General features: G+C 63.6%; 38 protein-coding genes and 1 CRISPR repeat array. Of the genes, 14 read left to right on the plus strand and 24 right to left on the minus strand.

The window, feature by feature from the left end:
* From AS26_RS04840 to AS26_RS04855, 4 genes are all read right to left on the minus strand, one after another.
* Nucleotides 1-589: ABC transporter ATP-binding protein (locus AS26_RS04840; protein ID WP_062306657.1), on the minus strand; the 589-nt coding region annotated here is incomplete at its 3' end.
* A gap of 17 nt (nt 590-606) precedes the next feature.
* Nucleotides 607-2,826 carry a stage II sporulation protein M gene (locus AS26_RS04845; RefSeq protein ID WP_217997430.1) on the minus strand — a complete coding sequence of 740 codons (2,220 nt, stop codon included), beginning with the start codon at nt 2,824-2,826 and terminating at the stop codon, nt 607-609.
* 598 nt (nt 2,827-3,424) lie between these two features.
* Nucleotides 3,425-5,041: a gamma-glutamyltransferase family protein gene (locus tag AS26_RS04850; RefSeq protein WP_062306662.1), complete on the minus strand. Its 1,617-nt coding sequence runs from the start codon at nt 5,039-5,041 to the stop codon at nt 3,425-3,427.
* Between the two features lie 31 nt (nt 5,042-5,072).
* Entirely contained in the window at nt 5,073-6,314 is a 1,242-nt protein-coding gene (locus AS26_RS04855; protein ID WP_062306664.1) for an aminopeptidase, read from the minus strand.
* Nucleotides 6,315-6,517: 203 nt separating this feature from the next.
* On the opposite strand from AS26_RS04855, the gene AS26_RS04860 reads away from it, so the two are divergent.
* Genes AS26_RS04860 through AS26_RS04880 form a run of 5 tightly spaced genes read left to right on the plus strand, consistent with a single transcriptional unit; the run spans nt 6,518 to nt 11,774 of the window.
* Complete coding sequence (locus tag AS26_RS04860; protein WP_062306667.1) at nt 6,518-7,453, plus strand: carbohydrate ABC transporter permease; 936 nt, start codon at nt 6,518-6,520, stop codon at nt 7,451-7,453.
* Nucleotides 7,450-8,277: a carbohydrate ABC transporter permease gene (locus AS26_RS04865; protein WP_062306670.1), complete on the plus strand. Its 828-nt coding sequence runs from the start codon at nt 7,450-7,452 to the stop codon at nt 8,275-8,277. Before AS26_RS04860 ends, AS26_RS04865 begins: the two co-directional genes overlap by 4 nt.
* 42 nt (nt 8,278-8,319) lie before the next feature.
* Entirely contained in the window at nt 8,320-9,645 is a 1,326-nt protein-coding gene (locus AS26_RS04870) for an ABC transporter substrate-binding protein (RefSeq protein ID WP_062306672.1), read from the plus strand.
* Nucleotides 9,646-9,677: 32 nt separating this feature from the next.
* Nucleotides 9,678-10,451: a glycerophosphodiester phosphodiesterase gene (locus AS26_RS04875; RefSeq protein WP_062306674.1), complete on the plus strand. Its 774-nt coding sequence runs from the start codon at nt 9,678-9,680 to the stop codon at nt 10,449-10,451.
* 51 nt (nt 10,452-10,502) lie between these two features.
* Complete coding sequence (locus tag AS26_RS04880) at nt 10,503-11,774, plus strand: phospholipase D-like domain-containing protein (RefSeq protein WP_062306676.1); 1,272 nt, start codon at nt 10,503-10,505, stop codon at nt 11,772-11,774.
* Nucleotides 11,775-11,856: 82 nt separating this feature from the next.
* Here AS26_RS04880 and AS26_RS04885 read toward each other — a convergent pair whose 3' ends face one another.
* Nucleotides 11,857-13,284, minus strand: a complete 1,428-nt coding sequence (locus AS26_RS04885; protein WP_062306678.1) for an NAD(P)/FAD-dependent oxidoreductase — start codon at nt 13,282-13,284, stop codon at nt 11,857-11,859.
* 187 nt (nt 13,285-13,471) lie between these two features.
* On the opposite strand from AS26_RS04885, the gene AS26_RS04890 reads away from it, so the two are divergent.
* On the plus strand, nt 13,472-13,825 hold the full coding sequence (locus AS26_RS04890; RefSeq protein ID WP_062306688.1) for a DUF4406 domain-containing protein: 354 nt from the start codon (nt 13,472-13,474) through the stop codon (nt 13,823-13,825).
* Nucleotides 13,826-13,859: 34 nt separating this feature from the next.
* Here the strand turns inward: AS26_RS04890 and AS26_RS04895 are convergent, their stop codons facing one another.
* Complete coding sequence (locus AS26_RS04895; protein ID WP_062306691.1) at nt 13,860-14,456, minus strand: thymidine kinase; 597 nt, start codon at nt 14,454-14,456, stop codon at nt 13,860-13,862.
* Between the two features lie 46 nt (nt 14,457-14,502).
* Nucleotides 14,503-15,441: an oxidoreductase gene (locus AS26_RS04900; protein WP_174519917.1), complete on the minus strand. Its 939-nt coding sequence runs from the start codon at nt 15,439-15,441 to the stop codon at nt 14,503-14,505.
* An 82-nt stretch (nt 15,442-15,523) separates the two neighbouring features.
* Between AS26_RS04900 and AS26_RS04905 the strand changes: the two genes are divergently transcribed.
* Entirely contained in the window at nt 15,524-16,645 is a 1,122-nt protein-coding gene (locus tag AS26_RS04905) for a transglutaminase-like domain-containing protein (RefSeq protein WP_062306696.1), read from the plus strand.
* Here the strand turns inward: AS26_RS04905 and AS26_RS04910 are convergent.
* Both AS26_RS04910 and gmk read right to left on the minus strand, forming a co-directional pair.
* On the minus strand, nt 16,630-18,585 hold the full coding sequence (locus tag AS26_RS04910) for a sensor histidine kinase (protein WP_062306699.1): 1,956 nt from the start codon (nt 18,583-18,585) through the stop codon (nt 16,630-16,632). The two genes, AS26_RS04905 and AS26_RS04910, sit on opposite strands and share 16 nt — an antisense overlap.
* 12 nt (nt 18,586-18,597) lie before the next feature.
* Nucleotides 18,598-19,392, minus strand: coding sequence for a guanylate kinase (gene gmk / locus AS26_RS04915; protein WP_174519918.1), 795 nt, complete (start codon nt 19,390-19,392; stop codon nt 18,598-18,600).
* Nucleotides 19,393-19,499: 107 nt separating this feature from the next.
* On the opposite strand from gmk, the gene AS26_RS04920 reads away from it, so the two are divergent.
* The 5 genes from AS26_RS04920 to mctP all read left to right on the plus strand — a co-directional run bounded on the left by AS26_RS04920 (nt 19,500) and on the right by mctP (nt 25,864).
* Nucleotides 19,500-20,696 carry a glycosyltransferase gene (locus AS26_RS04920; RefSeq protein WP_062306703.1) on the plus strand — a complete coding sequence of 399 codons (1,197 nt, stop codon included), beginning with the start codon at nt 19,500-19,502 and terminating at the stop codon, nt 20,694-20,696.
* Between the two features lie 151 nt (nt 20,697-20,847).
* Nucleotides 20,848-21,951, plus strand: coding sequence for an FUSC family protein (locus tag AS26_RS04925; protein WP_062306706.1), 1,104 nt, complete (start codon nt 20,848-20,850; stop codon nt 21,949-21,951).
* 242 nt (nt 21,952-22,193) lie between these two features.
* A complete protein-coding gene (locus tag AS26_RS04930) occupies nt 22,194-23,891 on the plus strand; it encodes a two-component system sensor histidine kinase NtrB (RefSeq protein WP_062306708.1) in 1,698 nt (565 codons plus the stop codon).
* 230 nt (nt 23,892-24,121) lie between these two features.
* A complete protein-coding gene (locus tag AS26_RS04935; RefSeq protein WP_062306711.1) occupies nt 24,122-24,334 on the plus strand; it encodes a DUF3311 domain-containing protein in 213 nt (70 codons plus the stop codon).
* Between the two features lie 18 nt (nt 24,335-24,352).
* Nucleotides 24,353-25,864 (plus strand): monocarboxylate uptake permease MctP, encoded by a 1,512-nt coding sequence (mctP, locus tag AS26_RS04940; RefSeq protein ID WP_083515990.1) that lies wholly within the window; start codon nt 24,353-24,355, stop codon nt 25,862-25,864.
* A 187-nt stretch (nt 25,865-26,051) separates the two neighbouring features.
* Here mctP and AS26_RS04945 read toward each other — a convergent pair whose 3' ends face one another.
* From AS26_RS04945 to AS26_RS05000, 13 genes are all read right to left on the minus strand, one after another.
* Nucleotides 26,052-26,714: a DUF2306 domain-containing protein gene (locus AS26_RS04945; protein WP_245629619.1), complete on the minus strand. Its 663-nt coding sequence runs from the start codon at nt 26,712-26,714 to the stop codon at nt 26,052-26,054.
* Between the two features lie 63 nt (nt 26,715-26,777).
* Nucleotides 26,778-28,859 carry an alpha-glucuronidase gene (locus AS26_RS04950; RefSeq protein ID WP_062306713.1) on the minus strand — a complete coding sequence of 694 codons (2,082 nt, stop codon included), beginning with the start codon at nt 28,857-28,859 and terminating at the stop codon, nt 26,778-26,780.
* Nucleotides 28,860-28,870: 11 nt separating this feature from the next.
* Nucleotides 28,871-29,638, minus strand: a complete 768-nt coding sequence (locus tag AS26_RS04955; RefSeq protein ID WP_062306717.1) for an SDR family NAD(P)-dependent oxidoreductase — start codon at nt 29,636-29,638, stop codon at nt 28,871-28,873.
* A 24-nt stretch (nt 29,639-29,662) separates the two neighbouring features.
* Complete coding sequence (locus AS26_RS04960) at nt 29,663-30,367, minus strand: GntR family transcriptional regulator (RefSeq protein ID WP_062306720.1); 705 nt, start codon at nt 30,365-30,367, stop codon at nt 29,663-29,665.
* A 127-nt stretch (nt 30,368-30,494) separates the two neighbouring features.
* The gene (locus tag AS26_RS04965) at nt 30,495-32,372 is read right to left on the minus strand and encodes a S53 family peptidase (protein WP_062306722.1); all 1,878 of its coding nucleotides are present in this window, start codon (nt 32,370-32,372) and stop codon (nt 30,495-30,497) included.
* Between the two features lie 231 nt (nt 32,373-32,603).
* Nucleotides 32,604-34,301, minus strand: a complete 1,698-nt coding sequence (locus AS26_RS04970; protein WP_062306724.1) for a glycerol-3-phosphate dehydrogenase/oxidase — start codon at nt 34,299-34,301, stop codon at nt 32,604-32,606.
* Between the two features lie 246 nt (nt 34,302-34,547).
* Nucleotides 34,548-34,946: a dihydroxyacetone kinase phosphoryl donor subunit DhaM gene (dhaM, locus tag AS26_RS04975; protein ID WP_062306727.1), complete on the minus strand. Its 399-nt coding sequence runs from the start codon at nt 34,944-34,946 to the stop codon at nt 34,548-34,550.
* Entirely contained in the window at nt 34,925-35,611 is a 687-nt protein-coding gene (gene dhaL, locus AS26_RS13780) for a dihydroxyacetone kinase subunit DhaL (protein WP_306303049.1), read from the minus strand. The genes dhaM and dhaL overlap by 22 nt, the downstream gene beginning before the upstream one ends.
* Entirely contained in the window at nt 35,580-36,563 is a 984-nt protein-coding gene (gene dhaK, locus AS26_RS04980) for a dihydroxyacetone kinase subunit DhaK (RefSeq protein WP_062306750.1), read from the minus strand. Before dhaK ends, dhaL begins: the two co-directional genes overlap by 32 nt.
* 81 nt (nt 36,564-36,644) lie before the next feature.
* A complete protein-coding gene (glpK, locus tag AS26_RS04985) occupies nt 36,645-38,153 on the minus strand; it encodes a glycerol kinase GlpK (RefSeq protein ID WP_062306729.1) in 1,509 nt (502 codons plus the stop codon).
* 39 nt (nt 38,154-38,192) lie between these two features.
* Nucleotides 38,193-39,029 carry an MIP/aquaporin family protein gene (locus AS26_RS04990; protein WP_245629621.1) on the minus strand — a complete coding sequence of 279 codons (837 nt, stop codon included), beginning with the start codon at nt 39,027-39,029 and terminating at the stop codon, nt 38,193-38,195.
* Nucleotides 39,030-39,347: 318 nt separating this feature from the next.
* On the minus strand, nt 39,348-39,983 hold the full coding sequence (locus AS26_RS04995) for a DUF47 domain-containing protein (protein ID WP_062306732.1): 636 nt from the start codon (nt 39,981-39,983) through the stop codon (nt 39,348-39,350).
* Nucleotides 39,980-40,963 carry an inorganic phosphate transporter gene (locus AS26_RS05000; protein ID WP_062306734.1) on the minus strand — a complete coding sequence of 328 codons (984 nt, stop codon included), beginning with the start codon at nt 40,961-40,963 and terminating at the stop codon, nt 39,980-39,982. Before AS26_RS05000 ends, AS26_RS04995 begins: the two co-directional genes overlap by 4 nt.
* A 565-nt stretch (nt 40,964-41,528) precedes the next feature.
* A CRISPR array of direct repeats spans nt 41,529-42,157; the repeat unit is 37 nt; unit sequence GTTACTCCGCCGAGATCGTCGGCGGCCCCATTGAAGG.
* A gap of 172 nt (nt 42,158-42,329) precedes the next feature.
* On the opposite strand from AS26_RS05000, the gene AS26_RS05005 reads away from it, so the two are divergent.
* Entirely contained in the window at nt 42,330-42,803 is a 474-nt protein-coding gene (locus AS26_RS05005; protein ID WP_062306737.1) for a MerR family transcriptional regulator, read from the plus strand.
* Nucleotides 42,800-44,521: an MFS transporter gene (locus AS26_RS05010; RefSeq protein ID WP_062306739.1), complete on the plus strand. Its 1,722-nt coding sequence runs from the start codon at nt 42,800-42,802 to the stop codon at nt 44,519-44,521. The genes AS26_RS05005 and AS26_RS05010 overlap by 4 nt, the downstream gene beginning before the upstream one ends.
* Nucleotides 44,522-44,534: 13 nt before the next feature.
* On the opposite strand, the gene AS26_RS05015 is transcribed toward AS26_RS05010, so the two are convergent.
* A complete protein-coding gene (locus tag AS26_RS05015; protein WP_062306742.1) occupies nt 44,535-45,086 on the minus strand; it encodes a glycerol-3-phosphate responsive antiterminator in 552 nt (183 codons plus the stop codon).
* Nucleotides 45,083-46,096 carry a LacI family DNA-binding transcriptional regulator gene (locus tag AS26_RS05020; protein WP_062306744.1) on the minus strand — a complete coding sequence of 338 codons (1,014 nt, stop codon included), beginning with the start codon at nt 46,094-46,096 and terminating at the stop codon, nt 45,083-45,085. The genes AS26_RS05015 and AS26_RS05020 overlap by 4 nt, the downstream gene beginning before the upstream one ends.
* Nucleotides 46,097-46,231 lie beyond the last annotated feature (135 nt).

Here is a 46,231-nt window from a genome sequence, read left to right on the forward strand (position 1 = left end):
CGCCCACATGAGTCGTGAAAAGCACCGCTGCCCCCTGTGCGACCCGCGCCATCAACTCTTGGATCATGGCGGTTCGCGAGTCATGGTCAAGCGGCGAGAAAGGCTCGTCGAGCAAGAAGATACGCGCGGATCGAGCGAGCATGGCCGCCCAGTACAACTTGTGGCGCATGCCGAGGGAATAGTCTCTCACCAAACGATCCAACGCGCCAACGAGCCCAAACTCCGCCTCTGCTCGCTGCAACCAGGTATCCATGTCACCGCGCGGGATCGAAAACAGATAGCGGATGAATTCGGCGTTTTCTCGGCCCGTGAGATAGTCGAACAGGTAAGGCTCAGCAGGAATGTAGGCCATCTCCTCCAGATACCAGCGGCTGCGGGGCAAAAGAAGATGACCGCGAAAACGGATGTTCCCCGCTTGCGGCTGCAACAGTTGCGCCGCTATGCGGAGGAAGGTCGATTTTCCAGCTCCGTTCGGTCCTCGAATCCAGACGACTTCGCCAGGACGGACTTCCAGGTTCACACCCTCAAGCACGGACTGACCTGGACTGTAATGAAAGGTGACGTCTTCAAATGCCAGCAAGGGTTCCATCACTCACCTCATTACCCTTAAATCCCAAAGACTGATTCCATCCAAGCAGCGATGAAGAGAAGCGCGATGGCACCGAAAGACAACACCGTTGCCCGTTTGAGCGTTACCCATGTCTGCAAACTCGACGCGATGCCTCGCCTCCTCATCCCCATCACCGCGAAGAGAAGGTAAGGAACAAGGGCCGCAAGAATTTGAGCCGGAATTTCGAATACGGCGTGCGGAAGAAACGCCGTGTAAATCCAGCTCGAATGTCCCTCCTGGAACGTGAGGCAAAGGGCCTCGCCCGCCATAAGGCCATTGAAAGCGAGCAAAACGAGGCTACCAAGGCCAAGCGTGATCAATCCCACCCCTACATCCATGCCCCAAGAGGCCACGTTGTGCACAAAGTACGCCTGCCATGGGAGACGCGGATTGTGCGCCACCGGCGGAGCGAAGGAGATTTCGAGGTATGCGCCGACTGCAATCGCGAAGGCATAAATTCCACATAACGTGATGACCATGCGCCCAAAGCCCGAGAGAAGCGCGCGCCCAAACGCCCCCGAACGGCCCCCGGCCACCCGATCCCCCGCATGGCGAGCACCCTCACTCAGAGCGTTGCCCCGACTGGTTGGAATCCACATCCACGCGATTATACCCGCATCCACGCAAATGAGCCCGAGCGCCAAGAGACTGATCCATTCATTGGCCAAGGTGTTTTGAAAGAAGAGACTGACACACAAGAAACTCAAAAATACGATGTAAATCAGTCTTTTAGGGAGTTGTTCAAGAAACCGAATAAACGTAAGTCCCACATTTTCGCGAGCCACCGCGAAAATGTCGTCGTAGTCATAGCGATTCATCGCAAAAATGCGCAACGAACACACCAAAAATGCCAACCCGCAGGTGGCGACCAAGCCTGCAAAACCCATTGCCAAATCCCAGGCTCCGACTCTCCGCACCAAACAAACGGCCACGAAGATGAGCGATAGTTCGATGACCAAGGGCAGGCCGAGCAGCCTAAGGAGCTTGGCCTTCGAACATTTCAGTCGCAACAGACTCTCTGTCGGCGACAACCGCACCAACTCGTGCTGGCGCAACTCGCTTCCAGGATAGAGAATAGGAAAGCTCCAAAAAAAGAGGCTTGCTGTCTGATAGCAGGCATGGAGCGCGATAAACCAGCAGCCAAGCACCACACCTGCGGGTGACGCGACGCCGAAGAGACCGATGACCACGCCAAGCGATGAACTCACCGCCGGCGGCACAATCAATTGCCATCGGGACGATAAGGGTGTCAAGAACTGATTGCGCTGAAGCCAAAGAAGGTCTCTCCATACAAACGGATCGAAAGGGTACATGGCACGCGCAACGGCGTGATAAAACGCATAGATTCCTCGCGAGCCAAAGTCCAAGCCGCTGCCACTGGCCAAAAGGGTACGGGCCTCGCGCTTCGCGTCCAACAAACGGATGACCACCCATGCGATGAGCACGGCAATTCCCGCGATTTCTTCCTGCGCCGCATGTCTGCCCACCCAGACAGCACACGTGTGGCCCAAGCTCAGCAGATGCTCCCTCCAAGCGCTTGAAAACGCTCGAAGCGTACCTTCAGGGTCCGCCACCAACGCTGATAAAGGCCAGGGATGGCGCGCCATGGGCGCGATCACCACGTCAGTCCCCACAGCGGTCAGCGCAGTCAGGCCGACAAGTGAAAGCAAGTACCTCCAAGCAGGAACCGGAACTGAAATCAAAGAACCTCCTGGCTTCGCTCGCGATGTGAGCGTCGATAGATGAATGAGTGTGACGACGCCCACAAATATCACGGCCAGACCCGCACCGAGCAACGGACTGGAAGGCCAGCTCACAAGCACCAGACAGGCGACAAGTTCGGGACCACCGTAGTGAATCCAGAAGCTCACCGTCTCCGCAGCGAGACGTTCCACCCACAAGTTCTCCATGGGAAGCGGCGATAGATGGAGCACCTCGCGAATGGCTTCTCGGTCCAACCCAACGATGCCACGCCGCGCCACGCTCCGCGGTAAATACAGATTGAAGGCGAGCACCAGTCCCGCGATGACCGGCCAGGCACCCCATTGGCGACTGTTCAGAACGAACAGCGCCATGATGAGATACACCGTATTCTGCAGGAGATAGGCTACCGCAACGGTGGCCCACGGCGCAGAGACGCCGAGCATGCTTTGAACGCGCTCTGTCAAACCCGCATACTCTTGTCGCATTTGATGGCGTACGAGCGACCACAACACTGGGCTCCATTTCATCAAGCGTATCGGTATACGTCCCCCTTTCCGTGTGATGGCCTACGAAAGGGCAACAAGACCATTGTATCCAGGAATTTGGCTTGCCGTGCTATCATTTTGATGTCACATCCTCGTATCCCACTGGATCAGCGACATACTGCCCATTCGACGCCAATAAACTCGCAAATTTTTTCGATTAGAGGGGCAACCTTGATTTCATAACATTTCTTCTAAGATGCACAAGAGGTGGAATCAGGGGCTGGGTCCTGTTGGAGCGTTGCTCGTTTGGGGTTATTTGATGCACAAAAATTCGTGCATAAAGTCGAAAGATTGGGAAGTGACCCTGGACGACCAACCGCCATGTCCGCATGACGCGATGGTCCGCAGCGCGCTGTGCGAAGGAGGCTGGCGCGACAGAATCTAGGGCCTGCTGACAAATGGATGGTCGGGCACAGACAAGGGGCTACACCATCGCTAGCCTACATGATGCAGCCCCGCTGTACGCCGTCGATTCGGACACCCTCGTCCTACCCCGATGGCATCCTCCCAGGTGACACGGGCTGGGACCTGTTGAGACGTTCCCCATCCCGCGCGCCCCTCTACATCACCACGCGGCAATCGATCCGTCCGCCCGCGGCTCGGTCGCCCCGGCCAGCGCACCATTCGGCAGGCGCCAAATGATCTGCCCGCGGCCAAACGGCGTGCCGTCATCCGTGACCTCCACCTCGTGGCCGCGCGCCCGGAGTTTGGCGATCACGTCCTCCCCCAAGGCCGCCTCCACCAGCACGCGCTTGCCCTGCAGCCACTGCCAGCGCGGCGCGTCGAGCGCCGACTGCGGGTTGCGGGCGAGATCGAGCATCTGCACGAGCACCTGCACGTGCCCCTGCGGCTGCATGAAGCCACCCATGACGCCAAACGGGCCGACGGGCTCGCCTCCCCGCGTGAGGAAACCGGGGATGATGGTGTGGTACGGCCGCTTGCGCGGGCCGAGCGCGTTCGGGTGCGACGGGTCCATCGAAAAGTTGTGCCCGCGGTTCTGCAGCGAAATGCCCGTGCCCGGCACGACGATGCCGCTGCCAAAGCCCATGTAGTTGCTCTGGATGTACGACACCATGTTGCCCTCGCCATCCGCCGCGCACAGGTACACGGTACCCCCGTAGTACGGCCGCTCCACGGCGGGCATGCGCGCCTCCTCGCCCACTTTCGCGCGAAGCGCCGCCAGGTGATCCGGTGCGAGAAGCGACGCGGGCGCCACGCGCATGAAGCGGGGATCCGCAACCTCGCGGAGCGCCACCTCGAACGAAAGCTTGATGGCCTCGAGCATGGCGTGCGCGCGCTCCGCCTCGTCCATCGCGGCGAGATCCATCCCATCGAGCGCGCCGAGCGCCATGAGCGCCACGATGCCCTGGCCGTTCGGCGGCAACTCCCACACCTCGAACTCCCGGTACCGCACCGAAAGCGGATCGACCCACTCGGGCTTGTAGGCGGCGAGATCGTCCTTGGACAGGAGCCCCCCGGTTTCGCGGGCAAACGCGGCGATGGCTTCGGCGATCTCGCCCTCATAAAAGGCGCGGCCGGACGACGATGCAATCGCTTCCAGCGTGCGCGCGACGTCGGGATTGCGAAACAGATCGCCGGGGCCGGGCGCCTCGCCCTGCGGGGCGAAGAGGCGGAAGAACGGCTCGTGCGCTGGATGGGTCAGCCGGCCTCGATGCGCCTCCATCGCGCGGCGCCAGTTGCGCGCGGTCACCGGCTGCACGGGGAACCCGTCGCGAGCGAGATCGACCGCGGGCGCGAGCACATCTTGGAGCGGCAGTCGGCCAAACCGCTCGACGAGAGCCGTCCAGGCCGCCGGCGCGCCGGGCACGGTCACAGGCAGCCAGCCGTGCGTCGGCAGCTCCCGCAGGCCGCGCCGCGACAATTCGTCGAACGTGAGCTGCTCGGGCGCGTGGCCGCTGGCGTTGAGGCCATGAAGCTTGCCGTCCTTCCACACGATGGCGAACGCGTCGCTGCCGATGCCGTTGGACGTCGGCTCAATCACGGCCAGCGCCGCCGCAGCCGCCACTACCGCATCGATGGCGTTGCCGCCGCGGCGCAAGACCTCGAGCCCCGCCTGCGAGGCGAGCGGCTGCGTGGTTGCCACCATCCCCCGCCGCGCGAACACGACCGTGCGCTGCGACGCAAAATCATACTTCGTCGCATCCCAGTGAGGATTCACCATACTCCGTCCCTCCCGCCCGCTGTGCGCGGCCTCACGCCTCACTCACCCAACGCCCGCCGCGAAAGATGGGCACCGTGCGGCCGTCCTGAAGCAGCGCGTCGATGTCCAAATCCGGCGAGCCAATCATGAAGTCCACGTGCATGAGGCTGTCGTTCAGCCCGCGCGCCTCCCATTCCTCGTGGGCAAGCTGGTGCCCGCCCTCGACGAGCGGATACGCGCGGCCGATGGCCAGATGGCAACTCGCGTTCTCGTCAAACAGCGTGTTGTAGAAGATGCGGTTCATCTGCGCGATGGGCGAGTCCACCGGCACGAGCGCCACCTCGCCGAGGTAATGGCTGCCCTCGTCCGCCTCAATGATGGCCTTGAGCGCCTCCTCGCCCTTCTCCGCGCTGTACTCGACAATGCGCCCGTTTTCAAAGCGAAGCCGGATGCCTTCGATGAGCGATCCGCCGTGGTTGAGCGGCATGGTGCTCGCCACCGTGCCGTTCACGCCCGTCTTCTTCGGCGCCGTGAACACCTCTTCCGTCGGGATGTTCGCGACAAACCGGATGCCTTTCACGTCGGGATGGCCGGCCGCCTCAAAGTAGTGGCCCTCCGCCAGCTCGATGGTGAGATCCGTACCTGGCGCCCGGTAGTGCAGCGCGCGGATCTTGAGCCCGTTCAGCCACGCCGCGCGGCGCTTCAGGTTGGCAATGTGATGCTCCCAGTCCGCAATCGGATCTTCGCCCGTCGCGCGCGAAGCCTGCAGGATGTCCCGCCAGAGCGCTTCAAACCGCTCCTCGCGCGCGAGTTCCGGGTGCACCGCGTCGGCCCACGCCTGGGTCGGGGCCGAGGCGAGCGTCCAGCGGTGCTTGTCGTTCGTGCGCTCATTGTCGAACGGCCGGAACGCCTCGCGCACCGCCCGCTCCGCCTGCTCGACGCGGTCCCGCGGAATGCCGGCAAACAGCGCCGGATCGCTCGCCGGCATCGCGATGTACGCCGCGCCCATCTCGGCGAGGCGCTCCACCCAAGCGACTTGCCACTTCGCGCGCTCGCGCAAGATGCCGATGTCCGCGCACTTCACGGTCTCGCGCAGCCACCACTCGTCGCCCCAGTCGATGTGCACGTAGCTCGCGCCCGCGTCGTACGCGGCCTCGGCGAGAAGCCTCGCAAACGGCACCTGGTCCGGGTACACCTGGCGCGACCCAAACCCAATGACGAGCGGCTGCCCCGGCTGCAGATTCACCCCCACCCGCACAATCAGTTCAGCGTATTTGCGCAATTGTTCGATCACGTCATTCTCCCCTTGTCAGCCATGGATGTCCTGTAGGTGATTCGCTCTGCACGGGCGCTCCTCTCCCACTATAACAAATCGCGCGAGTTCACGAGAGCTTCACACAAGGGACACACTTCCTTTGCAGGCGGTTCACAGTCGACTCGTACACTCGCGTTGGAGTCCATCCCCGTGAACTTCTCGTATCGGAAAGGAGGGCGCTCGTGGCCAAGACCGCCGAAGCCGTGATCGCAAAGGTGCAACCGGATAGGCGCGTGGAGAGGCGCCGCACGTCCCTGCAACTCACGGGCGTCGCCATGATGGCGCCCGCACTTCTCTTTCTGCTCGCGTTTGTGTTTGCGCCGATGGGCTACGCGCTGTACCTGAGCCTCTACCAGTCGACGCTGTACACCCCTCAACCCGTGTTCGCCGGCTTCGCCAACTACGCGCGCCTGTTTTCGTCGCCCGACTTTTGGCAGGCGGCGTCCAACACGGTGTGGCTGGCCGCCGGCATGATGGCGCTGTCGCTGCCCGCGGCACTCATCCTCGCCGTGCTCCTGAACCAGCGCATCCGCGGGCGAGCGGTATTCCGGACGGCGATCTTCGGCCCGTACGTGATCCCGCTCGTGAGCTCGGGCCTCATCTTTTCGCTGCTCTTCGCGACGGACGGAGGCCCGGTGAACCTGGCTCTGCAGCGCCTCGGTCTGCCGCCCGTCAACTGGCTCGGTCAAGGGCGAACGGCACTTCTGTCCGTGCTCATCCTCACGGCATGGCAGTTCACCGGCTATTACGCCATCATCTTCCTCGCCGGGCTGCAGAGCGTGCCCACGTCGCTCGTGGAGGCATGCCAGGTGGACGGCGGGGGGCGGTGCCAGGTGTTTCGCCACGTGACGCTGCGCGCGCTGGGGCCGAGCCTCTTTTTCGCCGTGGTCATCTGCCTCATCCAGACGTTCCAGACGTTCGACCAGGTGTACGTCATGACGGGCGGCGGGCCGGACGGGGCCACGACCACGTTCGCCTACTACATCTTCGAAAAAGGCTTTCAGGCGTTCAACATCGGCGAGTCGTCCGCGGCAAGCGTCCTTCTCATCCTCGTGCTCGCGTGCCTCTCGTACCTGCAGATGCGCGTGAGCCGCCGCTGGGTGGTGGAGGAGTCGTGAAGCCTCATGTCGTGTGGAAGGCGACGTCCTACGCGCTTCTGACGCTGGCAGCTGCGGCGTGCTTTGCACCCGTGTATTGGATGATCCGCACGTCGCTCATGCCGACCAACGATCTGCTCTCGTCGGCGCTCTGGCCCGCGCACCCCGCGTGGGGCAACTTTGCCGCCGCGTGGCGCGCCCAACCGTTCCTCCTCTACCTGTGGAACAGCGTGTTCACCAACGGCGCCATCGTCGCGCTACAGGTTGTGACATCTTCACTCGCCGCGTACGCGCTCGTCTTCATCCCACTCCGCGGCAAGCGCTGGCTGTTCTTCGCCGTGCTCGTGGGCATGATGGTGCCCATGCAGGCGACCTTCGTGCCTGTCTACACCATGCTGTCCGCGGTGCATCTCATCAACACGTACGGCGCGCTCATCCTGCCGTACGCCGGATCGGCCTTCGGCATCTTCCTCATGCGCCAAGGATTTCTCACGCTGCCGCGGGACATCGTGGACGCCGCGCGGGTGGACGGCGCGAGCGAGTGGTGGATTTTGACGCGCATCGTGCTGCCCAACAGCAAGCCGACCGTCGTGACGCTCGTGCTGCTCAACTTTGTCTACCACTACAACAGCCTGTTCTGGCCGCTCGTGGCCACGAACACCACCAACATGCGCGTGGTACCCGTCGCCCTGTCGTACTTCCTGACACAGGACGCGGGCCAGACGCTGCAGTGGAACTACGCGATGGCGTTTGACATCTTCGCCATTGCGCCGGTGGTCATCCTATTCCTCATCGGCCAGCGCTACTTCGTCCAGGGCGTGGCCCAGACGGCCGTGAAGGGATAAACACGGCGCCCGCGCGAGGCGCATACATTGGGAGGGAAATTCATGAAGCGAGATCGACTGTGGACATCCGGCGCGCTCCTGGCGCTAGGTCTTGTGGCGACCGGGTGCGGCGCGCCCGCGGCGAATGGCGGCGGACAGGCGGCGACGGCTGCGAGCCGGGCCGCGGCGTCGAGCCAGCCCGTGACCATCACGTTCTGGTATGGGGTCGGCACCACGCTGAGCCAGGACATTCAGCAGATGGTGCAGGAGTTCAACCGGACCCACCCCGGCATCAAGGTGGTGGCCACGTACCAGGGCAGCTACTCGGGCGGCGGCGAGGAACAACAGAAGCTGCTCGCGGCCATCAAGGCGGGCGATCCGCCCACCCTCGCGCAGATTGAAGTGCACGCGATGCCGGTTTTCGCCGCGAGCGGCCAGCTGCTCGACCTCACCCAGCTGATGCAGTCGTCGAGCGTCGACAAGCCGTCCAACTTCCTGCCGGGCATCCTCGTCTCGACGCAGTATCAGGGCCGGTACTACGGGGTGCCGTTCAATCGGAGCGTCCCGGTGCTCTACTACAACAAGACGCTCTTCGCGAAGGCGCACATCGCCTCGCCGCCTTCCAACTGGACCGAGCTCGCGGCGGACGCGAAGAAGCTCACGAGTGGGGCCGGATCGAGCAAAATCTACGGCTTCGAGCCGCTCGTCGACTGGTGGCCGTGGGAGTACGCGGTGGAATCGGGCGGCGGCTCCATCCTGTCGCCGGATTTGAGCCGCGCCACGTTTGACCAGCCGCCCGCGCTCTCCATTCTCGAGACCGAGCAGTCGCTCGTGAAGCAGGGCTACGCGAAGGTGGAGACGGGGCCGAACTATTGGGACCTCATGACGCAGGATTTCATCAACGGCCAGGTGGCCATGGACATCGACTCCATCGGCAGCGCAGGCAAGGTGACGAAAGGCGTGGGCGACAAGTTCCAGTGGGGCACCGCGCTTTTGCCGCGCGGGAAGACGCTCGCGGTCCCGCCGGGCGGCGGCGATCTCGTCATCTTCAAGGACGCCACGCCCGCACAGCAGAAGGCCGCGTGGACGTTCATCCAGTGGTGGACCGCGCCCAAGCAGTCGGTGAAGTGGTCCACCGAAACCGGCTACCTGCCGGTGCAGAAGGCGGATCTGAGCGATCCCGTCTATCAGGCGTACCTCAACAAGCATCCGCAGTACCGGACCGCCATCGAGGAACTCCGGTATGAGCATCCGTCGCCCGCATCGCCCGCGTACCTCGCGGCGCTGCAGCCGGTGCAACAAGCGCTTCAAGGCATCTTCGACGAGGGCAAGCCCGTCGCGGCCACCATGCATGAGGCCGCTCAAGCTGCCGATCAAAACCTCGGATGATGACCGCGCTCAAATGACAGGGAGGTCCATTCATGATCCGAGAACTCCTGATGCGCGACGACACGCTCTGGATCGCCCACCGCGGCGCGTCCGCCGAGTGCCCGGAGAACACGCTGCCCGCCTTCGCGCGGGCGGCGGAGCTTGGCGCGGACATGATTGAGCTCGACGTGCGCCTCACGGGCGACGGCGGTGTCGTGATCCTGCACGATCCGACCGTCGACCGGACAACTGACGGCACGGGCCTCGCCGCCGACATGCGGCTCGCCGATCTGCGCAAGCTCGACGCCGGATCGTGGTTTGACGCGCGATTTCGCGGCACGCGCATTCCCACGCTCGACGAGGTGTTTGCCACGGTGCCGCACATGTGCCTGAACATCGAGCTCAAGACGAGCCCCATCGCACACACCCGCCAGCTCATCCGCCGCGTGCTCGGCGCCATCTACCGCCACAACGCCCGGGACCGCGTCCTCATCTCCTCGTTCGATCACGCCGCGCTGGCCGAGGTTCGCCGCTTCGACCGAGACATCGCCCTCGGCGTGCTCTACACCGGGCGCCTGCTCGAACCCATTCAGCTGGCCGAGCGTCTCGGCGCGCAGAGCCTTCACCCGGACATCGAGCACCTGGACCCGCTGTTTGTGGCAGAGGCGAAGGCCCACCACCTCGCCGTCTACACGTGGACCGCGAAGAGCGAGCTCGCCGTGCAGCGGGCGCTCTCCTGCCAAGTCTCCGGCATCATCCTGGACGATCTCCGGCTGAAACAAACCACCACCCGCGCGCTTCCGTCGCCCACCCCGCCGTCCGCGTGATGGCAGAGGAGAGATTTGTTACAATCGGATCACCATTTCACAGAGGGAGCGATGCGCGTGAACAAGGGTCGGCTTCGGCTCAGGCTGGCCGCGGCGCTGGCACCCGCGCTGCTTTTCATGACGGCGTGCGGCCAGGCCAACGTCTCCCCGGAGCGTGCCGCAACAGGGACCGCGCCGGCTTCGGCCAACGGATCCGCCTCCATCGCGGCATCCGCCAGCCAATTCGCGTGGATTGGCGAGCCCAGCGCCGGATCGGCACCGTGGGTTCGCGCCATCCAGCAGGCGCACCAGAGCGTGGACTACAACGTCTACCTGCTCACCGATGACAACATCGCCAACGCGCTCAAACAGGCGGCCGCGCGCGGCGTGGCGGTGCGCGTCATCGTGGACAGCCACCCATACGACTTCCCGGACGCCGTCTCGAAGGAACTCGCGATGTTCCGCGGCTCGAAGGTGCAGGTCAAGACGTGGTCGCCCTCCGCGAGGAGCTACAATCACGCCAAGTACCTGGTGGTGGACGAGCACCTCGCCATCGTGGGCTCGGCCAACGCCACGTATTCGGCCCTCGACGGCGGCGCCAACCTCGAGGACAACGTCGAGGTCGACGGCGGCGCCATTCCGGCCAATCTCTCCGCTTTGTTCCAGGCGGACTGGTCCGGTCGTCCACGCCCGAGCCTGCCGCCCGCGCTCATTGTGTCGCCGGGATCGGCCGCGGCGCTCGCTGAGCAGATCCGCCAGCCCGGTCCGGTCATGATGGCCGAGGAGGAGCTGTACGACGCGCCGGACGTCATGGCGGCCATGGAGGCGAAGGGACGCCAGCTCGAGCTTCTGCTGCCGTCCTCCATCGACAGCGAGGAGATGGCGAATGCGCGCGCGCTCGCAGCCCACGGCGTACAGGTGCGGCTCCTCGCGTCGCCTTACGTGCACGCGAAGCTCATCGTCGGGACGGAAGCCGCCTTCGTCGGCAGCGAGAACATCTCCGCAAATTCGCTCGACGACAACCGCGAGGTCGGTCTGGTCGTCACGCAGCCGCTCGTGCGCGCAGAGGCGCAGGCGTGGTTCGCGCAGTATTGGCAGAAGGCGAAGCCGCTCGCAAGCGCGTCCGGAACATCCGGCTCCTCGGGCGGGACCTCCTCAAGCGCTGGCGGATCATATCCTTACTTGTCACTTGGCATCTCCGAGTCAGAGGCCAGGGCCAAGTGGGGCCCGCCGTCGTCCATCTCGTCCACCACGTACCACGGCAAGCCCGAGACGGTGTGGGTGTATCCCAACGGCGCGCGGCTCTATTTCCAAGACGGCAGGCTGGTGCACGTTTCGCGCTGACGCCGGCGCATGGTGAAAGGCCCAAGGCCATCCGCGGCCGTGGGCCTTTTCACGTGCGCGGGAAGCCACAACTACCGGCCGATCACGCCTCGCGCTTTGCGATCTGCCGCGCCACATGCACGCCGCACGAGGCCGCCTGCGAGATGCCGCGCGAGATGCCGGGCCCGTCGCCCGCGCAGTAGAGGCCGTCGATCTTCGTCTGCAGGTCCGGCCCTACCTCGGCGCGCGCGGCGTAGAACTTCGCCTCCACGCCGTAGAACAGGGTGTGGTCGCTCGCGACGCCGGGCGCCACCTTGTCGAGCGCCTCCATCATCTCCATCAGCGCCACCATCGTCTTGTACGGCAGCACAAGGCCGAGATCGCCCGGCACGGCCTCCTTGAGCGTCGGCTCGACAAACCCTTCGCGAATGCGCTGCGGCGTGGAACGGCGGCCCTTGCGCAGATCGCCGTACTTCTGCAGGATGATGGACCCGTTCGACAGCTCGTTTGCGTGCCGGCAGATGCTCTTCGCGAACTCGTTCGGCTTGTCAAACGGCTCGGTGAACCGATGGCTGACGAGCAGCGCAAAGTTCGTGTTCTGCGAGCCGAGCGCCGGATCGTGATAGGCGTGGCCGTTCGCCGCCATGACGCCCGTGTGATTTTCAATTACGACGTGACCGGACGGGTTCGCGCAGAACGTCCGCACCAAAAGCCCCGTGGCAGGCGACTGGAACAAGAATTTGGCCTCGTACAGGTGCTCGTTCAGCTCCTGCATGACCACGTTCGAGGTCTCCACGCGCACGCCGATGTCCACCTGGTTGTTGGTCATCTTGAGCTTGTGCCGCCGGAACAAATCGGACAGCCACGTCGCCCCGTCTCGCCCCGGCGCCAAAAGCACGTAGCGGCTGCGGATGATCTCGCCGCCGCGCAGGATCACGCCGCCGACGCGCTCGCCCTCCACCACGATGTCCTCGACGAACGTGCGAAACCGGAGATCGATGTGCCGGCCAAGGTGCTCGAACAGCGACTGGATGAGCTCCAGGTTCTTGTCGGTGCCGATGTGGCGCACGCGCCCGCGGAGCAGCTTGAGCCCAGCCGCCATGGCCCTGCGCTCGATGGCAGCCACAGCGGGCGTGGACGGGTCCGTCACGGTATCGGGCGCCCCGTGCCGCAGATTGATGGCGTCCACGTATTCGATGAGGGCGAGCACCTCGCTCGCCGGCAGATACTCCGTCAGGTAGCCCCCATATTCGGCTGTGATGTTGAACTTGCCGTCCGAAAAGCTGCCCGCGCCGCCCGCGCCGTTGATGACGCCGCACGCCGGCCAGCAGCTCGCGTACGTCTTGATCTTGTTGGGCGGAGGGCACTTGTCAATGCGCCCTTCCATGATGGGACAGTGGCGAAACCGCGCCTCCACGCCCTTGTCGATGAGAAGGACGCTCAAATGCGGCGCCTTCTCCACCAATTCGTAGGCGGCATAGAGGCCGGCGGGCCCCGCGCCCACGATGATCACGTCGTACTGCAGAGCCATGCGCAATCCCCCTCGCAGCCCCGGCCTGACGCACAGGGCAACCCTTGGCCGTGATCCGAACGTTCATTGTATAGAAAGATGAAACGTTCGCCAAGAAGTCGATTCGCCAAGAACCCCAAAAGCCCGCTTGACACCGAACATATGTTCGATTATGCTTGAACTCAGGATGCTGAGGAGGCGAGACGTCGTGAAGCGCATCTATCTGTCCGGTCCCATGACGGGGCTCCCACACGGAAATCGCCCTGCCTTCCTGGAAGCCGCGCGGTCACTCCGCGCCCGAGGCTTTCAGGTCATCAATCCAGCCGAATACGGTTCCCCGGAAGACGACTGGTTCGCCGCCATGCGCCGAGACATCCGCATGCTGATGGACGCGGACGCCGTGGTAACGCTCCCTGGCTGGGAGCGCTCGCGCGGCGCCAGATTGGAAGTGTATGTGGCGTCTCAGTTGAACATGCCCGTGTACACGCTGACCGCCTGTCTTCACAGCGCGGAAGAGGACCTGGCCAAGGCTCCGGCCATCCAACTGTCGCTCGAATTGTGACGCAAAGGCGCGGCGCGCCTCGCGCGGACGCGCGTCAAGGTCCCGTGGCGCGCATGAGCCCCTCCACGTCCGGATGAAAGTAGTGCTTGCGGCAGACGGACTTGTAGAGATCGTTGCCGCCCACCTCAATCTGCTCGCCCTCGTACACCGGGCGCCCGTCTTTGACCTTGAGGATCATCGTCGCCTTGCGGTCGCATCCGGGATGGGCGCAGATGGTCTTGATCTCTTCAATGCGGTCCGCCCACAGGATGGCCGCCTCACTGCCCTCGAACAGGCGGTTGCGGTAGTCCTTCAGGAGGCCGTACATGATGACGGGGATGTCGAGATCGTCCGCCACGCGCGCCAACTGCCTCACGTGGTAGGCGCGGAGAAACTGGACCTCGTCCACCAGCACGCAGTCAGGCATCTCAGCGCGCACGGACTCAAACAGGTCCGTGTCCTCCTCGACGACGACGGCCCGCTTTGAAATGCCCACCCGAGACGCAATAACACCTCGGCCGTACCGGTCGTCGATGGCGGGCGTGAACAGCGCCACCTTTTTACCCTGCTCCTCGTAGCTGTGGGCGACGGTCAGCAGCTGAATGGACTTGCTCGCGTTCATCTGTCCAAAGCGGAAGTACAACTTCGCCACTTGTATCCCTCTTTCTGGCTCCCGGGAGCGCGTGATAAACGCGAGTTCAGGCCTCCTCGAGCGCGTACCAGGCGTCGCGCGGAATGCCCGTCATCTCGAGCGAGGCGCTCCAGAGCTCGCGCGCCGCGGCGAGATCGCGAGAAGCCGGGGACGAAGACACCACGACGGGATACCCTCGCGAGCCTCGGTCCGGGCCCACGTACTCACCGCCTTCGAGGTCCGGATGCGTAGCGGCGTAGAGCGTGGGGAGCGCGCCCATCTCGCTCGGCTGCGCAAAGCGGTTCACCAACCGAGCCAGCGGCTTGGCCCAGGCGCTCTTCAGCATGCCGTTCTCGACAAGGGACGTCGCGGCAAAGCCGGGATGACAGGCGATGCTCTTCAGGGGAAGCCCTCGGCGCTTCAGGCGACGGTCGAGCTCATAGGCGAAGAGGAGATTCGCGAGTTTGCTCTGCGCGTAGCTCTCGAATCGCCGGTACCGCCCTCCGCCGCGCACGTACGCGAGATCCAGGTGTTTGGCCATCTGGTGCGCCATGCTGCTCACGGTCACCACGCGCGCGCCGGTAGTCCCGGCGAGAATCGGAAGCAACTGCAGCGTGAGCGCGAAGTGGCCGAGGTGATTGGTGCCGAACTGAAGCTCGTAGCCTTGGCGCGTCGTGCCATAGGATGTGGCCATGACGCCTGCATTGTTGATCAACAGATCAAGCGGCTGGCCGTCCGCCACGAGCGCATCCGCGAACGCGCGAACGCTGTCGAGATCGGCCAAGTCCAGCAGGCGCACGTCCACCTCGGCATGCGGCGCCTCCGCCAAGATCCGAGCCCTGGCGTCTTCGCCGCGCCCGCGATTGCGCACTGCGAGCGTCACCCTCGCCCCGCGCTTCGCCAAAAACCGCGCCCCCTGCCATCCGATGCCGCTGTTCGCGCCTGTGATGACTGCCCACTTCCCCTTGAGATTGGGGATCTGGTCCGCCGTCCACGCCACACGCATCCCCCCGCGCCAGCCAATGTCTATTGTTCATACTACTCCATCCGCGGGAATCGGGATAGACTGAAGAGCTGGAGGTGTTTCGGTGAACGAGTGGCTGGATTGGGTGCTTTGGGCCGTGGTGGCGATTTCGGCATTCGGAGGCTTTCTACGCGGGTTTGCGCGCGAGTCGCACCGGCTCGTGCGGACTGCGGCGTGGGTCGCCGAGGTGATCGCTTCGTCCGCCGTCGCGTTTGCGGCAAGCCGCTCTATCCGCAACTTCGTTCTGCAGGACGGCCGGAGCTCGACCATGCCCGATTGGCTCAAACATCTCGCCGCCTTCTGGCAGCAGTCGCCGAGGCTGTGCAACTGGATTGCGTTTCTCGCGGCCTACCTCATCATTTCGTCCGCCATCGGGGCGGTGTTCGCGCCGCTTTTCGCCCGGTGGATCCGGCCGCGCCGACCCGTGCGCGCCTGGAGCCGCGTGGGAGGACTCGTGGTTGGCGGGATGATGGGCGCCTTCCGCGCCGCAGCCGTCGGCGCAGGCCTGTTTCTCATCCTCCAATACGTGTCGGCGCCGGCCCTTGCGCGCGCTTGCCAGGCCTCGCCCGCGTACCGCTGGCTGTCGCGTCACGTCTACACGCCGTGGCTTCGCCCCATCGCCGAGCGCGAAATGCCGGTATTGGCCAAAGGCGCGGCCCAGACCGTGGCCGCCGACATCTCCCTGTTCGTCGTCCCCTTAGGCCCTGGCGAGGAGGCGGGCATTCTCGTCATTCCCAAGCCGGTAGCGGAAAAGGCGCGCGCCATCACGAGCGGTCTCAGCTCGCCGTACGCGAAGGCGCGCGCCCTGTACGAATGGGAGATTCACCACATCCATTACGACTGGAAGAAATATGACGACTATGTCTACGCCGGCAAATGGGACGCCCAGTCCCCGCTCACCACGCTTCAAACCGGCAAGGGCGTATGCGCCGACTACGCGCTCCTCTACGCAGACATGGCGCACGCCGTGGGCCTCACCGTGCGCATCGACGAGGGCGTAGCGCTGAGCGGCGGCGTGGAAGGATCCCACGCCTGGAACGAGGTGTGGATCCCGAACGAGCACCGGTACATCCTGGTGGACCCCACCTGGGGTTCCGCGCAGGACGCGTGGTTCGACGTGCCGCCCGCCATCTTCGACGAGACGCACAGGCTCACGACGCGCATCACCATCTACGCGTCCACCTGAATCGGTTCGTGTTTCAGCGGCAGCCGCATGCGGATGTGCGTGCCCTGAGGGCTGGACTGGACCACGCCGACCGTCCCGCCGTGGGCGATGGCGATGAGGCCGCAGAACGTGAGCCCAAGGCCCAATCCCCCCTTTTTCGTGGAGCTGTACGGGACAAAGATCCGGTCCCACCGCTCCCTCGGGATCCCCACGCCGCTGTCGATCACGTCGATGTGCAGCTCCTCCGCCTCAATCCTCACCGTCACGGCAACCTCGCGGCGGGCGCGATCATCCGGGATGGCGTCAATGGCGTTTCGGAGGAGGTTCACGATGGCGCCGAACAGCTTGTCTTCATCGACGTCGAGGTACACGTGCCGCTGCCCGGTCTCGTTGTGGAACGAGAGCTTCACGTGGCGGGCTTGGGCCATAGAAGAACACAGGCCCACGGCGTCCGATACCAGGCGCACCACGTCGCACCGCCTGACGGTCAGCATGCCGTTGCGCAAAAACGCCGTGAAGTCGCGCGCGATGCGGTTGGCGTATTCGGAGGCCGACCGCATCCGCTCGAGGATCTCGCGCGCCTTCTCGCCGAGGTTCGGCTCGAGCCTCGGCAACAGCTCCGCCATCTGCCGCATCGCGGCGAGCGGCGTGCCGAGCTCGTGCACGAGCGCCTGCGTGGCCATCACAAGGTAGTCCACGCCTCTCCCTCGCTCGCGCCGGGTCAGCTCGCGCAGGTACTCCACGAGCTTTTCCGACATCTCGTTGACGTGCGCGGCGAGCACGCCAATCTCGTCCGATCGCGCCACGTCCACGTGCGCCGCGAAGTTCCTGTCGGCGATTTCATCCACCGCCTCGGTGATCCGCTTGAGCGGGCGCGTGATGAGTTCGGCGCCGACGAACGAGAGCACCGCGGTGAGCACGAGGAGCGCCCCGCCCAGAATGGCCATGTCGTGGAGCAGATCGGCAAGCTGCGCGGTGATGAGGCGGTAGTTCATGACGATCTCGACCACGTACGGGCTGCCTTCCCCCAATTCAGGGATAAACGCCTTCATGACGGTGGTGTGGTCGACGTGATCGAGCGCAGTCTGCATATGGCCCGTGGACAGAGCGCGGTCCTTGAGCCGGACGTCGAGATCGTGATGGGCATACCGATACGCGCCGTACATGACGGGCTGATTGGCGATATCGATCCAGGAGACGCCCTTGTACGAGTAGCGGATGGGCTTTTCGTCGAACGTCCGGTTCAGCACGGCGATGGACAGGATGTCGGGCTCCGTCGCCACGATGTGGCGAATCGTGCTGTTGACGCTGACCACCTGTTCATAACCGGGGATGGACGTCTGCACGTAAAACGGATCGATGATGTAGTTCGTCGTGCCGTCGTAGTAGTAGCCCCACTTGTCGACTTTGGACGGGTCGGAGGTGGCGTTGGCGAACGGCCCGGACCAGTAGTTTTTCTCGGCGGTGCCGTACGTCGACGCCTGGGGCTTGCCGGCGAGCAGATCGCGAAACGCGATGTACCATTTGCCCATGCCGCGGGTCGACAGGCCTATCTCGTGGGGATCCGACGAGCGCACGCCGACGATGTCGTCCGCGGTGGGCGCGAGAAGCGTGATGCCGCTCACGCCAAGCTCTGCCGACAACTGGCGCAGCTGTTCATTCGTCACGTCCTGCCAATGCGGCGGCAACTGCTTCTCAATCGCGATGGACGCGATGCGCAGCTCGTTGCCGAGCAGCTTGTCGATGTAGGCTTGCCCGGCTTCGCTCGATTCGACCTCAAGCTCTATCTGTTGCGCGAGGAGTTGCCCCTGCTTTTCCGCGCTCTTGAGCATCTGCTGCCTGGCGACGGTGTAAAACAGCGTCCCGCCGAGCGCGAGCACCACGAGCATGGCGCCAAAGAGGATCGCGATGATCTTGTAGCGCAGCGAGAAGCGGACGCGGGGATGAGCGTTCAGCTGCATGCTGTCCCGCCTTTACGCGTGCTTTCTCGTACAGGTGCGAATGATGTGGGCGAGTTCCGCCGTGGCCGTCGCCACGTCGTCGTTGAAGATGAGGAAATCGAACTGATCCGACAGCGACTCCTCGTATTTGAGGCGCTGCATGCGGATGCGGATGTCCTCCTCTTTGTCGCCGCGATGGTAAAGCCTTCCCTCCAGATCGTCGAGACACGTGGGGCGGATGTAGATCAGGATGACGCGATCGCCGAACACGCGCTTCATGTTGAGCGCGCCGTTCACGTCGATGTCCTTGATGATGATGCGGCCCTCGTTCAGGGCTCGCTCGTAGCTCAACAGGTGCGTGCCGTACAAGTTCCCGTGGATGGTCTCGTACTCGAGGAATTCGCCCCGCTCCGCCATGCGCATGAACTCTTCGCGGGACACGAAGTAGTAGGGATTGCCGTTCGACTCACCCGGCCGCATGGGCCGCGTGGAAAAAGACGGGATGAAGGTCAGGCCGAGATCGTACCGATCCCGGAGCGCATTGATGAGCGTGTTTTTTCCTGCCCCGGACGGCCCGGACAGGATGAAGAGCAGGCCCTTCGTATGCGTCTCCCCCTCTGGCTCGTAGCTCATGAGATCCGACAGCTTGCACGAGAGCGCGTCGCAAATGCGTTCTAACACCCGGAGATCCACGCGGGTGATGACGTTTTTCTTCATCGCGTAGAGCGTGTTCTTGTTGACACCGGACCGTTTCACCAGATCGGGAATTCTCCAGTTCCGCTCCGCCAGGAGCCGATCTAGGTGAAAGCGAATATGGCTCACGGGCATCCATCCCCGCAGACAAGTTTCTAATCAGTATACTGAGTTCAGGTGCAATTGTACAGGCATCGTTGGACAACGCGGCGATAGGCGCCGCATGGGAAGGAGCGTTGCCCATGTTGGCACTGGCTTGGGCCGCCGGGTTCAGCCTCGCGGCCTGGATCTTCCTCGCGATTGGGCGCGGCTTCTATTGGCGCACGGCCATCGCCATGAACACCGCCGAGATGGCGGCGCTCGCGAATGGGAGGGACACGTGGCCGTCGGTGTGGGCTGTGGTGCCGGCGCGCAACGAGGCGGAGGTCCTCCCGAGGACGCTACCGACGCTTCTCTCGCAGGCGTATCCGGGCGAGTTCCACGTCGTGCTCGTGGACGATCACAGCACGGACGGGACGGCCGAAGTGGCTTTGCGCCTGGCGTCCGAGCTTCGGCTCGCCCATCGGCTGCGCGTGGTCCGGGCAGATGCGCTGCCGCTTGGGTGGGCGGGCAAGGTGTGGGCGATGCAGAACGGCCTCGGGCGTGTGCCGAGCGCCGCAGGCTACGTGCTGTTTACGGATGCGGACATCGCCCACCCGCCGACGAGCGTCCAGGCACTCGTGACGCGGGCCGAGCGCGACGGGTTCGATCTCGTCTCGCTCATGGTGCGCCTGCGCGCCGAGAGCGCCTGGGAGAAGCTCCTCATCCCGGCGTTTGTCTACTTCTTCGCGAAGCTGTACCCGTTCGCGTGGGTCGCGCACCCAAAGCGAAGGACCGCGGCGGCCGCGGGCGGATGCGTGCTCGTGCGGCGCCACCTGTTGCCCATGCCTCCGGGGCTTGAGCCGATTCGCGACGCCGTGATCGACGACTGCGCGCTGGCGCGCCTCGTGGCGGAGCGCGGCGGGCGCCTGTGGCTCGGACTGGGGGACGACGTGGAGAGCGTGCGGGCGTACGGCACGCTCGGCGAGATCTGGCGGATGATTGCGCGAACCGCATTCGTGCAGTTGCGATTCTCGCCCCTCCTGCTCCTCGGCACGGTGCTCGGGATGCTCCTTTTGTACGCGGTGCCGCCCGTCGCGCTCGTGGTGGGGATCATCGGCGCGGCAGCAGGCGCGCCGGGAAGCCTCGCCGCGCTCGCCTTGGGTGGGGTGGCGTACGCCCTCATGGCCGCCACCTTCGCGCCCATGCTGCGGTGGTACCGCCTGTCTCCCGCGCGATCCGCCCTGCTTCCCGCAGCCGGCGTCCTGTACACCCTCATGACGCTGGACTCCGCCAGGCGGTTCTGGCTGCGCACGGGCGATCACTGGAAGGGACGGCCGTACGAAATCCGCCGTTCCTGACAGGAATTCAGGGAAATGTCAAGCTCAAACCGCTTTCAGAGCGCTCCGGCCTGCTCGATTTTCCGCCACAATAGAGGTAGCGAATCTTTGCCCGCGTTCACCAGGCAGCGCCCTGGCTGCCGCCGCGGGGATGTTCACGGGAGGGACGGCTTTGGACGCTCGACAGAAAGCCCGCGTGCCCGCGCCCATTCGGCCCGGGCCCGACATGCGCGCGGGGCGCGACGCGCGCGTGGCGCAGGCGTTTTTCCTGCGAAAGGCGCCCTGGCCGTGGCGGCGCGCGTTGTCCGCCGGCCTCAGCTTGTTCGTCGTGATCGCGCTCGGGGCGCTCTTTCACCGCCCAGCGGATGGGCTGGTGGCGGCCATCGGCGCGTTCACCGGGATCTATGCCACGGACCTGCCCCCGTCCCGGCTGGCCGTGAAGCTGGCCGCCGTGGGCGCGGGCCTCAGCGCCTCGTTTGGCCTCGGAACGTGGGCGAGCGTCAACCCCCTCGCGGCCACCGCCGCCGTGACGGTGGTTGGCGCCGTCGCGACCTTCCTCGCCGCCGCGCTGTCCATGGCGCCGCCCGGGCCCTTCTTTTTCGTCATGGCGGCCGCGATTGCAAGCGGACAGGCGCGCGGCGTCCCCGTCCTGGCAGGCACGGCGCTCGTCCTGGCCGGCGCGGCCGTGGCGTGGACGCTCTCGATGCTCCTCGCCGTCGCGTGGCGCACCGCTCCCTCGGGTCACGCGAGCCGGCTCCACCGCATGACCCCGAGGCGGGTCGCGCGCACGCTCCGGCGGCAACTTCACGTGCGCCATCCTGCCGTCGTCGCCGCGCTGCGGATGGCGACGGGCCTCGCCCTGTCTTCAGCGGCAGCGCAGGCGCTGCACAGCCCGCGCGGCTACTGGACGGCCGTCGGTTGCGCCGCGACGCTCGCCGGCATGACGGTCATGGGCACCCTACACCGCGCCATCCAGCGGGCGCTCGGGAGCGTTGTCGGCGTCGCCTTGGCCGGCGCCATTCTGTACGCGCACCCGACGAGCATGGAGCTTGCCATCCTGCTCTTCGCCCTCCAGACCGCCGCCGAACTGCTCATTCCGAAAAACTACGGGCTCGCCGTCATCTTCATCACGCCGCTCGCCATCCTAATTGCGGAAGCGGGCCAAATCGGCCTGAGCGCCCCCGCTATCCTGCAGGCGCGCCTGTGGGACACCCTACTCGGCTGCGCCATTGCGCTCGCGCTCAGGTTGCTGTGGCGCGCGCCCCGCGGCGCCTGAGCGCCGGCAGGACGATTTCCGACCGATCTCGACCTCGCACACCGCGTTTCGACAAGTTCCGCTTTGCAACACCGCCTCGCTGCGCTACACTTCGACATGCAAGGCAGATTCGCTTCACTCGACATCTCGGACCCACGCGGAAGAATCGGGCTTCGTCCCGGTTCTTTCTGTGCTTTTAGGGGGCCTGTCGACAACCTGCCGATCCGCCCAACCTCGGACTGCACAAAGGAGCGCATGCTGCGTTGAACCACGGTTTCCGCCGCGCCTATCCCTCTGCCCTGCTCGCCCTCGGGCTCACGGTTCCGTTCTGCGCAGCCTGGGGCTTGTACGTTCAGACCCACAGCCTGCTCTGGGTCGTCGTCGCCGTGGCGTGCGGCCTGGAATTCTTCCCGCTCGAGCTGCCCGGCGGGCGGCAGTGGTCCACGTCCGTCTTCTGCTACGTGTGGGCCGCCGATCAGCTGGGTTTTGGGGCCGCGAGCACCACCATCTTGTTCAGCGTGATCGCAGCTTTCCTGCGCTCTGCCGAGGGCAAGCTCACGGCCGCCCACTTGAAGCACCTGTTCATCGCGCTCGGCACGCACCAGCTCGCGCTCATCCCGGCGTACGCGGCACTCCACCGCGCGCTCTTCCTGCCCTATCTGATTCGATCCGCCCTGGCCGCCTTGATCTTCGAATTCTTGCGCGCCGCAGCCCTCGCCCTCATGCAGAGCTCCACGCGCCGGCTGCGCGACTTCGCGGCGGCGTTTCGCGGTCTTCACCCGGCGGCGTTTCTCATCCCCGCGTCTCTCACCGCGCTCATCTCCGCGCGCGAGACCGACTGGACCGTCACGCTGCCCACCGCTGCGCTCTTCGTCGGCTTCCTCTGGCTGTCCCGCGCCCGCGCCCATCTCGCCGACGAATGCGAGTCCACTCGCCAGGTGTACCGCGTCCTCGCGGAACACTCGGCCGATCTCGTCCTCATCGCCGATCCGTCCGGCCAGATCTCCTTCGCGTCGCCCGGCTTCCTCGCCTCGGCCGGCCTCAGCCGCGAAACGCTCGTCGGCCGCTCCTTGTTCGATCTCGTCGCGCCGGAAGACTTTGCGCGCTTCGACGAACTCTTCACGCCCTCGGGTGCCGACGGCCAGGAGCACGAGCTGGCGCTCGAAATCGATGGCCTGCGCGTCGACGTCGCGCTGCGCGTGACCTTCATCTCATCGGGCGGGCCCCATTCCTCGAGCTATCTCCTCCAGGCGCGCGACCTCGCGCCCTGCCGCCTACGCGCAGCCGACCGCCTGCGAGAAGAGCGGCTGGAAGCCGTCGGCCACCTCGCCGCGAGCATCGCGCACGAGTTTCGCAACCCTTTGACCACCGTGATGGGTTTTGTGCAATTGTTTCGCTCGCAGTTCGACGAGGCTGCACCCGGCGCGTACGAGGCCATCTGGGCCGAGCTCGAGCGCATGAAGGACGTGACCGATTCCCTCATGGTCCTCGCCAAGCCCGAGGCCGTCCAACCCATTCCGTGCGATCTCGCCGACGTGGCCCAAGCCGCCCTCCGGGCGTGCGACGCGCTCGCGCTCGAACGAGGCATCTCGGTCGATCTCGGCCCGCTGCAACAGGCCCCGGTGCTCGGCCACCCGGGCCAACTGCGGCACATGATGGTTCATCTCCTGCGCAACGCCATCGAAGCGGCCGCGGAGACGCACGGGCGGGTGGTTCTTTCGACGGTGGCCACGGAGGCCGAGGCCATCGTGCACATTCTAGACACGGGGCCCGGCATTCCGGACTCCGTGCTCGAGCACCTCGGCGAGCCGATGTACAACACGCAGGAAAAGGGCACAGGGATGGGCCTTATGGTGGTGCATCGCATTGTGCAACAACACGGCGGCAAGATCCACATCCGGCGCACCGAGGCCCCGAGCGGTAGCGCGGTGGAAGTCCGCCTTCCGATCCACCGTGGGTGACGCGCGCCGCCCCCAGCTCACCCGAGGTGGCGCCGGCGGGATCGATCTTCCGCGCGCGCACCGGGCGCGCTCTGCCTCGCCCACTTTCCAGCGCATATCTTTGACAGACATGCCTGCCGTAGCTTATAAATGATGACGAGCTGCCCATCTGTAAGCGCTACAGCCGGAGAGACAAACAATCGGTTGTTTACATGGGCAAGCGCCAGCCAATCGGAAGGGAGGTGCACACGGTGAACGAGACACAGAAGCCGTCCTCGAAAGCGAAACGGTGGTGGTATTTGCTCATCCTCGCACCCGTCATCGGATCGCTCTTTCCGGGCCTGTACGGTTCGCTCAAGCCGGAGCTGTGGGGCATCCCGTACTTCTACTGGTACCAGATGCTCTGGATCATCATCGCGGCCGTCATCACCGCATTTCTGTACAACATCTTGAAAGACGACTGAGGGTAAGGGGGTGAGTGCATGCAGATCAACTGGACTGCGTTTTCTATTTTTATTATTTTCTTTCTCTTTGTCGCTGTTCTTGGCTTCGTCGCCGCGAGGTGGCGGCGCGGAGATCTCTCCCACCTGGAGGAATGGGGTCTCGCCGGACGCCGCTTCGGAACGCTCATCACGTGGTTCCTCGTCGGTGGAGACCTTTACACCGCCTACACCTTCATCGCCGTGCCGGGACTCATGTATGGAAAGGGCGCGCTCGGCTTTTACGCCGTGCCGTACACCACCGTCGTCTACCCCATCTTCCTGCTGATTCTGCCGCGGTTTTGGTCTGTCGCTAGGTCGAAAGGCTACGTCACCGCCTCCGACTTCGTGCAGGGACGCTACGGCGACAAGTTGCTCTCCTTTGTCGTCGCGCTCACGGGCATCTTCGCGACGGTTCCCTACATCGCGCTGCAGCTCACCGGCATGCAGGCCGTCATCACGGCCATGGGCATCCCGGGAAGCTGGCCGCTCATCATCGCCTTCATCATTCTGGCACTGTTCGCCTACACGAGCGGCCTGCGCGCGCCGGCGATGATCGCCGTCGTGAAGGACCTGATGATCTATATCACCATCATCGTGGCCGTCATCCTCATCCCCATCAAACTGGGTGGGTTCGGGCCGATCTTCCACGCGTCGGCCGCGGCGCTCGCCAAACACCATCCGCCGGGGTCCATCGCGCTGTCGCCGAAGCTGTACGCGACGTACGGAACGCTCGCCCTGGGCTCCGCGCTCGCGCTGTTCCTCTACCCGCACGCGGTGACGGGCGTGTTCAGCGCGTCCAGCCGCCAGGTGGTGAAGCGGAACATGGCGCTGTTGCCGGCCTACTCGTTTGCGCTCGGCATCATCGCGCTGCTCGGCTACATGGCGCTCGCGGCCGGCGTGCACACGAAGTCGACGAACGAGGCCGTTCCGCTCCTGTTCCTGAAGGAGTTCCCGACCTGGTTCGCGGGCTTTGGCTTCGCCGCCATCGGCGTCGGCGCACTGGTGCCCGCGGCCATCATGTCCATCGCGTCGGCCAACTTGTTCACGCGCAACATCTACAAGGCGTTCTTCTCGCCCAACGCCTCGCATGAAACCGAGGCGCGCGTGGCCAAGATTGTGTCGCTCATCATCATTCTGCTGGCGCTCGTGTTCATCCTCGGATTCCCGCAGCAGTACGCCATCAGCATGCAGCAGGTGGGCGGCATTCTCATCCTGCAGACGCTGCCGGCGGTCGTGTTCGGTCTCTTCACGCGCTGGTTCCACCGCCGCGCGCTGTTCTTGGGCTGGCTGGTTGGCATCGTGCTCGGCGTCCTCATGTGGGCGAGCACGGGCTATCAGTCCACAACCTACGCGGTGGGCGGTGTGACGGCCTACGCGGGCATCTGGGCGCTCATCGTGAACATCGTGGTTGCGCTCGTGTTCACCGTGCTCTTCCGGGCCATGGGCCTGTCGAACGGCGAAGACGAGACCGTCCCGTCCGACTACCACGTCGACGCGGAAACGTCCGCCTGAACGGGCGCCATCCCGGCCATCCCCCATCTCCCGAGACACGTCCCCTATCGACCAACGGGGCCCCACGCGCGGGCCCCGTTTCGCTGTGTCGGTACTATCCCCTTGTGCGACTGGCTCCCCTTGCTGCTCGCGTCCTATGCTGCTGGTGCGCCTGCCCTGCGTCGGCGAAATCACCCCACGTGCCGCCTTACGCCCGGCGCCTGGATGTGCAGGGATACAGGCTTAGCGCGAGCCACTCTCCCAGCGCCACATTGGCGGCGATGCTAAGGCAGACCGCCACCTCGTAGGCTGTGGCAAACGAGAGCCCAATCACGTGCACGCCGAGCCACGTGAATCCCCGGTTCAGCGCGTTGGTGTCGAGAAACACGTAGCTCCGAACGGCCCAGCGCCCGTGGGCGTCCGGGCGGCGCTTGTGCGCCATCCAGTAGACGAAGAACGCGGCGACGAGCCAGTACACGTTCAGCAAATTGAACGCGACGGTAACCACCTCGCCACCCGTCGCCTCTGGCGCCAGATAGCCACTCGTCCCGTCGACGCCGAGGACACCCGCGAGGTACAGATAGCCCACGGCCCGATGCAGCGCAGGGTGCGCGCGGGCCCTCGTCCAGGCGAAATTCAGCGCACCCGCCAGAATGGCGACAAGCGCGCTCGCCACGTGAACATGAAGGACAACGAGCCACGCGCCGCGCGACAGATGGCGGTGAAGGCCCGTCTTGTGCGCCAGAAACGACACATCGCCCGGATCTGCGACGAAGCTCGTGTACGCCATGTACACGACATACAGCGCAGCTGCCAGGAACACCGTTCCCGCAGCCCACCCGAGCCTCTTCGCCGCTCGAGACCATCCCACAGGCACCCCTCCATCGGCCAAGCTCCGCACGTAGGTTTCTCGGCCGATGAACCGAATCCCTGCTCACGGGTAGACGTGGCGACCCCGTTCGTCCGGAATGCCACACTTTCGATAAAAGTACGTGTTGATCACGTCCCGCCACTCGATGGCCCGCTGCACCTGGTCCTCGAGCCGCGCCATGACGCGCTCGAACCGGACGGGATCGATCCGGCCCTCCAGCCGGCGCCACGCCTCCACCATCCAAACGACTGCCTCGACGCCGTCGAAGTGCGCATCGTAGATGTGCTGGATGACCGTCTTCCCCGAATGAAGCACGTGCGTGTAGGGCACGTGGTGGAAAAACAGCAGGAGCTCGTCCGGGCACGTCTCCAGGTGCTCGTACAGGCTTCGCACCGGCTCGTGGTACTGGCCCGTGTAGCCCGTGCCCGTGGCCATCGTCCGGTCCACGCCGACGCCCTGCCAGTCCGCGTAATGGTACGTGCCCCATTTGGAGTACTCGTACCCCTCCGGATTCGGCCCGTCGTGGTGGCCGGGATTCACCATCCAGCCCACGCCGAGCGGCGCCGTGTACGCCTCGTAGGCCGGCCAGGACGCCATGAGGATGCCCTCCACCGCGCGGACGACGTACGGGTCATCGCCGAACGTGAGCCGCGCCCACTCGCGCGCGATCTCGGCCGGATCGAGCGACGGATCCCAGGCCAGGCGGCCGAAGGCGTACAGGTTGGCCTGCGCGAGCGAGTGCCCCGTCCAGTTGACGTCGTCGCCGACGTTCGCGACGCCCGCCATCCCGCCGCGCGGCCTGCCGTACAGCCTTCCGCTCACCACTTCGGCGACCGTCGATCCCGGCCCGCGGGCGTGGGTGTCAAAATCGAGCACCTGTTTCCACATCGGCGCGAGGTAGCAGACGTGGCGCTGCTGGCCCGTGTATTCCTGCGTGATTTGGAACTCAAGCATCACGTTGGTCGCGGAGAGCCCGCCGAACAAAGGCGAGACCGGCTCGCGCACCTGAAAGTCCATGGGGCCATTTTTGATCTGGAGGAGGACGTTGTCCATGAAGCGGCCGTCGAGCGGCATGAAGTGATCGTACGCGGCGCGAGCGCGATCGGCCCGCCTGTCCCGCCAGTCCATGAGACAGTTGTAGACGAAGGCGCGCCAGATGACCACGCCGCCGTGGGGTGCAAGGGCGCGGGCGAGCATGTTCGCGCCGTCGGCGTGATCGCGCCCGTAGGTGAAGGGGCCGGGCCGGAACTCGGAGTCCGCCTTGACGAGGAAGCCGCCGAAGTCCGGGATGTGCCGGTAGATGCGATCCGCCGCCGCGCGCCACCAGGCCTCGACGCACGGATCGAGCGGATCCGCGGTGGGCAGGTCGCCGAGATCGACGGGGCTGGCAAAGTTGACGCTGAGGAACACCCGGATGCCGTACGGGCGAAAGGCGCTGGCCAGCCGCGCGACATGGGGCAGGTACGCCTCGGTGAGGAAACGCGTCTCAATCTCGTGCACGTTGACGTTGTTGATGGCGATGGCGTTCACGCCGATGGACGCGAGCAAGCGGGCGTAGTCTCGCACGCGCCCCTCGTCAAAATCGATTTGGCCTGCGCGGTAAAACAGCGACCGGCCTGCGTACCCGCGCTCAATCGTGCCGTCGGCGTTGTCCCAATGATCCAACATTCGCAGGTCGTTCCTAGGCGAGGAGACACAGGGTTCGCCGAGCGGTTGACCGAGCCGCAGGCGGCGAATGAGGTGGAATGCGCCGTAGAGGACGCCGGCGGGCGCCCGCGACACGAGAGCCACGCCTCCCCCGTCCACCGGCAGGACGGCGTAGGCTTCATCCGAATGCGCGCCGGCAAGCGCTTCTTGCGCGGCCTCGCGCAGCCCGCTCGGCAACGCCGACAAGACGCCCATGGCGACGCAGGGGACGCTCGGCGCAACGCCCGGATCTCCCGCATCGCCCGCCAAGAGCGCCGGGCTTCCCCCTGACGCGGCCCGCACAGCGCGCGCCCACTCCGCCGCCGCGCACTCCAGGACCGGGTGGCCCGCCGGGCCGAAGACCGCCATGCGTCGCGCCGCCTCCGGCACGCCGTCCGGCAGCGGGCTCTCCTGCAACCAAGCGCGGTAGTCGAGATCGCCCTGAGAGGTGTTCGTCAAGGCGTGTCACCTCACACGTAGCCGTTGGCGAGGAAACCGCCGTCGGCGATGAGAATGGTGCCCGTGACGTAGTCGGAATCGTTCGAGGCGAGAAACACCGCCGGGCCGGCGATGTCCTCGGGCTGGCCCATGCGGCCTGCGGGGATGCGCGCGACGAGCTTCTCCGGCTTGTGAATGCCGCGCTCGATGTAGTCGCGGACGATCTCCGTCATGATGAAGCCCGGGCTGATGGCGTTCACCTGGATGTTATGCTTTGCCCATTCCACCGCGAGCGCCTGCGTCAGCTGCCGGACGCCGCCCTTGCTCGCCGCGTACGTCGCTCGCTCCGGGATGCCTGCGTGCGCGACGATGGACGTGATGTTGATGATCTTGCCGCCCTGCCCGCGCGCAATCATCCCGCGCCCCACGGCCTGGCAGAACAGAAACGTGCCGTCGAGGTTGACGTTCAAGCACGCCTTCCACCGGTCAAACGAGAGGTCCGCAGACGGTGCCGCGACGGAAATGCCCGCCGCATTGACCAAAATGTCGATCCGGCCCCATCGCTCCTCGGCGGTCGCCACCGCGCGCCAGGCGTCCGCCGGATTTGAGACATCGCAGACCACCGGAAGCGCGCGGCGTCCCGTGTGCGCCGTGATCCACTCTGCCTGCGCCTCAAGCTCGGCCTGCGTCCGGCTGACGAGACACACGTCCGCGCCCTCCTGCGCGAACCTGCGCGCAATCGCCGCTCCGATGCCCCGCCCGCCGCCGGTGACGAGCGCCACCTTGTTGTTCAACCGCATGTTCAGAACCTCCTCCCGCGCCCGTCAGGGGCCAAAGAACGCCGGATGCCGCGCTTTGATCCCAGGCAAATCTTCCATCAGCTTCGCCAGGTGATGGTGCATGGCCTCCGCGGCTTGATCCGGATGGCCCGACAGCACCGCCTCCGCCACTCGCTCGTGTTCGCCCACCAGCCGCTTCATGCGCTCAGGCTCAAACAGCGACAGCATCCGCACCCGGTTCAGGTGCCCCCGCATCTGCGCCACGATGGCCGTGAGCGTCTCGTTGTCAAACTGCTGCAAGAAGATCTGATGAAACCCGTCGTCCGCCTGCATGAACCGGAGCGCGTCCGCCGATTCGGCCGCCTCCCGCTGATCCTCGAGCGATCTCGCCATCTCCTGCTCGAGCCGAGCGCGCATCGCCGTATCCCGGGCGACGTCCTCCGCGAGGCGGCGGATGACGGCAAGCTCCAGGCTCTCCCGCACAAACCGCGTCTCTTCCACCTGCCGCTCCGAAATTAAGGCCACCTTCATGCCCCGCTGGGGCAGCACCTCAATGAGCCGCTCCATGGCCAGCGCGCGCACCGCTTCCCGCACCGGCGTGCGGCTCATGTTCAACATGCGCGTGAAGTCCGATTCGTACACCGTCTGCCCTGGATGCAGCCGTAGGGACAAGATCTCCTCGCGGATGGCCTCGTACGCCTGCTCTCCGAGCGTCTTCTTGGCCACACCGTAGGTCACACCCGCGATCACGTCCGCACCTCCCTCGTCGACGTTCGATGCTATTCTACCGTATACTTGTATACCCAAGCAAACCAAAATCGCGGAACCTGCGGCGCGCCACCGGCCTTGCGGCCAGCGGCGCCCCGAATCCTCCGCCTCAGCCCAACCCTTTGATGGCCTGCGCCAGGTTGGCGACGTTCGGGGTCCCGATGCCGGAGGCCGGATCGTACCCCGGCACAGCGTTCCAGTACCAGTTGTTGCCCGTCGTCAGGTCGTTGAACGGCTGGTTCGCGCCATACCCATCCTGCTTCATCAGCTGGTAGAAGATAGGGTCGAGGAAGCCGACGCGGCCTCCGACGTATTGATCGATCAGCGCCGTGATGCCATTCAGCTGCGGCGCCACGAAACTCGTGCCACCGTAGCCCGCGAGCCACCCGCCGCCACTCCAGTAGACGAGATAGCCCGTCTCTGGATCAGCGTCCATCGAGACGTCGGGCAAATTGCGGCCGGCATAGTTGCTCGGCAAGTTGTACGTGAAGGGCGATCCGTACAGCACGCCCTGCGAATCGGTGAAGGCCTGGTTGGCCGCGCTGTTCTGCACGCCGCTCACGCCGACCTGATACCACGGGCGCGGGAAGGCGACGCTGACGCCGCCGCCCGCGCCAATCGGGAACAGGCCCTGGTAGCCGAGGTTCTGCAGGTACTGCCACGACCAAGGCTGCTCCTGCGTGATGTTGACTTGGCCGAGCGAGAACGTGGCAGAGAACGGAACCGTGGTGCCGCCCGCCGCGGTGACGAACGGATCCGACGCCGGGAAGTCGACCGTCAACGGCGTGGAGAAGCCCTGAGAAGGCGGGAAATCGCGGGCGGTGTCGTACGCACCCGAATCGCCGGCGGCCGCGTAGACCGAGATGCCCTGCGCCGCCGCCTCCATGAACACCTGCGTGAAGGCGAGCAGCTCATCCACGTACGACTGGCCCTGGTTCATCTGTGGCAAATAGTCGATCTCCGGCTGGCCCCAGCTCACCGACAACGAGTCCACCAGATTATCCGAGACCGCCTGGTAGAACGCGTCGATAAAGCCCTGGTCCGTATTCGGCGCGTCGTACACGACGACGTTCGCATCTGGCGCGATGCCTCCGGCCTGCTCGACGTCGAGCGCCGTCTCCACCGATCCGTCATCCAACTGCCCGCCGCCGTCGACGTTCACCATCTGGATACGATTGTGCGCCACGTGCAGGCCGATGCCCTTCCAGTAGGTGTAGGCGTCCTGCGGGTTGAAGTTCGACAGCGTGACAATGCCGACCGTCTCGCCCTTGCCCGTGATGCCCTTCTGATAGAGCGGATTGATGTCGTAGCGATTCGCTGTATCGCCGACGGTGTAGCTCCCCGGCGTGCCCGTCGCCGTGCCGCCCCCCTGCGGCAAAACCACCTTGGGCGACGGGATGCCGGCCGCATTCGGCGTCTTGACGGTGAGCGACTGCGCCGCATTGGCCGTATCGAGTCCCACCACCGCGAGCACATTGGTGAGGAGCGCCGTCGGGATCTGCGGCGGCTTCTTCGGCGCACGGAACACGTGCCCGTTTGCCTTGAAGAGGTCGATGGCCGTCTGGAACGCATTATCGAACTGCTGAATGGTCCCCTGCACCTGGAGATCCAGATGGTTCGCGCTGACGTTCACCACCTGCAGGCCGTATTGCTGGAGCTCCTGCTCAATCTGCTGGATGGTCTGAGACGAGGGCGCGAACTGCGCCGCAAACTGGCTCGTCGTCAAAAACTTGTGATACTGCGCGCTGCCGGGTGTTTCAGTCTGCTGAATGTACGTCTGCAAGGCGGTTGGATTTTGCACGCGCAGGATGACCGACGCCGTGACCGTCTGGCTCGCATTCGCCGGTCCTAAATCTTGCGCATTTTCCGTCGACGGATTGGCGAGCGGCGCGGCCTGCACGGCCTCCGCGTCCATGGTCGGCACCCCGACCGCCAACATGCCAAGCGCGGCCGAAAGCCCAAACGCGAGTCTCTTCCACAGTCCCACAAGAACGCCCCCTGATGTCCGAATCGAGGCTTGCGCCAGATGGATTCGGCAGTGGGAGCGTGGATTCCTTCAGCGAAATGCATCGATTTTTGTAGAAAATCGAGGAAAACGGCGCAAGTCACCGTGCTCGCGACGTTGCGCCGTGTCTTTCCAGTATCGCACCGCGACTCCGGGCTCTTGGCGCGATGGCCTCTCCCGCTCGCGCGTCCCTTGCATGAATCGCGCCGCGCCTCACGCCCCGACCAGGCTGCCGGATGCGGAAATTTCCTCTTCCACCGTCGTCGCCTCCTGCACGCGCGCCTCCAGTTCCCGCGCGTGGCGCTCGGCCTCTTCCTCACTCCATCCGCACGCCGCGGCCATGTATCGAATGACCGCGTCCTGGTTCGCCCGCAGCCAGTCGATGTCGAAGTAGAGCGCGCCCGTGCGGCGAATGAAGAAGTCAGACGGCGTCACCACCATCTCGTGCCGCAGGCCGTACTCCAGTTCCGCGTAGACGTCCGGCCTCAACCCATGCGCCTCTGCGCGATCCCGCCCGGACGCAAGCAGGTTATAGACGAGATCGACATTCGTGCCGTACCGGCGCGCAAGCCGCCTCGCGTCCGCCTCCGCCAGGCCGAGCTTCACGCCGCGCTGCACACGCTCCTCCACAAACGCCGGCATCTTGTCCGATCCGCCAAAATCGCCGCCCGAGTACGGGATCTTGTCCGTCGTGCACGGCCCAAAGCGGCGCCCCTCTTCGGCGGCCAGCTGGCCCGCGACCATGTCCACGACCTTCTCGGCCATCTTACGATAACCGGTGAGCTTGCCGCCGGCGATGGTCAAGAGGCCGGACGGCGAGACAAACACCTCGTCCTTGCGCGAGATTTCGGACGGATCCTTGCCCTCCTCGTGGATGAGGGGCCGAACTCCCGCCCAACTGCTCTCGATGTCCTCCGGCGCGAGCTTGACGCTCGGGAACATGAAGTTGACGCAGTCGATGAGATAGTCGCGGTCCGCCTTCGTCATGCGGGGATGGACGAGATCGCCGTGGTAATCGGTGTCGGTGGTGCCGATGTAGGTCTTGCCTTCGCGCGGGATGGCGAAAACCATGCGCCCGTCGGGCACGTCGAAGTACACAGAATTGCGAAGGGGGAACCTTTTCCCGTCCACCACGATGTGGACGCCCTTGGTGTGGTGGAGGGTCTTGCCGGACTTCGATCCGTCCTTCTCGCGGAGCTCATCCACCCAGGGGCCGGTGGCGTTGACGACCTTCTTCGCCCGGACGGCAAACGTTTCGCCGGTGAAGACATCCTCGACATTGGCCCCTGCCACCCGGCCGCCCTGATAGATGAATCCCGTGGCCTTCGCGTAGTTGAGCGCCGCGCCGCCCATCTCAACCGCCTTCTTCAAGATCTCGAGCGTCAGGCGGGCGTCGTCCGTGCGGTACTCGACGTAATAGCCGGCGCCTTTCAACCCCTCGCGGCGAAGGAGAGGCTCAATGGCGAGCGCCTCGTCGGCGCGAAGCATTTTGCGGCGCTCCGACCGTTTGACGCCGGCGAGCTTGTCGTAGATGTAGATGCCCACACTCGTCGCGAGCCAGCCGTACGTCCCACCCTCGATGATGGGCAACAGCATCCACACGGGTGTCGTGACGTGCGGGCCGTTCTCGTAGACGATGGCGCGCTCCTTCCCGACCTCCGCCACGAGCCCCACCTCAAACTGCTTCAAATACCGCAGGCCGCCGTGCACTAGCTTCGTCGACCGGTTGGACGTGCCGGCGGCGAAATCCTGCATCTCGACAAGGGCAGCCTTCATCCCGCGCGCCGTCGCGTCGAGCAGAATCCCCGCCCCCGTGATGCCGCCGCCGATGATGAGGAGATCAAACGCCTCATTTGCCATCTGCGCTTTGATGGCCGATCTCGCCGACCAGGAAAAACGACCCTCCGCCATATGGTGCGCCTCCTTTACATCCGAACAAGAGAAAAAACCACAAACCAAGCGCCTTCTCAGGCACCTGACCTGTGGTTTTCTCATCATCTCAACCATGTTTGATGAACTTGTTGCCCCCATTATAACGCTGATGGGGGAGGGGGATCCAGAGTCATGAACGCACAGCATCCGCAGTGGGATGAAACTCGTGCGTTCGCAATGGACTAAGCCGCGCATATCGGTCTTTCACCAAGTGGTGAACGTAAATCATGTCGCGATCTTCGGTGTCATTCGCGCATTTTGTGCCTGCCGAACCGCTTCCTCCCATGAAAGACCACTCTGTAGCGCTACGGCTGCTACCACAGCTCCCTCGACTAGAGGAGCATCTACGAGATGTACCCGAGCTTGCGTAGCAGAATCCAATAGCTCGAGGGCCACCTCCGCGTTTAAAAGCGAGCTACCTAAGTCAAATAGTACAATCACATGGTGCGACTGAGGCACTTCGAAGATCGCTGAGCGAATGCTCTCGGCACTCGTGCCCAGTGTCTCGCTCGAGGCCGACGCTACAGCAACCTGCACATTGGGCGCTACCTGATGCAGTAATTCTGCTAATCCCGTAGAAAGCTTGCCACTATGAGAGACAATCACAATACCTGCGCCGTCCATGGGTCCGCCTCCATGCCCTCAACCAGCGTGATGGCAAGACACTCAAACAGTATGGCACTCGAGACACTTCCCGGGTCACACGTTCCCACACTGCGCTCCCCTAGGTAACTTGCGCGCCCACGGCGAGCCACCAATTGACGAGTGTTTAGCGCTGCTTGCCTCGCTGCGCGCGATGCCTCCCGCACGCCATGTTCTGTCGGGTCGCTCGATATGCACTCAGTGGCAGGCGCCCAAACGTCCACCATCGTTTTATCGCCGACATTCGCACCTCCTCGCTGCTGGATGCCGGCGAGGGCTGCGTTCAAGCCATTGGCTAGGTCTTTTATAGATATGTCTTCCATTCCACGCCATGCTTGCGACATGCGCAGAAAGGCGGTTGCGTATAAGGGCCCGGATGCTCCTCCTACGGTCGATAACAGCCCCATCGAAACCTTGTGAAGGACTTCGCTAGGGGACGCTGCCTCCCCCAAGTGTTCACATGCCGCTCGAAATCCGCGCAACATGTTCGTTCCATGATCTCCATCTCCAATCCGGTTGTCGAGTTCGTCCAAAAGACCCTGAACTGCAGTAAGCCTGTCTCGATAGCCATATAACCAGGCTCTCACGTGTTCAACATTCATAGCCCTGCTCCCCCTAGCGCCATGCAGGTGCATGTGCAGGCGCATCAAGCAACGACTTGAGCTCGGAATCCAATTTCAGCACGGTAACTGAAAAACCCGCCATGTTGAGTGACGTCATGTACTCGCCTACAAGGGACTTATAAATCTTCACTCCGAGATCATCAAGGCGAGCTGTCGCATATCTAGCGCAGATGGACAGTTCTCCCAGAGGAGTCGCGCCCATGCCGTTAATCATTAACGCGACTTCGTCGTTCTCTCCAAGGGATGATTCTTCAACAATTCGACTAATCAGAGTATCCACCAGTTCTGCAAGTGGGGCGATAGGACCTCGTCTCACACCTGGTTCTCCATGAATACCAATGCCGATCTCGACTTGTCCAGCGGGGAGTTCAAAACTTGATTTCCCAGTCGTCGGTAGCGTGCATGGGGACAGGGCCAGCCCCATGCTAAACACACGGGCGGCCACCTTATCTGCGATCCGTTTTACTTCCTGCAGCGAATCACCGCGCTGCGCACTGGCGCCTGCTATTTTATGGACAAAGACTGTCCCGGCAACGCCCCGTCGACCAATGGTGAATGTGCTGTTCTCAACAGCCACGTCGTCTGCGACAATCACCTTTTCGACAGCAATCCCTTCGTCCTGCGCCATTTCAGCCGCCATTTCAAAGTTCATGACATCGCCTGTGTAATTCTTGATTACCAAGAGCACTCCGAAACCTTGATTCACCGCTCGAATCGCGCTTAGCACCTCGTTAGGTGTAGGCGACGTGAAAATCTGCCCCGCGACAGCCGCGTCCAGCATGCCGTATCCAACGTAACCCGCATGAGCTGGTTCGTGCCCACTGCCTCCACCCGACACCAAGCCCACCTTGCGGTCGAATTGCGCTCTCACAACAACTTGGGTACCCTGTAGCCGAGCAAGACCTGGATAGCTTCGAACGAAGCCATCCAGCATATCCGTGACGAACCTGTCCGGATTCGGGTGCAAGACATTCATCATGAGCCCCTCCCCGCGGAAGACCTACATACGCGAATACCGTCCGACAAGTCCACCCCATGTAGGTGAAACGTCACCGAATTAAGGGGTGTCCTCCTGCGCCCATCCCATGGTGCGCTCCACGGCGCGCTGCCAGCCTCGATACAGGCGCGCACGCGTTTCAGCATCCATCTGAGGTTCAAACCGGCGTTCTACCTCAACGCTTTGCGCAATTTCTTCCTTCGACCAGAAGCCGACAGCGAGCCCCGCGAGATACGCGGCGCCGAGTGCTGTGGACTCCGTGATGCGCGGGCGCTCCACTGGCACGCCGAGAATGTCCGCCTGGAACTGCATCAGCAGATTGTTGGCCACCGCGCCCCCATCCACGCGCAGCGACTTGAGCTCGATTCCCGAATCCCGCTGCATCGCATCGAGAATATCCTTGGTTTGGTACGCAAGCGACTCGAGTGTGGCTCGGATGATGTGCTCTTTGCGGGTCCCGCGCGTCAAACCGAAGATGGCGCCGCGAGCGTACATATCCCAGTACGGCGCACCGAGCCCTGCGAATGCGGGCACCACGTAGACACCGCCCGTATCCTCCACCTTGCTCGCAAAGTATTCCGAGTCCGCCGCCGCGTCGAAGAAGCGGAGTCCGTCCCGCAGCCATTGAATCGCCGCCCCGGCGATGAAGACGCTTCCCTCTAACGCGTACGTGACTTTGCCGTCAAGCCCCCAGGCGATGGTCGTCAACAGCCCGGACGGCGACGCCACAGGTTTCTCGCCTGTATTCATGAGCATGAAGCAGCCCGTGCCGTACGTGTTCTTCACCATGCCCGGTTCGAAGCACGTCTGGCCAAAGAGCGCCGCCTGTTGATCTCCAGCCATCCCGGCAATGGGGATGTTTGCGCCGCCAAACGTATGCTCGTCGGTGTGACCGTAGACTTCCGAGGAGGGCCGAACTTCGGGCAACATCGCCCGAGGAATGCCGAGAAGATGAAGCAATTCATCGTCCCAGTCGAGCGTGTGAATGTTGAAGAGCATCGTCCTCGAAGCGTTGGTGTAGTCCGTCACGTGAACTTTCCCGCGCGTCAAATTCCACACGAGCCAAGTGTCGATGGTGCCAAAGAGGAGTTCGCCGCGCTCGGCGCGATCGCGCGCGCCCTCGACGTGATCGAGGATCCACTTGATCTTGGTGCCAGAGAAGTAAGCGTCAATAACAAGCCCCGTCTTCTCGCGAATGGCGTCGGCGTGGCCGTCTGCCTTCAGCTGATCACAGATGTCTGCCGTGCGGCGGTCCTGCCACACAATGGCGTTGTAGATGGGTTTCCCGGTCGCCCTTTCCCACACGACGGTGGTCTCGCGCTGATTCGTTATCCCGATGGCCGCCACCTGTTGCGGAGACACGGCCGCCTTCTCCAACACTTCGCGAGCAACGCCGCTCTGCGTGCCCCAGATCTCCATCGGGTCATGTTCCACCCAGCCCGGCTTTGGATAGATCTGCGTAAACTCCTTCTGGGCAATGCTGTGGATGCGCCCGGCGTGATCGAACAAAATGGCGCGGGAACTCGTGGTCCCTTGGTCGAAGGCAAGGACAAAGTTTTTATCTCCCATGATACACCTCTTCCTCCACATAACGTAGCGAATAGCGATTCAGGCTTGTGCTTTCGCAGCAGCGTGAACCGGACCTTCCACTTTAGCCCTGTTGGGGTTGCCCGGCATGAAGGGGCGCAGGACGAAGTTGTATAGGGCGCCTGCCACCAAACCGCCGATGATGGGTGCGACAATGGGTACCCACCAGTAGTCATTCGGCCCAGGGAACGCGTTCTGGCCCCAACCAGCAAGCCACCCGAAGAGTCGAGGGCCAAAGTCGCGTGCAGGATTCAACGCCCACGCCTCAAGTTCACCACCATACCCACCTACCATCGCGACTAGCAGGCCAACCACGAGAGGAGTGAGATTCCCGAGCTGCCCGTTAGGATTATAGTTGTCTGAAAACGCAAGGATGAGGAGAACAAGAGCGCCGGTGAGGATAATTTCGTCTATAAATGCGTGACCCGTGGTGATCCCGACATTCGGGTGCGTGAAGAAAATGCCCGATGTCACGAGTCCGCCCGGACCGCTGCGCGTCGTATGGTGTGCCGCATTAAAAGCGTTGATGGCCGGAGAGAACAGTGTGTAGGTGAGCGCGGCCCCTAAGAATCCTCCGATGACCTGAGAGACGATAAAACCAGGCACCTTACGCCACGGAAATCCGCCATAGATAGCAAAAGCTATGGTCACAGCAGGATTGAGGTGTGCACCAGATATTGAGCCAACAAGGTAACAAGCCATTGTGACTCCGAGACCCCATAAGATACATATGCCCCAGTAGTCGCCGGAGAATGCATTATACAAAATGGCCATCGCTGCTACGCTATCACCGACCATCAGCAAAAACATCGTGCCGATGATCTCCGCCAGGTACTCACCCCAGACTGAGTGTTTCACGAGCCTACCTCCTTACAATATTGAAGGTGACAGGGGCTGGCTGTTGACATGGCGTCCGGATCACCATGTCAACTGGCGCTTCGCGCGCAGGCGCCATTTTCCAACCTGAACCGTGCCTCCAAAAACAAAGAGACGACTGACAAATGCGTGTGGGCATTCCCACATATCTTTGCCGCCGTCTCCGAATCTCAGAGGCACGATATATGAACTTGCCTTCAGTATACCCAGCTCTCAGGACTTTGTAAAGGCTTTCAGAAGCCAAGAACAAAAATCCCCTCACTGCCCTTACAGCGTCTTTCAGCGTGATTCGCCCCCCACTCACCCGAGCCCCTTGATCAAGATGCTCCCCACCATGTCCGCGGCCCTATCCAGCCGATCCGCCGCGTTGCTCAGGTGGCGGTACACCTCGCGCATCCGGAAGATGTGGTGCACATCCTGGCTCAAGAATAGCTTCGCGTTCGACTCCCGGTACAACTCCTCCATCCGATTCTCCATCTTCTTCGCCCGCACAATCGCCGAATGCACCGCAGGCCCTGGCTTTCCCAGTCCCGCCACCGCCTCCACCAGCGCATCCACGCCTTCCTTCAGCGCCTCCGCCATCTCGCCGATCGCCGGCTCAAACGGAATCGCGTACACCAGAAACTCCTGCACCGTCGTGTGCGCATAGTCGAGGATGTCGTCCAAGCTGCGGGAGAGATCGTAGATGTCCTCCCGATCCATCGGCGTCATGAAACTGCGAATGAGTTCCTCAATCACGTTCCGCCGAATCGCGTCGCCTTCCCGCTCCAGCGCATGCATCCGCTCCGCGTACCGGCGCAGTTCAGCCTCTCCCGGCTCCTTCTCCACGATCTCGCCAAGCAAATGCACGCCCCGTTGCGCCTGACGCGCCTGCGCCTCGAGCAGGGCGAAAAACCTCGATTCGTTTGGGCGAAGCCACTGCGCCAGCTTGCTCATCGGTATCCCTCCCACACAAACAGTTGTCCCGTCACACATCCGACTACAAACGCGAGCGGCATGGTCATCAGCCACACGCCTGCCATCTTGCGCACCACGCGCCACCTCACCCGTCGCGCGTGCGCGCTCGCGCCCACGCCCACGAGCGAGCTGTCCAGCGCCTGCGTCGTGCTCACCGGCCCGCCAAGGCTTGACGCCGCAATGACGACCGCCGCCGTCGCGAACTCGTTCATCACCGCGTGAATGGGGCGGATGCGAAACACGTGTCCTTGAATCGTCCGGGCCACGCGCCAGCCGCCGGCGAGCAACCCGGCGAGAAACGCTGCCGTCGAAAAGCCCACCATCCACGGAGCCACGTGGAAGGTCGCGCGATGATGAGTGATGCCCGTCGTGATCGCCAAAAGCCCCAGCGTTTTCTCCGCATCGTTTGCGCCGTATCCTATGCATACGCACGCAGACGTCGCAATCTCTGACCAAAGGGCGGCACGTCCCGCGCGCGCCGAAACGCGGCCGAGCAACGCCCGGGCGACCAGATGGACCAGGTATCCCACCACCCCTGCGATGAGGACGCTCACGACGAGCGACGCGGCCACCGTACCGACACTCGCCCAGCGCACGCAGTGGATGCCGAGCATCACGACACCGACTCCGCCCATGGCGCCGACGAGCGCCAATGTGATGCTCGTGGGCAGCCTGGAAGCGTAACATGCGACGAGCGTGAGCAGTGTCGCGACGAGCGCGGCGGTGACCACGGGCGAACTGAGTGCCGAGATCGGCAAAATGCCGGCTCCGATGGTCTGTGCCACGCGCGTGCCGACGAGAAATGGCGCGGCACACATGCCGAAGCTCATCTCCGCGATCACGACCACCACCGGCAACATCCGCGAACTCGCGAGCACCGCGAGCAGATTACCTCCATCGTTGAGCCCGGAAAGCGCCGCAAAGAGCGCCACGAGGGCGTAAATCACGAAATGGTTCATGGTTAGCCCACCTCCTCGCATCTCATCGCGTGGAGATCGGGTAGAAGATATATTATAGATCCGCGAGGCGAGATTGAGAATGGTTCTGCGAATGCGAGGTGGCGGTGGGACGAGGGGCGGATGGGTGGAGAGGGGCGAAGGAAAGCTGGGAATGCAGCGAGGGAGGCGCGCCGCTCGGCGCGAAGGTAAACCGAGCGGAGGAGCGCGAGCGGGGAGTTCGAGCGAGGGGACTTCTCGGGCCGTGACGACCGCCGAACAAGGCGCTCGGTGGCGCAGCGAAAGGCCGCAGTACAGGCGATGGCATGTCTGCATGGGAAGGATGCTGGTCGGTATTGGTCAGGGGCGCGGTGATAGGGGGTTCGAAAGTTCCCGCGAACCGCGAACCTCGATCGATGGCTCAGACCATGGGGGTTCGCGAAATTCGTGGAGGCCGCATCAGGACTGGATCTTTTGCCACAGGGAGGGTATGATGAAGGAGAGGAGCGCGGCTGTTTCGGACCGGCGTACAAGAGGTTCGCGATTTTGGCCTGGGATCCCGCGCCAGAAGCGGCATGTAGGGAGTAGGGTTACTCCGCCGAGATCGTCGGCGGCCCCATTGAAGGCGTCCACGAAGTTAGGTGCATTCGGATCGGGTACAAAGTTACTCCGCCGAGATCGTCGGCGGCCCCATTGAAGGTTCTACGGCCTGCTTCAGATCGGGATCTTGTGTCTGCAGTTACTCCGCCGAGATCGTCGGCGGCCCCATTGAAGGCTGCTGTGGCTGTCGGTGTTGCGATAGTTTTGGTGATGTTACTCCGCCGAGATCGTCGGCGGCCCCATTGAAGGCACCACCCATGCTCCGGACAGTGATATTGGAACCCGTTACTCCGCCGAGATCGTCGGCGGCCCCATTGAAGGAGCGCGAGAATCGCCAGATGGCGAAGTCACTGGTGAATGTTACTCCGCCGAGATCGTCGGCGGCCCCATTGAAGGCGCATCCTCAAGTAGATAATCATGCTCATCGTGCAAAGTTACTCCGCCGAGATCGTCGGCGGCCCCATTGAAGGTACTTGGGGATGCTTCGCAGTGGCCGACACTTGTGCGTTACTCCGCCGAGATCGTCGGCGGCCCCATTGAAGGCTTTCCGTGCGCGATCGGGGAACGTGTTTTTCCCGCGCGTTACTCCGCCGAGATCGTCGGCGGCCCCATCGATTGATGGAAGGCATCTGGATGTCAAAGTGACCGCGCTCCTCGCTCGGACCAGCGACAGCTGGTCCTTTTTTCTGCTCACGCTGTCGGAACAGCCCTCTTCAGATGACCATAACCTAACGTTGACGTTAGTTTCCGATTGGCGTAGACTTGGCGGTGGTGTGCGAGGAGGTGGAAGATGGATCGCGACAAAGCGTGGACCGTGGAGGCCGTGGCAGAGCGGCTGGGCGTGACGCCGCGCACACTCCACTACTACGAGGAAAAGGGCCTCATTCCGGAAGTTCCGCGAACACCTGGCGGGCATCGCGTGTATGACGAGGACACCATTGAACGCATTGAACACATCCTTCGCCTCAAAGAAGCGCTCGGCTACTCCTTGCAAGAAATTCGGTCCATCCTCGACACGGAAGATCGGTTGAAGACGTATCGAACGCGGATTGCAGAGGGTCAAGAGCCTGAGCACAACGTGGAAATGCTCGCCGATGCCGTTCGGCTTCTGGAAAACGTGGTTCGCCACATTGACGAGAAGATGACGAGGCTCGCGGCCATGCGCGAGCAGTACTCGGACCGGTTGGCGCGCATTCGGGCCAGATTGCAACGCGAAGAGGCCGCCCATCGCGCGGTGGATGCGAGCAATGGAGAAAGTGAGTGAGGACGTTGAATGCGAGAAGTCCTGCGTACAAGTGGATTGCGCTTTCCAACACCACACTTGGTGTCCTGATGGCGTCCATCAATGGCACCATTCTGGTCATTGCGCTGCCGGTGATCTTCGCGGGCATTCACGTCAATCCCCTCCAGAGCGGCCAAACCAGCCTGTTGCTCTGGGTGCTCATGGGCTTCAACGTGGCGACGACGGTGTTGTTGGTTACCTTCGGCAGGTTGTCCGACATGTTCGGGCGCGTGCGCCTGTACAACCTGGGGTTTCTCGTCTTCACCCTGGGCTCCGTCCTGTGTTCGCTGACGTGGAGCCAGGGCCGTGCGGGCGAGCTGGAGCTCATCATCTTCCGCATGATCCAGGGGATTGGCGGCGCCTTCCTCTTTTCCAACAGCGCCGCGATTCTCACCGACGCGTTTCCCAACAACCAACGCGGCTTGGCGCTCGGTCTCAACCAAATCGCAGCGGTCGCGGGAAGCGTGGTAGGGCTTGTCTTGGGTGGGATTCTCGCCTCGACAGGTCACTGGCGATATGTGTTTCTCGTGAACGTTCCGATAGGAATTTTCGGGACCGTCTGGGCGTACCTCATGTTAAAGGAGATTGCGAAGCCGCAGCGGGATGCGAAACTCGACATTCCGGGTAACGCGAGCTTGGCCCTCGGCGTCCTGGCCCTGATGCTCGCGCTGACGTACGGCATCATGCCGTATGAAGGACACAGCATGGGATGGACGTCGCCGATGGTCTTGGCGCTCCTCGTCGGCGGTGTCGTGATGCTCGGCGTGTTTGGCGTGATCGAGCGGCGCATGCCGGATCCGCTGTTTCGCCTGGAGTTGTTCCGCATTCGGCCGTTTACGCTCGGCAACGTGGCGCTCTTCATGGGATCGCTTGCGCGCGGTGGCCTGAGCTTCATGCTCATCATATGGCTGCAGGGCATCTATCTGCCGCTCCACGGGGTGTCGTACGCCGACACACCGCTCATCGCGGGGCTTTACACCCTGCCGCAGATGGTGGGCTTTCTCGCCGCCGGTCCGCTGAGCGGGTACCTGTCCGACAAGTTCGGGCAGCGCGCCTTTGCAACGGGCGGCCTTTTGGTCAGCGCGGCGGGATTCTTGCTGCTCGCGGCCCTGCCCATCGATTTCAACCGCTATGCGTTCTGGGCGGACATCTTCGTCATCGGCGTGGGGATGGGCCTGTTTGCCTCGCCGAACAACGCCTCCATCATGAGCTCCGTACCCGCGGAGTTTCGCGGCGTGGCATCCGGCATGCGCTCTACCTTTAACAACGCGGGGCAAATGATGAGCATGGGCATCTTCTTCTCCATCGTGGTGGCTGGCCTCGCGGCGAAATTGCCGCAGGCGCTCGTGTCGGGGCTCACGGCGCACGGCGTGCCGGCGCAAGCGGCGGAGGCCATCGCGAAACTGCCGCCTACCTCGTCGCTCTTCGCGGCGCTCCTTGGCTACAACCCGCTCGAGTCCCTGCTCGGCCCGAGCGGCCTGAACGTGCTCGGCAAGCTGCCCGCATCGCAAACCACCGTGATCACGGGCAAGCACTTCTTCCCGACGCTCATGGCAGCGCCGTTTCACACTGGCCTCGCGCTCGCGTTTATCATCTCCGCGGCGCTCATGGTGATTGGCGCGGTGGCCTCGATATTTCGTGGCACGTACCAAGCGCCTCAGGCCATCTCGACGCGCGAAGCGGAGCGTATCGCCAAGTGACCCTTGGCGCGCATCAAAGCTGCCACAGCGCCCTCACGGACGTGGTCACCGCCGTCGCGCCAGCCGCGATGGCCCGCTCCACGTCCTCGGGAGTGCGCACAAATCCGCCCGCGAGCACCGGCAGCCCCGTCTGCTCGCGGATCTCCGCAATGAGCCGGGGCACCACGCCCGGCAGGACCTCCAGGAAATCCGGCCTCGCCTGTTGCAGCACGCGGTAACTCGTGCGCAGGCTGTGCGAGTCAATGAGGAACACGCGTTGGATGGCGATCACGCCCTGCTTTTTCGCCGTCGCAATCACGCTCGCGTGCGTGGAGATGATGCCGTACGGCCGGATCATTTGGCACAGAAACTGCGTCCCCGCCTCGTCGTGCTTCAGCCCCTGAATCAAATCCGCGTGCAGGATGAGGCGCTTGCCCGCTTTGCCCGCCATGCGCATCAAGCTCGGCAGCGCAGTCAGATTCGTCTCCAACAGCACCACCACCGGATGCGGCGTCTGCATCAGCTCCTCGAAGTCCTTCAGACTGCGCACGGCGGGCAGCACGCGCCGGCCCTCGAACGGGTTCATGCGCGCTTGCGCTCCGCGGACGACCGCTCGATCACGACCGGCCGTATGCGCTCCACCTGCGCCGGAAGCGCCTCCCCCTTGATGAGCCGCATGAGCATGGCGGCCGCCTGCTGGCCCTGCTGAAACACTGGCTGTTGAATGGTCGTCAGCGCGGGCGTGCTCGCCCCCGCCACGTCGGAGTCGTCGAAGCCGAGGATGGAGATGTCGTCAGGAACGCGAAGGCCCGCGCTCGAGGCCGCGCGCAGCGCCCCAATGGCCATGTAGTCATTGAAGCAGAAGACCGCCGTCGGCCGATCCGGCGCCTCCAAGATCCGCCGCATCCCCACTTCACCGCTCTCCATGTCGAACTGGCCGTGCGCCACCCAATCCTCGCGCCAGGTGAGGCCGAGATCGCGAAACACGGCCTGAACCGCCTGCAGGCGCAGCACGTTGTCCACGTGTTCGCCCGGCCCCGCAATGATCCCGATGGAACGATGCCCCAGATGGTACAGGTGCCGAATGGCGAGCCCGACGCCCTCCGCCTGATCGATGACCACGCAGTGCTCGGGGTTCGCGGCCGGATCCTGTTGCATATACACGACGGGAAATTTGTCGGGCAGATCCTTCAGCAACCGCTCCGTGACGCCGGAGAATTGGGGCAGGATGAGCATCCCGTCGACAGAATGTTCAAGCGCTTTTTTCGCTAAAACATCGAGTTTGTCGGGCATCACAATGTCGAACTGCATCGCATAGTTGTCCTCGGCGAGGACCTTCGAAATGCCCGCGAGCATGGGGAACAAATAGCCGTTCAAGCGAGGATCCAGACTCGGGTTGACGATGTAAAACCCAATGGAAAACACCTTGCCCGCGCGCAGGCTGCGAGCGCTCATCTTCGGATGATAATTGAGCTCTCGCGCCGCCTCGAGCACCTTGCGCAGGGATTCTTCGCTCACGCGCTTGCCATTTAGCGCCCAGGAGACCGTCGTGGGCGACACCCCCGCCAGGCGCGCGATATCCTTGACCGTGGCCACGCGTCCATCCCTCCTCGTGCCGGATGTCTGTTGATCTATGTTCACACGGATGGGTCGGTCTGCACAACCCGAAAAACAGGCTCATTGACATTATAGACAACCGACGCTATAACGAAAGTAAATCGATTTTACTAG

This window comes from Alicyclobacillus sendaiensis NBRC 100866, assembly GCF_001552675.1.
GTDB lineage: Bacteria > Bacillota > Bacilli > Alicyclobacillales > Alicyclobacillaceae > Alicyclobacillus > Alicyclobacillus sendaiensis.

Bases quoted from the DNA above. Each gene is read 5' to 3' on its own strand.
- AS26_RS04850 (WP_062306662.1), bottom strand. From the start codon at position 5,041: ATGGTGAATCCTCACTGGGATGCGACGAAGTATGATTTTGCGTCGCAG.
- AS26_RS04870 (WP_062306672.1), top strand. From the start codon at position 8,320: ATGAAGCGAGATCGACTGTGGACATCCGGCGCGCTCCTGGCGCTAGGT.
- AS26_RS04875 (WP_062306674.1), top strand. From the start codon at position 9,678: ATGATCCGAGAACTCCTGATGCGCGACGACACGCTCTGGATCGCCCAC.
- AS26_RS04880 (WP_062306676.1), top strand. From the start codon at position 10,503: ATGCGCGTGAACAAGGGTCGGCTTCGGCTCAGGCTGGCCGCGGCGCTG.
- AS26_RS04885 (WP_062306678.1), bottom strand. From the start codon at position 13,284: ATGGCTCTGCAGTACGACGTGATCATCGTGGGCGCGGGGCCCGCCGGC.
- AS26_RS04900 (WP_174519917.1), bottom strand. From the start codon at position 15,441: ATGCGTGTGGCGTGGACGGCGGACCAGATCCCCAATCTCAAGGGGAAG.
- AS26_RS04910 (WP_062306699.1), bottom strand. From the start codon at position 18,585: ATGCAGCTGAACGCTCATCCCCGCGTCCGCTTCTCGCTGCGCTACAAG.
- gmk (WP_174519918.1), bottom strand. From the start codon at position 19,392: ATGCCCGTGAGCCATATTCGCTTTCACCTAGATCGGCTCCTGGCGGAG.
- AS26_RS04920 (WP_062306703.1), top strand. From the start codon at position 19,500: ATGTTGGCACTGGCTTGGGCCGCCGGGTTCAGCCTCGCGGCCTGGATC.
- mctP (WP_083515990.1), top strand. From the start codon at position 24,353: ATGCAGATCAACTGGACTGCGTTTTCTATTTTTATTATTTTCTTTCTC.
- AS26_RS04955 (WP_062306717.1), bottom strand. From the start codon at position 29,638: ATGCGGTTGAACAACAAGGTGGCGCTCGTCACCGGCGGCGGGCGGGGC.
- AS26_RS04970 (WP_062306724.1), bottom strand. From the start codon at position 34,301: ATGGCGGAGGGTCGTTTTTCCTGGTCGGCGAGATCGGCCATCAAAGCG.
- dhaM (WP_062306727.1), bottom strand. From the start codon at position 34,946: ATGGACGGCGCAGGTATTGTGATTGTCTCTCATAGTGGCAAGCTTTCT.
- dhaL (WP_306303049.1), bottom strand. From the start codon at position 35,611: ATGCGCCTGCACATGCACCTGCATGGCGCTAGGGGGAGCAGGGCTATG.
- dhaK (WP_062306750.1), bottom strand. From the start codon at position 36,563: ATGAATGTCTTGCACCCGAATCCGGACAGGTTCGTCACGGATATGCTG.
- glpK (WP_062306729.1), bottom strand. From the start codon at position 38,153: ATGGGAGATAAAAACTTTGTCCTTGCCTTCGACCAAGGGACCACGAGT.
- AS26_RS04995 (WP_062306732.1), bottom strand. From the start codon at position 39,983: ATGAGCAAGCTGGCGCAGTGGCTTCGCCCAAACGAATCGAGGTTTTTC.
- AS26_RS05000 (WP_062306734.1), bottom strand. From the start codon at position 40,963: ATGAACCATTTCGTGATTTACGCCCTCGTGGCGCTCTTTGCGGCGCTT.
- AS26_RS05005 (WP_062306737.1), top strand. From the start codon at position 42,330: ATGGATCGCGACAAAGCGTGGACCGTGGAGGCCGTGGCAGAGCGGCTG.
- AS26_RS05015 (WP_062306742.1), bottom strand. From the start codon at position 45,086: ATGAACCCGTTCGAGGGCCGGCGCGTGCTGCCCGCCGTGCGCAGTCTG.